This window comes from Streptomyces sp. NPDC005496 (genome assembly GCF_042872045.1).
In the GTDB taxonomy this organism is placed as follows: domain Bacteria; phylum Actinomycetota; class Actinomycetes; order Streptomycetales; family Streptomycetaceae; genus Streptomyces.
Genome location: NZ_JBIAJQ010000005.1, coordinates 1 through 56289, shown reverse-complemented (window position 1 = coordinate 56289; position 56289 = coordinate 1). Strand labels below are relative to the sequence as shown.

Sequence of the window (56289 nt, the reverse complement as noted above, 5' to 3'; positions counted from 1 at the left end):
CGGCCTCCAGCGGCTGCTGACCCCCTGGACGCGGGCGACCCGCGCTCCCCGGACACGGCGGCGTCCGGCCCCGGCGAAGGTGGCTGAGGCGGCGTGAACGCGATAACGGGCGCCTTCGACTGGCTGACGACCGGGGCGAACTGGCAGGGAGAGAAGGGCGTCTGGCACCGGCTCGCCGAGCACCTGTACTTCAGCGGGGTCACCCTCGCCGTCTCCTGCCTGATCGCGCTGCCGCTCGCCCTGTGGCTCGGGCACATCGGCAAGGGAGGCGCGCTCGCCGTGAACCTCTCGAACGTGGGACGGGCGGTGCCCACGCTGGCCGTGCTCGTCCTGCTCACCCTCACCCCGCTCGGCCGGCACGGGGACCTGCCGACGCTCATCGCGCTGGTCCTGTTCGCCGTCCCGCCACTGCTGACGAACGCGTACATCGGGATGAGCGAGGTCGACCGGTCCGTCGTGGAGGCGGCGCGGGGGATGGGGATGAGCGGCGGCCAGGTGTTCCGCCAGGTCGAGCTGCCGCTGGCGTACCCGCTGATCATGACCGGGGTGCGGTCCGCGACGGTGCAGATCATCGCCACGGCCACACTCGCCGCGGCGGCGGGCGAGGGCGGCCTCGGCCGGATCATCACCGCCGGGTTCAGCCTGCAGAACACGCCGCAGGTGGTCGCCGGCGCCCTCCTGGTGGCGGTGCTCGCGCTGCTGCTCGAAGGCGCGCTGGTGCTGGCGGGACGGGTCTTCGACCCGATGCGCGGACGCCGGGTCACGACGCGGTGACGTCGGTTTTCTCTTGGGTGCGCGGTGACTCCCGGCCTGCGGGCGCACCGCGACGTACGACTTCTCGATAGGGGTAACGATGAACAGCAGAACGCGTCGGATGGCGGTCGCGGCGGTGGCCGTCGGCGCGCTGACCGCGGGCCTCACCGCGTGCGGCGGGGACAGCCTGGAGAACGACGGCTCCGGAAAGGAGTCGGGCGGCGCCAAGGGTGAACTCGTGATCGGCGCCGCCGGGTTCACCGAGGCGAAGGTCCTCGGCGAGCTCTACAAGCAGGTGCTCGGCAATGCCGGATACAGCGTCTCGGTCAAGACGGTCGAGAACCGCGAGATCTATGAACCCCAGCTGGAGAAGGGGGCGATCGACATCGTCCCCGAATACGCGGCGACGCTCGCGGAATTCCTCAACCTGAAGGAGAACGGCGCGAAGGCGAAGCCCGTCGCCTCCAGCGATGTCGACGCCACCGTCGGCGCACTGCGCAAGCTCGCCGAGCCGAAGGGCCTCAAGGTGCTGCCGGCCGGCGGGGCGGTCGACCAGAACGCGTTCGCGGTCAGCACCGAATTCGCGAAGAAGCACGACCTGAAGACCCTTTCGGACTTGGGGAAGTCGGGCGTCAAGGTCAAGATCGCGGCGGGCGACGAATGCGAGACGCGGCCCTTCTGCGCGCCGGGTCTGGAGAAGACGTACGGCATCGACGTCGCCGGAATCGACCCCAAGGGCGTCGGGACCACCCAGGCCAAGCAGGCGGTCAAGAACGGCACGGACCAGCTGGTCCTGACCACGACCACGGACGCGACGCTGAAGGACTTCGACCTCGTGCTCCTGGAGGACGACAAGAACCTCCAGAACGCGGACAACGTGCTCCCGGTCGTGAACGCGAAGGACGCGGGTGACAAGGAGATAGCCGACGTCCTCGGGAAGTTGACCGAGACGCTCACCACGGACGATCTCGTGGAACTCAACCGCAAGGTCGACGCGGAGCGCCAGAAGGAAGCCGATGTGGCCAAGGCGTATCTGGAGTCGAAGGGTTTGATCAAGAAGTGACCGTGCCGCCTCTCCGGCGGAATGCGGTGTTCTCGTGAGTGAGTGACCGGCTCACGGCGGAGATGAACTGACGGCCCCTGCGGCGTTCTCGCGAAGACGCGGAGGGGCTTCGTCAGGACGCCGTCACGGCCTTCGCGGAGTCGGCGTGGGGCCGGTGCGGGTGCCCGGGGCGTGAGAAGCCTGCGGGGTGGCTGTGTTTTTACCTCGCGGGGCTCCAAGATTCGCCTACGCGCGGTAAGTTTCTGGCCATGCCACGTGGACGTCACCGCCATTCCCCGCCTCTGCACAGGCTGCTGCCCCCTTCGGCGATCGCCGGCGTCGCGCTCGTCTACGCCGTCGGGCCCTGGCTGTTCACGGAGCCCGCGGTGCTCCGCGGGCTCGCCGCGGGAGCCGCGCTGACGACCGTCCTCGGCTCCGTCGTCATGCGCCGCTGGGACACGGCGGCGGGCAAGCGCGTCGCCGAACTCACGCGCGCGCGGGCGAGCGACGAGTGGCGCTACGAGGAGCGGGTCGCCGAACTGGAGACCGACCTCGAGGAGTCGCGCGAGCTGCGCGCCAAGCTGGAGCAGCGGCTGCGCGCCAAGCGGACCGAACTGGCGAACCTGCGCAACGAGCACGCGGCGCTGCTGCGGCGGTACGCCACGGCGGAGACGGAGCGCGCGACCGCGCTGGAGGGCCGCCGGCTGCTCGCGATAGAGAGCTCGGTGCCCGCCCGGGCGCTGCCCGCGTCCTCGTCCGACGCGGCCTCCCGCGCACCCGGGGCCGTGGCCTCTCCGGGAGCGGCCCCCGTCCCGTCGGCGGACCCCGAGTCCGTACCGGCCGCGGAGGCGGCGCCTACCGTCCCCGCACCGGCGGCTTCCCCCGCCTCCGAGCGCGCCGGCGATCCGCAGGACGCGCCGGGTCCGGACGCCGGTCAGGAGACCGAGAGCGCGCCCGAGGACGCCGCGCCGGAGTCCGACTCGGACAAGGCGTTCTCCCCGACGGGTTCCTCGCTCTTCCTGCGCGCCAACTCCGCGCTCGACCGTATCGTGGGCGAGCGGGCCGCGCAGACCGAGCCCGGCCCCGGCACCGACGACCCCAGCACCGACGACCCCGGCCCCGGCGCCCCCGCCAAGGGCCCCTCGGCCGACGCCGGTTCGGGCACACCGGCATCCAAGGCCACCGCGCAGGAGAGCCCGGCGAAGGACACCTCCGCGCGGGACACCTCCGCGCAGCAGGACGGCACGGCGGAGGACACCTCCGGGCGGGACGGCGCCGGGCAGGCGCGCGCCCGGGAGGACGAGGCCGAGGGGAAGCCGGGGGCGGTCGACGGGCACCAGCGCGCGGCCGCCGTGCCCGCGGCCGAGGCCACCGCCGCCACCCGCCCGACGACCGGCAGCCCCGCGGAGACGGCCCCCGTGACGCGGGCCGCCGCCGAGGACGCGTCCGCCGCGTCGGCCCTCACCCCCGTGAAGCCGACGAAGCCCGTCAAGTCGGTCCGGCCGTCCGGGCACTTCACCGTGCCGACCGCCGTGGCCGTCGTACCGACCGCGCCCCGGCGGCGCCAGGGCGTCGAGGGCGGGTTCGACTTCTTCGGCACGCAGAAGGGGACCTCCCCGGACGCGCTGGAGGCCGTGCAGAACGAGGACCTCGCCGACGTGGTCGGCCAGGAGGCGCTCGCGCTGCACAAGGCCGAGTCCGAGGCCGTCCAGTTCAAGCCGGCGGACGAGGAGTCCCGCGGGGTCGGCCAGGTCATCGACCTGACGGCGCACGACGAGACGGAGCAGATCGACGTGGCGGAGCTGCGGAGCGCGGTCTCCTGACCACGGAGGTCCACGAGTTCACCTGAGGGCACCGGCGACAGCGCCGGTGCCCTCACGCCGTAGCGGGGTCCGGGACTGCCGGTGCCTCACCCCAAGCCCCGTGACCGCCTTCACCTCGTAGCGGGTCCCGGGCGGCGCTCACGCCATCCACCGGTCGGGGCGGGCCTGCCGGCGGCCCGTGCGGGAGCGGTCGGCCTGGGACTGGAGGAGGTCCGCCGCCTCGCCCGCGTCCCGCAGCCGCGCCGTGACGGTCTTGTTGGCGCCGGTGTCCACGTGGACGTCCGCGAGTCCCTTGAGGCGCGACCAGGGCCCCTGCTCCAGCCGTACGCTCTGCACCTTCGCGTGCGGGACCAGGGCGAGGCTGCGGCGCAGCAGCCCGTGGCGGGCGACGAAGGCGGTGTCGGTGACGGCGAGGCCGTAGCCCCGCCACCAGAAGGGCAGGCACCAGCCGGCCCGGCGCGGCGGCCGCGCGAGGACGCCCGGCACGACCACACCGGGCAGCACCCGGGCGATCACCTCGTCCGCGACCTCGCGCGGCGCCACCGGCACGAGCACGGAGTTGGACGACCCGGCGACGTCCAGCTCGACGCGGACCCAGCCGCGCCGCCGCCACAGCAGCGGCTCCACGATCCGCACGGTCTGCACCCGGCCGGGCGGCACCGTCTCGTGCGTACGGTCGAGGAGCCCGTGGTCGATCCGCAGGCCGTCCGGGGACTCGCCCACCGTCCAGTCGTACTCGCCGACGAAGCGGCCCACGCTGCTCGCGCCCGCCGCGCCGAGCAGCGGCAGACCGGTCGCGAGGACCGTCCACACGCTGTGCGTGGCGAGCCAGAGCAGCGACGGCACGACGAGCGCGGCGACCAGGGACCCCCAGGTGGCGCCGGTGAGCACGAGGGAGACGGCGAGGACGCGGGCGGGCACGTGCAGGAGCCGCCGGGCCGGGGCCTCGCCGACCTCGTGCGCGGTGTCGGGGGCGAATCCGGCGGCGCGCGCGAGGAGTTCGGCGCGCAGGGCGCGGGCCTCGTCCTCGCCGAGGTAGGCGAGCTCGTCCTTCTTGTCGGTCCCTATGACGTCGAGTTTCAGCTTGGCGACGCCGGCGACGCGGGCCAGCAGGGGCTGGGTGACGTCGACGGCCTGGAGCCGGTCGAGCCGGATGTGCGCGGTGCGGCGGAACACCAGTCCGGTGCGGATGCGCAGGTCGGTGCCGGTCACCGCGTAGTGGGTGAACCACCAGGTCAGGAAGCCGTAGAGGGCGGCGGCGGGGACGAAGACGGCGAGTCCGACGAGCAGGGTGGTCGTCGTCAGCCGGGTGAGCTGGGCCTGCGCCTGGTTGGGGTCGTGCACCGCCCAGCCGGCGAGCACGGCGACCGGCGCCCAGGCGCGCCGCAGCGGGGTCACCGGATGCAGGCGCTGCTCCACGAGCGGCCGCACCTCCGCCCCGGCACCCGCCGAGGACGTCCCCGGCGCGGCGGCGGGTGCCGGGAAGCCCGCGGAGTCCGGCGATCCGTGGGCGGGCGCGCTGCCGCCGGCGGCCGTGAGTTCTACCGGGCCGGGGGCGAGTGGTGTCCCCGGAGTGCTGGAAGGTTCCGGCAGGGGCGTGTCCGCGGCGGCCGGGTCCGCCGGGCCCGGCGGCGGGGTCACAGGCCCGCCGATCGGGCCTCGCCGAGTTCCGTCAGCCGGTCGCGCAGCCGCTCGGCCTCCTCGGGGTCGAGGCCGGGGATGCGGGCGTCGGTCGCCGCCGCGGCCGTGTGCAGCTGCACGCTCGCCAGCCCGAAGTACCGCTCCACGGGCCCCGAGGTGACCTCCACCAGCTGCATGCGCCCGTACGGCACGACGGTCTCCTCGCGCCACAGCACGCCCCTGCTGATCAGCAGGTCGTCCGCGCGCTCGGCGTACCGCCAGGAGCGCCAGTTGCGCCCCAGCATCGCCCAGCCCCACAGGATCAGGGCGAGGGGCAGCAGGGCGAAGGCGGCCCAGCCGGGACCGGCGAGCAGCCAGAGCCCCACGGCCACGGCGATCGCCAGCAGTCCCGCCCACACCACCAGCAACAGCCGTCGCATCCGTAGCAGGCCCGGCGGCAGGCCGGTCCAGACGGGCTCGCCCGCCGCGTTCCGTGTGGTCCCCGTCTCCATGCCGCAAGGGTACGTACGAGAGACTGTCCCCATGACTCCCACGACGGAGACCATGGTCGGTATCGGCGGCGCCGCGGAGAGCACCGACATGGTGCTCAACATCGGGCCTCAGCACCCGTCCACGCACGGCGTGCTCAGGCTGCGGCTCGTCCTCGACGGCGAGCGGATCCAGCACGCGGAGCCGGTCATCGGCTACATGCACCGCGGCGCGGAGAAGCTCTTCGAGGCCCGCGACTACCGCCAGATCATCATGCTCGCCAACCGCCACGACTGGCTCTCCGCCTTCTCGAACGAGCTGGGTGTCGTCCTCGTCGTGGAGCGGATGCTCGGCATGGAGGTCCCCGAGCGCGCGGTGTGGATGCGCACGCTCCTGGCGGAGCTGAACCGCGTCCTCAACCACCTGATGTTCCTGGGGTCCTACCCCCTGGAGCTGGGCGGGATCACCCCGGTCTTCTACGCCTTCCGGGAGCGCGAGGAACTCCAGAACGTCATGGAGGAGATCTCCGGCGGGCGCATGCACTACATGTTCAACCGCGTCGGCGGCCTCAAGGAGGACCTGCCGGCCGGCTGGACCACCCGCGCGCGTGAGGCCGTCGCCTCCGTGCGCTCGCGGATGGACGTCTACGACGACCTCGTCCTCGGCAACGAGATCTTCCGCGGCCGCACGCGCGGGGTCGGCGTGCTGTCGCCCGAGGCCGTGCACGCCTACGGGGTGAGCGGCCCGATCGCGCGCGCCTCCGGCGTGGACTTCGACCTGCGCCGGGACGAGCCGTACCTCGCCTACCCGGAGCTCCAGGACACGCTGAAGGTGGTCACCCGCCAGGAGGGCGACTGCCTCGCCCGCTTCGAGTGCCTCCTGGAGCAGACGCACGTCGCCCTGGCGCTCGCCGACGCCTGCCTCGACCGGCTCGCGGAGCTGGCGCCGGGACCGGTCAACCAGCGGCTCCCCAAGGTCCTCAAGGCCCCCGAGGGGCACACGTACGCATGGACCGAGAACCCGCTGGGCATCAACGGCTACTACCTGGTGAGCAAGGGCGAGAAGACCCCGTACCGGCTGAAGCTGCGCTCGGCCTCGTACAACAACATCCAGGCGCTCACCGAACTGCTGCCGGGCACGCTGGTGGCGGACATGGTGGCGATCCTCGGGTCACTCTTCTTCGTGGTCGGGGACATCGACAAGTAGGTCCGCCGCGTCCCCGGGCGGGCCGATCCGCACGCCGCCGACGGGCTGGAGCAGCCAGCCGAAGTCGCCGAGTCCGCCCGTCGCGGTGAGCTCGGCGGCCTCGCCCGCCTCCGCGAGGGCCCGCACGTAGCCGGCCGGGTCCGTGGCGGCCAGGGACAGCGGCGGGCGCCCGCCGCGCACCCCCAGCGCCCTCAGGGCCGCCCGCTGTGTCGTCAGGAGCGCCCCGGGCAGCGCGCACGCGTCCAGCGCCACGTGCGCCGTGATGTCGCACGACCCGTCGGGCACGGGCACCGTCTCCCGGCCCGCACGGAAGCCGGTGAGCGTCCCGAAGGGCGGCCGGGCGCCCGCGAAGTGCGCGTAGTCGGCGGCGACGGCAAGACCGCGGTCCAGGGCGGCGACGGCGTCGGCCCAGGCGGCGTCCCGGGGGAGGCCGATCTCGGCCCGCATGCCCTCGGACGGGACCGGCCACCAGCGCGCGAGCCACTCGGCGCCGGCCCCCGCGACCGGCGGCCCGAGCCGCTCCGTCCCGTCCTGTCGTACGAGCACCAGCCGGGCCACGCCCTCCGCGTCCGTCTCGGCCACGTCCACGGGCACGTTGTCGAGCCACTCGTTGGCGAACAGCAGCCCGGTGACCCCGCGCGGCGGCTCGGACAGCCACTCGATGCGGTGATCGAGGCCCCTGGGGCGCGCGGCCCGCTCGACCGCGTACAGCCGCGCGCGGGCGGCGACCTCCTCGGGCAGCGCGGCGAGGACCCCCGCCGCGAGTTCGCCCCGGCCCGCCGCCATGTCGACGAAGGCGAGCGCGGCCGGGCGCCCCAGGGCCTCGTCCACCCGGCACAGCAGGCGCGCCACGGCGCGCGCGAAGAGCGCGGAGGCGTGGACGGACGTCCGGAAATGACCCGCGGGCCCTTCCGGACGCCGGTAGAACCCTCCGGGCCCGTACAGCGCCTCCTCGGCCGCCGCCCGCCAGCCGCGCGCGCCGTCCGCCGTCGTGTCCGTCATCGGGCCAGGTTAGGCCCCGTTTCGCGGCGGCTCCGGCCCCGGCCGGGCGGGTCCGGTAGGCGCGGAGGACTGGAAGCCCTCCACCTTGGGGAGTACGCGTGCGGGTTCCGGATCGATCCTCCGGTTGACCCCTGCACACACCACGCTTCCCTACTCTGGGTTACGTGCAGCGCCTCTATGACTTTCTCCGCCGGTACCCGACGTGGGTCGACAGCTTCTGGGCCGTCGTCCTGCTCGGGATCACCGGCGTGAGCCTCAGCAGTGTCAGCGGGGCGTCCGAGCACCGGGGGCCGCTCCCCGTGGCCGTCCCGGTCGCCGTCGTCCTGTGTCTGGTCGTCGCGCTGCGCCGCCGGATGCCCGAGAAGATGCTCGTGCTGGCGGCGGCCACCGGTGTCGCACAGCTCGTCCTGGACGTAGGGGTGTCGCCCGCGGACTTCGCGATGCTGGTGATCATCTACACCGTCGCGGCGGACGGCGCCCGCTGGGCCTCCAGATTCGCCCTGGTCGGCGGGCTCTGCGCGGCGGCCCTGTCCCAGCTGCGCTGGCCGCAGGAGGCGACGGGCACCCCGGGTGTCGTCCTGATAGCGGTCTTCCAGACGGTGCCCTTCGCGCTGGCCTGGGTGCTGGGCGACTCCATCCGCACCCGCCGCGCCTACCTCGCCCAGCTGGAGGAGCGCGCCGCCCGGCTGGAGAAGGAGCGCGAGGCGCAGTCCAAGGTCGCGGTCGCCGCCGAGCGCGCCCGCATCGCCCGGGAACTGCACGACGTCGTCGCGCACAACGTGTCCGTCATGGTCGTCCAGGCCGACGGTGCCGCCTACGTCCTCGACGCCGCGCCCGACCAGGCCAAGAAGGCGCTGGAGACCATCTCGGGCACCGGCCGGCAGGCCCTCGCCGAGATGCGCCGCCTGCTGGGCGTGCTGCGCACCGGCGAGCACCAGGAGGGCGGCGAGTACGTGCCGCAGCCCGACGTCGAGCAGCTCGACGACCTCATCGAGCAGGTGCGCACCGCGGGGCTGCCCGTCGACTACAAGGTGGAGGGCACCCCGCGCCCGCTGCCCAGCGGCGTCGAGCTCACCGCCTACCGCATCGTGCAGGAGGCCCTCACCAACACCCGCAAGCACGGTGGCCCGAACGCCGGTGCGAGCGTGCGCCTGGTGTACTTCGACGACGGACTCGGACTGCTCGTCGAGGACGACGGCAAGGGCGCCCCGCACGAGCTGTACGAGGAGGGCGGCGCCGACGGCAGGGGGCACGGCCTGATCGGCATGCGTGAGCGCGTCGGCATGGTGGGCGGCACCCTGGACGCGGGACCGCGCCCCGGCGGCGGCTTCCGCATCAGCGCCCTGCTGCCGCTCAAGGCCGCCCACTGACACCTGTACGTACGTTCGCCGAGACACTTGTACGCATCCGACCCGCGGTCCCGTGGCCGCCCCGACCCCGTACGCGTCCGAACCCGGCCCATGACCCCTGTACGAATCTGAGAGGGACCCCCGATGGCGATCCGCGTGATGCTCGTCGACGACCAGGTGCTGCTGCGCACCGGCTTCCGGATGGTGCTCGCCGCCCAGCCGGACATGGAGGTCGTGGCCGAGGCGGGCGACGGCGTCGAGGCCCTGGAGGTGCTGCGCGGGACCGAGGTCGACGTGGTGCTGATGGACGTGCGCATGCCGAAACTGGACGGCGTCGAGACGACCCGCCGCATCTGCTCCCAGGCGGAGCCGCCGAAGGTGCTGATCCTGACCACCTTCGACCTCGACGAGTACGCGTTCTCCGGACTGAAGGCGGGCGCCTCCGGCTTCATGCTCAAGGACGTGCCGCCGGGCGAGCTGCTGACCGCCATCCGCTCCGTGCACAGCGGCGACGCGGTGGTCGCCCCCTCGACCACCCGGCGCCTGCTCGACCGGTTCGCGCCGATGCTGCCCACCGCCGGCAAGCAGCCCCAGCACAAGGAGCTGGAGCGGCTCACCGACCGCGAGCGCGAGGTGATGGTGCTCGTCGCGCAGGGTCTGTCGAACGGCGAGATCGCCGCCCGGCTGGTCCTGTCGGAGGCGACCGTCAAGACGCATGTGGGCCGCATCCTCACGAAGTTGGGGCTGCGCGACCGGGTGCAGGTCGTCGTCCTCGCCTACGAGACGGGGCTCGTACGGGCGGGCGGCCACGGCTGACCGGGGGCGTGACCAGGGTGTGACCGGCGGCCACTAGGGTCTGCGCATGCTCCTGTGGATCAACGGCCCTTACGGGAGCGGTGATCCGTCAAGATGCAGCCGCACACGAGATCCGGCGGCGGCTGCCCGGCTCCGTCATCTGCGACCCGGAACACGCCGGCTTCGGTCTGCGCCGCATGCTCCCGCCCGAACTCCGCGGTGACTTCCAGGAGTTGACGTCCTGGCGGCAGGGCGTGGTCGAGGTGCTCGACCTCGCCCTGAGCGGGCACGACGGTGTTGTGATCGCCCCCATGACGGTCACCGAGCCCCGCTGCTTCGACGAGACCGTCGGGCGGCTGCGCGAACTGGGCGACGACGTACGGCACTTCACCCTCCTCGCCGAGCGGGAGACCGTGCTGGCGCGGCTGCGCGAGCGCGGCTTCGGTCACCTGCTCCGGTACGTGGCCGGGAAGGACGCACCCCTGCGCCGGGAGAGCTGGGCGGTGGAACGGCTCGACCACTGCCTGGAGCGGCTGCGCGAGCCGGAGTTCGCCGAGCACCTGTGGACCGACCACACGACGGTCGCGAGAACCGCCGAGCGCATCGCTGTGCTGGCCGGACTGACCCTCGCACCGAACCGGGACGGCGTGCTGCGGGGGCGGCTGCGCCGGGCGTGGACGGGCGCGCGGCACATCCGCTTCGACTGAGGCCCGGCGCGGGACGCGCTCAAGTGGTCAGCGGAGGATGCCCTCCAGGAAGTCGCTCCCCAAACGCGCGACCGCCGTGACGTCGAGCTGGTGCAGGACGTACCGGCCCCGGCGGCGCGTGGAGAGCAGGCCGGCCTTCTTGAGGACGCCGAGGTGCCGGGATATCTCGGGGGCCGTCATGCCGTGCACCTGCGCCAGCTCGCCCGTGGTGTAGGCGCTGCGGGCCAGATGACGGCAGATCCGCATCCGGACCGGGTGGGACAGTGCCGTCATCCGCAGGGTGAGCTGCTCGACCGAGGGCGGGGCGGCGAGTTCGGGGGAGCCGACCGGGTAGTGCAGCACCGGCTGCCACCCGTAGCGGTGCAGGACCATCAGGTGGGGCCAGCCGAGGGTGGTGGGCACGAGCAGCAGGCCGCCGTCGGCCGTGGCCGTGTGTCCGTCGGCCAGCTTGTCCACGACGATCCGCCCGGCGGACTCGTCCAGCGTCACGGCGGAGGAGACCGAGGCGAGCGCCTCGGCCAGGCCCCGGCGCCGGAACAGGTCGGTCTTGTGCCGGGCGTCCACCGCGAGCTGGTGGCGCAGCCGCGACCACGCCTCGGCGAAGAACGCCTCGTCGCAGTCCTCCAGGAACTGCCGCAGCCAGGTCCGCACGCCCGGCGGGTCCTCCAGCAGCCGCCGGGCGAACCGCACCTGGCGCGGCCCGCGGGACGCCGCCAGGTCCAGGGCACGCGCGCGCAGCCCGGAGTCCGAGAGCGTGCCGGGCCCGGGAGCGTCGTACGTCAGGGCGCCGGTGAACTCCAGGGCGGCGGCCACGAACTGCTCGTCGCTCAGCTTGTCCAGCAGGTCCAGGTCCTCGGCGAGCGTGGCCCCGGGCAGGGTGAATCCGCCGGGGATGCCGGCGGAGGGCAGGAAGAGGTCCGAGAACGTCGTACGCCACAGGAAGTCGGCCTCGCACATGCGGTCGGCGAGGTGGGGGTCGAGGCCCGCTGTCACGGTGGTCGCCCAGGCCTGGAGCCCCGGGTGGTGGCCCGGCTCGGACAGGGCGTGCAGCGCCATCCCGAGCTCGGCCAGCGGGGACGGCACGAAGGCCACCCGCTCCCGCCGCAGCCCGATGACCTCGATGCTCACGCTCATGCCCTCATGGTGCACCGGGCCACTGACAACGCCGTCCCCGATTGACACCGGTCGTCAATCGAGGGGACAGACGCCGCGAGCGGGCGCAGGCTGGGAGTACCGGAACCCGGAGTACCGGTTCCCTGAGTGCCGGAGTACCGAACACGGAGTACCTGAGCAGCCCAGTACCTGAGCACGGATGACCGGGACGCCGGAGTGCCGGAAGCGCCGGGCACCGCGGGTCCACCGCCCGCCCGGTCCCCTCCGCTCCCGTCCCGAGGAGGCGATCCGCCGTGAGCGTCACCCAGCAGTACCTTCTGGACACCTGCCGGGCCCGGCAGCACGGCGAGCCCGCCCCGCCCGCGCCCGGTACCCACGACCGGCAGACCCTGCGTGAGCTGCGCGACCTGCGGCGGTTCCGCTCCGTCCTGGCCGGGCGCCCGGCGACGGGCCGGCTGCGGGGGGCCGTGCGCCGGTGGCGGCGGGGCGGACCGCTCCCGGGCCCCTGACGTGGGGCCACGGCACGGGCGGGACCGGGACGCCGGTTCCCTACCGGAGGTCCGGCAGCCGCGCCGCGAAGTCCCCGGCGGCCGCCCGGGCCTCGTCGGCCGTCCAGTCGAGGCCCGCGGACCGCACGCCCACCTCGGTGTAGGACACCCCCGGCCCGCCCCGGGCCCACGGGCTGACGAACAGGTACGTGCCGGTCTCCTCGGCCTGGGCGGCGGCCGCGTCCTCCAGCACGTCCGGGTCGTACGGCAGCCAGACCTGGAAGTCGTGGGTGTGCGGCACCTCGGGGTGGACGCGTGCCCACGGCACCCCGGCCGCCGCCAGCCCCTCGCGCAGGGCGGCGGCGATCACGCGCGCGTGGGCCACGTACTCGGGCAGCCGGGGCAGCTCGCGCTCCAGGCCGGCGAGCGCGGACAGCACCGCGGGGAACTGCTGGACGACCATGCCGCCGTAGCGGTGGCGCCAGGTCTTCGCCTCGTCGACCAGGGAGCGCGGTCCGGCCACCGCCGCGCCGCTGTACCCGTCGAGCGACTTGTAGAACGACACGTAGACGCTGTCCGCGAGGCCCGCGATCTCGTCCAGAGGGCGCCCGAAGTGCGGGGTGCACTCCCACAGCCGCGCCCCGTCGAAGTGGACCACCGCGTCGCGTTCCCGCGCCGCCTCCACCACCTCGGAGAGCTCCTCCCAGGTGGGCAGGACGAAACCGGCGTCCCGGAGCGGCAGTTCCAGCATCAGCGCCCCGAAGGGCTCGTCGAAGTCGCGTATCTCCCCGGCGGTCGGCAGCCGGGGCTCGCTCGTGACGCGCACCGTGCGCAACCCGCTGACCGCGCTGAACGCGTTCCGTTCGTGCACCTCGGGATGGGACAGCGCGTGCAGCGCGACGGTCGGGTTCCCGGTGCGGGCGGCCCAGCAGCGCAGCGCCACCTGCTGCGCCATCGTGCCGGTGGGGAAGTAGGCGGCGTCCTCCGTGCCCAGCAGTCCGGCGACGCGCTCCTCCAGGGCCTCCACGATGCCGTTCCCGTAGACGTCCACCGGGGCGTCCAGGTCGTACAGGTCCGCCGCCCCGTCCAGGACCGCCAGCCGCTCCCGCAGCGTCGCCCGGTGGCCCGACCGGGCCAGCACGCGCCGGGCGCTCCGGTAGGCGGCGGTCCGCCGCTCGCGCCGCCGCTCGGCAGTGGCCACCCCGGACTCCGGGGCGCGCTCCGGCCCCGCCCCGGAGCCGTGCCCGGCCGCCCCTCCGCCGTCCTGCTCTTCGCCGTGCTCCGCCGTATCGCTCATCCCCGGATCATCTCCCGGGGCGGCCCGCACGGGCACACCGGTTTCAGGCCGCCGGGGCCCGCGGAAACCCACAGCCTGTGGACAACCGAACGGGCCTCGAACCAATCGCGTTAACATGACGAGAAATCGTCCGGTACCCCGAGCGGACTGGAACGGGAAGGCCGCCGTCGAGTGAGTACATTCCAACAGCCAGAGCCGAAGGACCGCCCCGCGCGGCTCACCGTCGGCGTCGTCGGCGCCGGTCGCGTGGGCCCGGCGCTGGCCGCGTCCCTCCAGCTCGCCGGACACCGTCCGGTGGCCGTCTCCGGGGTGTCCGACGCCTCCGTACGGCGCGCCGCGCGGATGCTGCCCGACGTGCCCCTGGTGACGCCCGCCCAGGTCATGGAGCGCGCCGACCTGGTCCTGCTGACCGTCCCGGACGACGCCCTGCCCGGTCTCGTCGAGGGACTCGCCGAGACCGGTGCCGTCCGCCCCGGCCAGCTCCTCGTCCACACCTCCGGGCGGTACGGCGCGCGGGTGCTGGACCCGGCACTGCGCGCGGGCGCCCTGCCGCTCGCGCTGCACCCCGCGATGACCTTCACGGGCACCCCCGTGGACGTACAGCGGCTGGCCGGCTGCTCCTTCGGCGTGACCGCGCCCGAGGAACTGCGCCTGGCCGCCGAGGCCCTGGTGATCGAGATGGGCGGCGAGCCGGAGTGGATCGCCGAGGAGAGCCGGCCGCTCTACCACGCGGCCCTCGCCCTCGGCGCGAACCACCTGGTGACGCTGGTCGCCGAGTCCATGGAGCTGCTGCGCACCGCGGGCGTGGAGGCCCCCGACCGCATGCTCGGCCCGCTGCTCGGCGCCGCGCTGGACAACGCTCTCAGGTCCGGCGACGCGGCCCTCACCGGCCCGGTGGCGCGCGGCGACGCGGGCACGGTCGCCGCGCACGTCGCCGAGCTGCGCAGGCACGCCCCGCAGACCGTCGCCGGCTACCTGGCGATGGCCCGCGCGACCGCCGACCGCGCCCTCGCCCACGGACTGCTGAAGCCGGAACTCGCCGAGGACCTGCTCGGGGTACTCGCCGACGGCGCGACCCTGCCCGACGACGGGAGCGACCGATGACCACCGCTCTGCTGCGCACCGCGGACGAGCTGCACGCGCGTGTACGCGACGGCCGCCGCGCCGTCGTGATGACCATGGGCGCCCTGCACGAGGGCCACGCCACGCTGATCCGCGCCGCCCGGGAGCTGGCGGGCGACGCGGGCGAGGTCGTCGTGACGGTCTTCGTGAACCCGCTCCAGTTCGGCGCGGGCGAGGACCTCGACCGCTACCCGCGCACCCTCGACGCCGACGTCAAGATCGCCGGGCTGGCCGGCGCGGACGTCGTGTTCGCCCCCGCCGTGGACGAGGTCTACCCCGGCGGCGAACCCCAGGTCCGCGTCAGCGCCGGACCCATGGGCGGCCTCCTGGAGGGCGCCGTACGGCCCGGGCACTTCGACGGCATGCTCACCGTCGTCGCCAAGCTGCTGCACCTCACCCGGCCCGACGTGGCGCTGTACGGGCAGAAGGACGCCCAGCAGCTCGCCCTGATCCGCCGCATGGTGCGCGACCTGAACTTCGGCGTGGAGATCGTCGGCGTGCCCACCGTGCGCGAGGAGGACGGGCTCGCCCTCTCCAGCCGCAACCGCTACCTCTCCGCCGACGAGCGCCGCACGGCGCTCGCGCTGTCCCAGGCCCTGTTCGCGGGCCGCGACCGGCACGCCGCGCAGGAGGCACTGCGGGCCCGGGCCCGGGAGGTGCCCGCCACGCGTGCGCGTGCCGAGGCCCTCAGCGCCCTCGGGGAGTCCCGCGCCGCCGCCGACGCGCACGCCGTCGCCAAGGCCGCCCCCGCGGGCGTCTCCGGCCCGGCCGCCGTGCGCGCCGCCGCCCGCCTCGTCCTGGACGACGCGGCGCGCCTGGAGCCGCCGCTCTCCCTGGACTACCTGACACTGGTCGACCCGTCGGACTTCACCGAGATCGCGGACGACTTCACCGGCGAGGCGGTCCTCGCCGTCGCCGCCCGGGTCGGCACGACCCGGCTGATCGACAACATCCCCCTCACCTTCGGAGCCGCCTCGTGACCGGCACAGGTACCGGCATACGCCTGCACGCCCCCGCCCCCGGCTGGTCCGTCGACGCCGACGTCGTCGTGGTCGGCTCCGGTGTCGCGGGACTCACCGCGGCGCTCCGCTGCGAGGCCGCGGGACTGCGCACGGTCGTCGTCACCAAGGCCCGCCTGGACGACGGCTCCACCCGCTGGGCGCAGGGTGGCATCGCCGCGGCCCTCGGCGAGGGCGACACCCCGGAACAGCACCTGGACGACACGCTCGTGGCCGGCGCCGGCCTGTGCGACGAGGAAGCCGTCCGCATCCTCGTCACCGAGGGCCCCGACGCCGTACGCCGGCTGATCGCGACCGGCGCGCACTTCGACGAGTCCGCCGAGGGCGCCTTGGAGCTGACCCGCGAGGGCGGCCACCACCGGCGCCGCATCGCGCACGCGGGAGGCGACGCGACCGGCGCCGAGATCTCCCGCGCCCTCGTCGACGCGGTACGCGCGCGTGGACTGCGCACGGTCGAGAACGCGCTGGTCCTGGACCTGCTCACGGACGCCGACGGCCGCACCGCCGGAGTCACCCTGCACGTCATGGGGGAGGGCCAGCACGACGGCGTGGGCGCCGTCCACGCCCCCGCCGTGGTCCTCGCGACCGGCGGCATGGGGCAGGTCTTCTCGGCCACCACCAACCCCTCCGTGTCCACGGGCGACGGCGTGGCGCTCGCCCTGCGCGCGGGCGCCGAGGTGAGCGACCTCGAATTCGTCCAGTTCCACCCGACCGTGCTCTTCCTCGGCCCGGACGCGGAGGGCCAGCAGCCGCTCGTCTCCGAGGCGGTACGCGGCGAGGGCGCCCACCTGGTCGACGCCGACGGCGTGCGCTTCATGGTCGGGCAGCACGAGCTGGCCGAGCTGGCCCCCAGGGACATCGTCGCCAAGGGCATCATGCGCCGCATGCAGGAGCAGGACGCCGAGCACATGTTCCTCGACGCACGGCACTTCGGCGCCGACATGTGGGAGCACCGCTTCCCGACCATCCTGGCCGCCTGCCGCGCCCACGGCATCGACCCGGTCAACGAGCCCGTCCCCGTCGCCCCGGCCGCGCACTACGCGTCCGGAGGCGTCCGCACCGACCGCCACGGCCGTACGACCGTCCCCGGCCTGTACGCGTGCGGCGAGGTCGCCTGCACCGGCGTCCACGGCGCCAACCGGCTCGCCTCCAACTCCCTGCTCGAGGGCCTGGTCTACGCCGAGCGGATCGCGGCCGACATCGCCACCCGCCACGCGCAGGAGCACCTCCACGCGCGCGTGCCGGTGCCCGTCCCGCACCCCGAGAAGCCCGCGCACCCGCTGCTCGCCCCCGAGGCCCGCTTCGCGATCCAGCGGATCATGACCGACGGCGCGGGCGTCCTGCGCTCCGCCGAGTCCCTGGCCGGCGCGGCCGACCGCCTCCAGCGCCTGCACGCGGACGCCCGCGACGCGCTCGACGAGAACGGCAAGACCTCCGAGCCCGGCGTCGACACCTGGGAGTCCACCAACCTCCTGTGCGTGGCCCGGGTCCTGGTCGCCGCCGCCCAGCAGCGCGAGGAGACCCGCGGCTGCCACTGGCGCGAGGACCACGCCGACCGGGACGACACGGCCTGGCGGCGCCACATCGTCGTACGGCTGAATCCCGACCGGACCCTCGCCGTGCGCACCACCGAGACAGCAGACTTCCCCCCGACCCTCCCCGAGGACTCCGGCCCCACCCGGACCACGGGAACCTCCACGCCCCAGCCGTCGCCCCGTCCCCAGGAGCAGTGACCGAAGTGAGCACCCCCGACCTTCCCCTCGCCCAGAGCGGCGGCTGCGGCGACGGCTGCGGCTGCGCCGCCGACACGGACGAGGAGTACCTGGAGTGCGGGCTCGACCCCGCGCTCGCCCAGCTCCTGGCCGACGCGGGGCTCGACCCCGTGGAGGTCGAGGACATCGCGCACCTGGCCATCCAGGAGGACCTCGACCACGGCGTGGACGTGACGACCGTCGCGACCATCCCCGAGGACGCGGTCTCCACCGCCGACTTCACCGCCCGGGAGGCCGGCGTCGTGGCGGGCCTGCGGGTCGCCGAGGCCGTGATCTCGGTGGTCTGCACCGACGAGTTCGAGGTCGAGCGGCACGTCCTGGACGGCGACCGCGTCGAGGCCGGCCAGAAGCTCCTCAGCGTCACCACCCGTACCCGCGACCTGCTCACCGCCGAGCGCAGCGCGCTCAACCTGCTGTGCCGGCTGTCCGGCATCGCGACCGCCACGCGCGCGTGGGCCGACGCCCTGGAGGGCACCGCCACGCGCGTGCGCGACACCCGCAAGACGACACCGGGACTGCGCTCCCTGGAGAAGTTCGCCGTACGCATGGGCGGCGGCGTCAACCACCGCATGTCGCTGTCCGACGCGGCCCTCGTCAAGGACAACCACGTGGTCGCCGCGGGCGGCGTGGCACAGGCCTTCGAGGCCGTCCGCGAGGCCTTCCCGGAGCTGCCGATCGAGGTCGAGGTCGACACCCTGCACCAACTGCGCGAAGTGGTGGACGCGGGCGCGGACCTGATCCTCCTGGACAACTTCACGCCCGCCGAGTGCGAGGAGGCCGTGACCCTCGTCAAGGGCCGCGCGCTCCTGGAGGCGTCAGGCCGGCTCACCCTCGGCAACGCGGAGGTCTACGCCAAGACGGGCGTCGACTACCTGGCGGTGGGCGCCCTCACCCACTCCGCGCCCATCCTGGACATCGGCCTCGACCTGCGCGAGGCGTCGACGGACGAGGCGGAGTAGGACCGATGCTCCTCACCATCGACGTCGGCAACACCCACACCGTCCTCGGCCTCTTCGACGGCGAGGAGATCGTCGAGCACTGGCGCATCTCCACGGACGCCCGCCGTACGGCCGACGAGCTGGCCGTGCTCCTCCAGGGGCTGATGGGCATGCACCCGCTGCTCGGCGAGGAGCTCGGCGACGGCATCGACGGCATCGCGATCTGCGCCACCGTCCCCTCGGTCCTGCACGAGCTGCGCGAGGTGACCCGCCGGTACTACGGCGACGTCCCCGCGGTCCTCGTGGAGCCCGGCGTCAAGACGGGCGTGCCGATCCTGACCGACCACCCCAAGGAGGTCGGCGCGGACCGCATCATCAACTCCGTCGCGGCCGTCGAGCTCTACGGCGGGCCGGCGATCGTCGTCGACTTCGGCACGGCGACCACGTTCGACGCGGTCAGCGCGCGCGGGGAGTACGTGGGCGGTGTCATCGCCCCCGGCATCGAGATCTCCGTCGACGCGCTCGGCGTCAAGGGCGCGCAGCTGCGCAAGATCGAGGTGGCCCGGCCGCGTGCGGTGATCGGCAAGAACACGGTCGAGGCGATGCAGTCCGGCATCATCTACGGGTTCGCCGGCCAGGTCGACGGGGTCGTCAGCCGGATGGCACGCGAACTGGCCGACGATCCGGACGACGTCACCGTCATCGCGACGGGCGGGCTGGCGCCGATGGTCCTCGGGGAGTCCTCGGTCATCGACGAACACGAGCCGTGGCTCACCCTGATCGGCCTCCGCCTGGTCTACGAACGAAACGTCTCCCGCACCTGACGCACCCAACCCGGGCGGCCCACCCCATCGCTCACGGGGCACCGCCCGGGTGGGCCTACTTACTCACACACGTACATCCACCACCTTGCGCTGCGGGGACGTCGAGGTGGGTCGGCGAGCCCGGCGCCTACGGGTTGCCGCCTGCGCCCACCCTCCCCCACTCTCGGCTCCGCTCGAGCGGGGGGACCCCCATCGCCCCAGCGGCACGATTGCCCGCAGTTGGGGCGGGCCGCACCCCACCGCACGCCTGTCCGCAGCTGGAGCGGGCGGTCCGCCGGCGCCAGCCGGGTGGGTGGGCGCCGCCCCTCGCCGCACGCCCGTCCGCCAGGTGGCGCCGCCCACCGGCCCGCACCGGAGCCCCCGGGCCCGCGCCCCCGCGGCTCGGCCCCCCACGGCCCGCAGTCGCGATCGCACCGAAGGGGCCGTGCCGGTACATCAAATGGCCGTCGAGACGGGGACGTACCCGACCGAGGAACGCTGGTGACGGACGCCGACACCCACTACCGACGGCCGGATGTACCGGCACGGCCCCGACCCACCCACCGGACAGGCAGCGCCCCGACGCCCACCGACCCGCCGGCCACCGCACCACCCAAAACCCCCACGCCACAACCACCCGGTATGCGAATTTTGTCTGATTAGCGCGTATCGTCGCCGCATGCCCACGCCATATGGATCCCGAGGCGGCATGGCGTTCGGCACGGAGGAGCTGCGTGTGCTCCGACGTGCCCTCGCCCTCGCCCTCGCCCTCCACCCCGGTCCCGCCTCGGCCGAAGACGTCCAGGACTGTCTCCGTCTCGCCGAGTCCCTCGACGAGGCGACCCGTGAGGGAGAGAGGCTCCGCGCCTTCATGCTGGCCGACCTGGCCCGCTACCGGGCCGCCCTGCCCGGCACCACGACCGGCTATCTCGCCCTCCTGGAGGACGTCCTGGGCGCCGGCTATCGCCCGGTCCCGGACGACCTGGCCGCCCTGCGCGCCCTCCGCGGCACCCCGGCCGCCGCCGTCCTCCTGGACCGCTGCCGTGTCCTCGCCGAGCAGGACGTCCGTGCCCGCCTCGCGGGCCGCACACCCACCGTGCCGGCGTCCCGCAGCCACCTCCTGGCCCTCCCGGGCGGCCTGGCGGTCCAAGGAGCCGGACGCGCCCGCGAGGCAGCCGGACAGCCCGCCAAGAAGCCGGCCGGCAGACCGGCGGAGCCAAGGCCCCAGACCCCGGTGAAGAGTCCCCGCCCGGACCGCCCCATCCCCACGCCCGGCGAGGTCTTCCCGCCGAAGCGCAAACCGGGTCCGCCGACGGCCGACCCGCATCAGGAGCTGGCGGCGGGCTAGCTACTCTGGAGGCATGGACTACGTCTCCGCGCTCGTGCCCCCCGTCGTGATGGCCGTGTTCTTCATCGGGCTGATCGTGACGATCGTGAAGACCCAGGGCGGGGCCAACAAGGCCAAGGAGGACGCCGTGGTCGACGCGGCGCTCGCCCGAGCCGAGGGCGCCCGCCAGGCCACCCGGGACACCGAGTCCTGAGAGACCTATCCACGGCACCGCACCGCACCGCAGCGATCCACCGCACCGCAGCTCACCAGGGCGTACGACTCGTACGATTTTCGAGTCGTACGCCCTTTTTGTTGCCGTTTGTGGAAGAAGACGCACGTCCGGCACGCCATCGGCGACTTCTCCCACTATTGTTCTGGCTGTGCCTCGCCCATTGGGAGAACTCGAAGACGCGGTCATGACGCGGGTGTGGAAGTGGAACCGCCCGGTGACCGTTCGAGAAGTCCTGGAAGACCTTCAGCAGGAACGGTCCATCGCGTACACCACGGTGATGACCGTTTTGGACAATCTCCATCAGAAGGGCTGGGTGCGCCGCGAGGCCGAAGGTCGGGCCTATCGATATGAAGCGGTCTCCACACGGGCCGCCTACGCCGCGGCGCTGATGAACGACGCCTGGTCGCAGAGCGACAACCCGGCAGCCGCACTCGTGGCGTTCTTCGGGATGATGAGCGAGGAACAGCGTCTCGCCCTGCGCAACGCGGTGGCCATCGTCCAGGGCCCGGAAACGGCTGAAACGCCGGAGGAAACCCCCGCGCCGCCGGACGAGAACCCCGCCGCGTCTCAGGACGACACCGGGCGATAGCGTCCGCCCATGCCAGCAGAGCATCCCGCAGAGCATCCCGAACCCACCGCAAAAGCCATCACCGTCCGCCGGGCCAGGACCAGCGATGTCCAGGCGGTGCGCCGCCTCCTCGACTCGTACGTGGAGCGCCGCATCCTGCTCGACAAAGCGACGGTGACGCTTTACGAGGACATCCAGGAGTTCTGGGTCGCGGAACGCGATGACAACGCCGAGGTGGTGGGCTGCGGGGCGCTGCACGTGATGTGGGAAGACCTCGCGGAAGTCCGCACCCTCGCGGTGAACCCGACGGTCAGAGGGCTGGGCGTGGGTCATCAGCTGCTCGGGAAGTTGCTGCAGACCGCCCGCTGGCTCGGCGTTCGCCGGGTTTTCTGTCTGACCTTCGAAGTCGACTTCTTCGCCAAGCACGGCTTCACGGAGATCGGCGAGACGCCCGTGGACACCGATGTCTACGCGGAGCTGCTGCGTTCCTATGACGAGGGCGTGGCAGAGTTCCTCGGTCTCGAACGAGTGAAACCGAACACCTTGGGCAACAGTCGGATGCTTCTGCATCTGTGATCGCCGCCGACTATTCCGGCGGGGAGGCATGCCCCGGGTCCCTATGTCCGAAACGCGCACGTTTCCGGTCTACCCCAGGGCTGTGAGTCCCCGCCAGGGGTTTGTGTTTTTCCGGCAAAAGCGGTTTGCTTTCCGACGTACTGCAGTACTGCATATAACAGGGGACGCGAAACAGCGGCGCACGCCGCAGGCCCTCCGCCCCATGGTTATCGATGAAAGGAAATCCGGTGGCACAGAAGGTTCAGGTCCTTCTTGTCGACGACCTCGACGGTGGCGAGGCGGACGAGACCGTGACGTTCGCGCTGGACGGCAAGACGTACGAGATCGATCTCACGACTGCCAATGCGGACAAGCTTCGCGGCCTTCTCGAGCCCTACGTGAAGGGTGGCCGTCGCACCGGGGGCCGCACTTCGGGTGGACGTGGAAAGGCGCGCGCCACTTCCGGCGGCAGCCAGGACACCGCGCAGATTCGCGCGTGGGCGAAGGAGAACGGCCACGACGTCAACGACCGTGGCCGAGTTCCCGCAGCCATTCGCGAGGCCTACGAGAAGGCCAACGGCTGAGCGCACGAGCGCCGCAGCCGGACACGGTGGCAGTGGGTTGCCATCGTGTCCACGACTCGTACGAGATCGGGGGCGCCCCCACCGCCCCCCACGGCCGACAGCGTCGGCAGTGAGGGTTCGACCTCGCACCCCGGCTCGGGGGGCCGCAGCCACACGGCGGCCCCCTGCGGACCACCCCCGCCGACCGGCGGACGGCCGCCGGCCCCTCCCGGCGGCACCGGCGCCTCGATGCGCCCGCCCGCGCCGATCGCTGTGAGATCCAGCGTCAGAGCGCCCCACTCCAGCCAGTCCAGCAGCCCCGGCAGCTCGTCCGCGCTGCCCTCGGCCACCAGCAGCCGCATCCGGTCCCCCTGAAGGGCCACCGGAGACGTCGGCCGCAGATGCCGCAGCGCCGCCGCCCCGGCCTCCGCCGGCACCTCCAGGACGTCGAAGCGCAGCCCGGTGACCAGTCCCGTCGGCGTTCCGGGCACGGTCTGCCAGCCCAGTTCGTTCTCGTACCAGTGCCGCACCGGATCTGCGGTGTCACCGGCGCGGCGGGACCCCGGCGGCCGGCGAGGAGGGGGAACGGTGAGAGCCATGTCAGGAGCAACCGTCCGGAGAGCCCTGGAGTTACGCTGTGTGTTTCGACGAACGCGAAGCGTGCCGGAGGCGGGGGCGCGCGTCGGTGCCCACCGGCGCGCGGGTGTTCGCCCATAGCGGAGGGAACCGGTGCGCGCGGCATGGAGTGTCCGTGCGTACGGGTAAGACATCCCTAGTGGGAGGGGGCGACACGCAAGGAAAGGCGGTCTCACGTTCGCCATCGGCGTACTGATGGTGGGGGTAACTGCCTGGCCTGCGGGAACATCGTCTCGCACCATCGGGTTGAGGCAGATGTCGGCGTTCGGGGTCAGGAGGCCAAGGACGGTGTCGGCAGTTGGAATGAGCGGTCCCCGCTTGCGGGACTAAGCTGCGGAAGGACAGGGAGGGGAGCGTCCCCTTACTGCCTGACCGCTCTGAGGAGCGATTAACGATGTTCGAGAGGTTCACCGACCGCGCGCGGCGGGTTGTCGTCCTGGCTCAGGAAGAAGCCCGGATGCTCAACCACAACTACATCGGCACCGAGCACATCCTCCTGGGCCTGATCCACGAGGGTGAGGGTGTCGCCGCTAAGGCCCTGGAGAGCCTCGGGATTTCGCTCGAGGCGGTCCGCCAGCAGGTGGAGGAGATCATCGGGCAGGGGCAGCAGGCCCCGTCCGGGCACATCCCCTTCACCCCCCGTGCCAAGAAGGTCCTGGAGCTGTCGCTCCGCGAGGCCCTTCAGCTGGGCCACAACTACATCGGCACGGAGCACATCCTGCTCGGCCTGATCCGTGAGGGCGAGGGCGTCGCCGCCCAGGTCCTGGTCAAGCTGGGCGCAGACCTCAACCGCGTGCGGCAGCAGGTGATCCAGCTGCTCTCCGGTTACCAGGGCAAGGAGACCGCCACCGCCGGTGGTCCTGCCGAGGGCACGCCCTCCACGTCCCTGGTCCTCGACCAGTTCGGCCGGAACCTCACCCAGGCCGCTCGTGAGTCCAAGCTCGACCCGGTCATCGGGCGCGAGAAGGAGATCGAGCGGGTCATGCAGGTGCTGTCCCGCCGCACCAAGAACAACCCGGTCCTCATCGGCGAGCCCGGCGTCGGCAAGACCGCCGTCGTCGAGGGGCTGGCGCAGGCCATCGTCAAGGGCGAGGTGCCCGAGACCCTCAAGGACAAGCACCTCTACACCCTCGACCTGGGCGCGCTGGTCGCCGGCTCCCGCTACCGCGGTGACTTCGAGGAGCGCCTGAAGAAGGTCCTCAAGGAGATCCGCACCCGCGGCGACATCATCCTGTTCATCGACGAGCTGCACACGCTCGTCGGCGCGGGTGCCGCCGAGGGCGCCATCGACGCGGCCTCGATCCTGAAGCCGATGCTGGCCCGCGGTGAGCTCCAGACCATCGGTGCCACGACCCTGGACGAGTACCGCAAGCACCTCGAGAAGGACGCGGCCCTCGAGCGCCGCTTCCAGCCGATCCAGGTGGCGGAGCCTTCCCTCCCGCACACCATCGAGATCCTCAAGGGCCTGCGCGACCGCTACGAGGCGCACCACCGTGTCTCGATCACGGACGAGGCCCTGGTCCAGGCCGCGACGCTCGCGGACCGCTACATCTCGGACCGGTTCCTCCCCGACAAGGCGATCGACCTGATCGACGAGGCGGGCTCCCGGATGCGCATCCGTCGGATGACGGCGCCGCCGGACCTCCGCGAGTTCGACGAGAAGATCGCCGGCGTCCGCCGCGACAAGGAGTCCGCGATCGACTCGCAGGACTTCGAGAAGGCCGCCTCTCTCCGTGACAAGGAGAAGCAGCTCCTCGCGGCGAAGGCCAAGCGCGAGAAGGAGTGGAAGGCCGGCGACATGGACGTCGTGGCCGAGGTCGACGGCGAGCTGATCGCCGAGGTCCTCGCGACGGCCACCGGCATCCCGGTCTTCAAGCTGACCGAGGAGGAGTCCTCGCGTCTGCTGCGCATGGAGGACGAGCTCCACAAGCGGGTCATCGGCCAGAAGGACGCCGTCAAGGCGCTCTCGAAGGCGATCCGCCGTACGCGCGCCGGTCTGAAGGACCCGAAGCGTCCGGGTGGTTCGTTCATCTTCGCCGGTCCGTCCGGTGTCGGTAAGACGGAGCTGTCCAAGGCGCTCGCCGAGTTCCTCTTCGGTGACGAGGACGCGCTGATCTCCCTCGACATGTCGGAGTTCAGCGAGAAGCACACGGTCTCGCGTCTCTTCGGTTCGCCCCCCGGCTACGTGGGCTACGAAGAGGGCGGCCAGCTGACCGAGAAGGTCCGCCGCAAGCCGTTCTCCGTCGTCCTCTTCGACGAGGTGGAGAAGGCCCACCCGGACATCTTCAACTCGCTGCTGCAGATCCTGGAGGACGGTCGTCTGACCGACTCCCAGGGCCGGGTCGTGGACTTCAAGAACACGGTCATCATCATGACGACCAACCTCGGCACGCGGGACATCTCGAAGGGCTTCAACCTGGGCTTCGCGGCGCAGGGTGACACGAAGACCAACTACGAGCGCATGAAGAACAAGGTCTCGGACGAGCTCAAGCAGCACTTCCGGCCCGAGTTCCTCAACCGTGTGGACGACGTCGTCGTCTTCCCGCAGCTCACCCAGGACGACATCCTCCAGATCGTCGACCTGATGGTCAGCAAGGTGGACGAGCGCCTGAAGGACCGGGACATGGGCATCGAGCTCTCCCAGTCCGCGAAGGAGCTCCTCGCCAAGAAGGGCTACGACCCGGTGCTGGGCGCGCGTCCGCTGCGGCGCACGATCCAGCGCGAGGTCGAGGACACGCTGTCCGAGAAGATCCTCTTCGGCGAGCTGCGTCCGGGCCACATCGTGGTCGTGGACACGGAGGGCGAGGGCGAGGCCAAGACCTTCACCTTCCGGGGTGAGGAGAAGTCGGCCCTTCCCGACGTCCCGCCGATCGAGCAGGCCGCCGGCGGCGCCGGTCCGAACCTGAGCAAGGACGCGTAACCTCCGGTTTCGCCGCACCAAGGGGCTGCCCCGGGACTCCGGTCCCGGGGCAGCCCCTTTTCGCGCCCTCAAAGCGCACGTCGCCCACCGAAGCCACCGGGCCCGCACCTCAGCCCCCACGGCCCGCAGCCGCCCTCCGGCGGAAGAGGCGCGCGTCGCCACCGGCGCCCCCGTGCCCCCGCGGCTCAGCCTCCACGGCCCGCAGCCGCCCTCCGGAGGGAAGGGGCCGTGCGTCGCCCATCGGCCCTACCGAGCCTCCGGCCCCAGTCCCCGCGGCTCAGCCTCCACGGCCCGCAGTCGCCCTGCGACCGAAGGGGCCGAGCGTCGCCCACCGGCCCTACCGGAGCCCCCGGCCCCCAGCCCCCGCGGCTCGGCCCCCCACGGCCCGCAGTCGCGATCGCACCGAAGGGGCCGTGCCGGTACATCAAATGGCCGTCGAGACGGGGACGTACCCGACCGAGGAACGCTGGTGACGGACGCCGACACCCACTACCGACGGCCGGATGTACCGGCACGGCCCCGCCCCACCCACCGAACCGACAGCGCCCCGACGCCCACCGGACCGGCGGACGGCCCCCTCCGGGCCTCCGACAGCCGGCGTCCGGCGCCCGCTCGGTCCGCCGGATCGGGCCCCGGGCCCCGCTCCCGGCAGGGTGAACGGCGTAGCCCGCGTCACATTCGCCGGGGTCCCGATCCGGCCCTCCGGTGACATGACGCACAGGCGATATGGCCGGTACTAGGTGGAATAGTGGTCGGACGTGGAGGGACAAAAGGGACCTTTGGCCCATGGCTGTGGGCGGCCGACTCCCGGCGGGCGGGGCCGGGCAGTGCGGGCGGTGTTTCCCAAGGGGACGAGGCCTCGAAGTGGGGATAAACCTCCCCATGTGACCGAAATGAACAAGATTCTTAGGCCGACGAACGGTCTGTCAAGGAGTCGAAAGTTTTGAGACGAACTACGGCCTTGGGTCGTAGATGGGGGGTTTGGGGCTTGCCGAGACGGCGGGTTACCAATGTGGAGTCCATCCGGCAGATGCCAGAGCGCCGGGTGTTCTTTTCTGCCCCGTCCCCGTCTCGAAGAGGTCTACATGTCGAAGCGCGTCACGCCCCGTCACTCCCGTGCGTCCCAGCTCCGTATGCGGGCGGCCGCCCTGGCCGTCGGGCTGGGTGCCTCGGTCGCTCTGGGCGCCGGGGTCGCGGCCGCCGCCGACACCACGCTGACCACCGCCGCCCCCGGCACCACGGCCAGCGCGGTGCAGACCCAGGCCGCCGCCCAGGCCAAGGCCGCCGCCGACACGGCCGCCAAGAACAAGAAGGCCGCCGACACGGCGAAGAAGGCCGCTGCCCAGAAGGCGGCCGCCAAGAAGGCCGCCGCCAAGAAGAGCGCCGTCTCCTGGGTCGACCCGGTGAAGAAGTACAAGCTCTCCGCCAGCTTCAACCAGGCCGGCGGCATGTGGTCGCACAAGCACTCCGGCCAGGACTACGCCGTGCCGCAGGGCACCGAGGTCGTCGCCGCCCACGGCGGCACCGTCGTCAAGACCGGCGGCAACGGCGCCGGTGACGGTCCCGCGTACGGCAACGCCGTCGTCATCAAGCACGGCAACGGCACCTACTCGCAGTACGCGCACCTGTCCCGCGTCGACGTGCGGGTCGGCCAGGTCGTCTCCACCGGCCAGCACATAGCGCTCTCCGGCAACACCGGGAACTCCAGCGGACCCCACCTGCACTTCGAGATCCGCACGACCCCGAACTACGGCTCGGCCGTCGACCCGGTCAGCTTCCTGCGCGCCAAGGGCGTCACCGTCTGACGGAGCCCGTCGAGGGCGCCCGGGGCACCACCGGTGCCGGGGCGCCCGTGACTACGACGTGGAGGCGCCGTGCGCCCGCGTCACCAGATCGATCGCGACCTCGAGGACGGCCTTGCGCTTCTCCTCGGGGTCGCCTTCGACGTCCTTGAGGACGAACATCCCGGCGTGCATCGTGAAGAGCGCGCTGATGCAGCGCACCTGGTCGGGCAGCGCCGCCTCGGGCTCCTTGATGATGTCGAGCATGGCCATCATGCGGTCCTTGAACGTCTCGCCGACGCTCAGCTCGCGTACCGTCGCCTGGTTCTCCTGCATGAAGCGGAAGAGCGGCGCGGCGCCGGTGAGGGCCTGGCTGTAGCGGCGCAGCACCTCCTGCTTGGTGTCCAGGGAGTGCGGCTGCTGCTTGCCCCAGTCGATCAGCTCGTCCAGGGGCCTCGTCAGATCCTCGAAGAGGCTGATGAGGATCTCTTCCTTGCTCTTGAAGTGGTAGTAGAGGGCCGCCTTGGTGACGTCCAGGTGCTCGGCGATCTCGCGCAGGGACGTCTTCTCGTAGCCCCGCTCGGAGAAGAGTTCGAGGGCCACGTCCTGGATGCGCTGGCGGGTGTCGCCGCGGCGCTGTCGCCTGGTGCCGTCCATGGTGCCGCCCATCCTCGTACTCCTCGCGCTCCCCGAAAACCTAGCTGACGGCCGACCGGTAAAGCCACCACAAACTTACTTGACGCCCGGCTAGTTAGCGGTCTACTTTCCTCAGTGTAGTGAACTTGCCGGGCGGCAAGTAAGTAGACCGAGCGGGATCGGCCGAAACCGAGGGGACGGCCGGTCAGGGGAGTGGACACCATGGCGGACAACACCGAAGCGGCCGTACAGACCGGGAAACCACCGCAGGACGCGGTACCGGACGGACCGCAGGCGCGCAGCGTGCGGGTCGTCCTCGGCGCGCTGCTGATCGCGATGATGCTCGCGATGCTCGACAACATGATCGTGGGCACGGCCATGCCGACGATCGTGGGCGAACTGGGCGGCCTCGAACACCTGTCGTGGGTCGTCACCGGCTACACCCTCGCCACCGCGGCCTCCACCCCGATCTGGGGCAAGCTCGGCGACATGTACGGGCGCAAGGGCGTCTTCATGACCTCGATCGTGGTCTTCCTGATCGGGTCGGCGCTCAGCGGCATGGCCCAGGACATGGGGCAGCTGATCGGCTTCCGCGCGATCCAGGGCCTCGGCGCCGGCGGCCTGATGGTCGGCGTCATGGCGATCATCGGTGACCTGATCCCGCCCCGGGAGCGCGGTAAGTACCAGGGCATGATCGCCGGTGTGATGGCGCTCGCCATGATCGCCGGACCGCTCGTGGGAGGCACCATCACCGACCACTGGGGCTGGCGCTGGTCCTTCTACATCAACCTGCCGCTCGGCATCGTCGCGCTGATCGCCGTCAGTGCCGTGCTGCACCTGCCGAAGAAGCGGGTTGACAGCCGGATCGACTACCTGGGCGCCGGGCTGCTGGCGCTCGGCATCACGGCCATCGTGCTCGTCACCACCTGGGGCGGCAGCGAGTACCCGTGGGGCTCGGCCCGGATCATGGAGCTCATCGGGATCGGCGTCGCCGCGCTCGTCGGCTTCCTCTTCGTGCAGACCAAGGCCGCCGCGCCGATCGTGCCGCTGCACATCTTCCGCAGCCGCAACTTCACGCTGATGTCGGTCATCGGCTTCATCACCGGCTTCGTGATGTTCGGTGCCGTGCTCTTCCTGCCGCTGTACCAGCAGTCGGTGCAGGGCGCGTCCGCCACCAACTCCGGACTGCTGCTCCTGCCCATGCTCGGCGCGATGCTCGTCGTCTCGATGGTGGCCGGACGGGTCACCACCAACAGCGGCAAGTACAAGGTCTTCCCGGTCGTCGGCAGCGTGCTGATGACGGTGGGGCTGTTCCTGCTCGCCCAGATGGACACCGACACGAGCCGGCTCACCTCCGGTCTGTACATGGCGGTCCTCGGCGCCGGCATGGGCTGCCTGATGCAGATCACGATGCTGGTCGCGCAGAACAGCGTCGAGATGAAGGACATGGGCGTCGCGTCCTCCTCGACCACCCTGTTCCGTACGCTCGGCTCCTCGTTCGGTGTCGCGATCATGGGCGCGCTGTTCAACCACCGGGTCCAGGACGTGATGACCGAGCGGGCCGGCGCCATCGGCTCCAAGGTGACCGAGCAGTCCGCGCAGCTGGACGCGGCCAGCCTCGCCAAGCTGCCGGCCGTGGCCCGCGAGGCCTACCAGCACGCGGTGGCGTCCGGTACGCACTCCGCGTTCCTGCTCGGCTCGGTCGTGGCGATCGTCGCGCTGGTCGCCGCGGTGTTCGTGAAGGAGGTCCCGCTCAAGGGCGCGGGACCGCAGAAGCCGGCCGGGGACGCGGACGGGGATGCCGCGGGCGCGGCCCCGACGGTGGCAGAGGCCGTCTGAGCCGACGTCCACCCCGGTCAGGAAAGGCCCCCGGCGTTGTCCGCCCCGGGGGCCTTTCCACGTCCGCGGACCGGCCGCGTCACCCGTCCCGGGCGCCCGGCATGGGCAGCATCGGATAGCTCCCCGTGTTGGTGGGCGCGTGCTCCGGCAGCCACAGGACCGCCACCGCGCCCTCGGCCGGCACCTCGGGCGGGGCGCCGGCGGGGCGGACGTTGCGGAAGGTGAGGCGGGCGCCGAGCACCCGGGCCTGGCCGGTGGCGATGGTCAGGCCGAGACCGTGGCCGCGGCCCGCGCGGTCGCTGCTGCCGGTACGGAAACGGCTGGGCCCCTCGTGCAGAAGCTTCTCGGGGAAACCCGGCCCGTGGTCGCGGACGCGGATGACCCGCCCCTCGACGGACACCTCGATCGGCGGCTTGCCGTGCCGGGCCGCGTTGGCCAGCAGGTTGAACAGCACCCGCTCCAGTCGCCGCGGATCGGTGGTCACCTCGGACTCGTGCACCACGAGCACCGCGATGTCCGGGTCCTTCGCGGCCACCCTCCGGGACACGAACTCGCCCAGCATGATGTCCTGCAGCTCCGCCCGCTCCGACGCCCCGTCGAGCCGCGCGACCTCCAGGACGTCCTCGACCAGGGTCCGCATGGCCTGCGCCCGGTCCCGTACCAGCTCCGTCGGACGGCCCGGGGGCAGCAGCTCGGCGGCCGTCAGCAGCCCGGTCACCGGAGTGCGCAGCTCGTGCGCGATGTCGGCGGTCACCCGGCGCTCGGCCTCGATGCGCTGCTGGAGCGCGTCCGCCATGGCGTCCACCGCGCGCGCCAGATCGTCGGTCTCGTCGCGTACGACACCGCCGATGGCGTCCCGCACCCGGACGTCCGTGTCGCCCCTCGCGACCTGGTTCGCGGCCGCCGCCGCCTTGCGCAGCCGGCGCGAGAGCTGGCCCCCGATGAGGACACCGAGGGCGCAGCCGCCGAAGACCACCGCGATGGAGCCGATGATCAGCGCCTGGTCGAGGTCCGTCATCACGGTCGCGCTGCGGTCGGTGAACCGCGTGTGCAGCGACAGCACCCTGCCGTCCTTGAGCGGCACGGCCGCCCAGATGTCCGGCACGCCGTTGTGCCCCTCGGCCACGAACGTGGCGCGGCGCCCCTGGGCGACCTTGAGCAGCAGGTCACGCGGGATGGTCGGGTCGTCGACCTCGACGCCGAAGGACTGCGTGCGGCCCGACTCGTACATGCGCTGCGCGACCTGGATGCGCTCGTCGGCGAGATCGCGCGAGTTGTCGAGCATCGAGACGCGGGCCGCGTTGTGCACGACCAGGCTCAGCGCGATCGCCACCAGCGCGCCGACGAGCGCGATCGCCGCGCTCAGCTTCCACCGGATGCCGGTGCGGATGTCCCTGCTCCCGACCGCCCCGGTGCCGGCCTGGACCAGGCGTCGAAATATCCCCCGCATACCCCTGCTCAGGCCTTCAACTTGTAGCCGAAGCCGCGGACCGTCTCGATCCGGTCCTGGCCGATCTTCGTACGCAGCCGCTGCACATGGACGTCGACCACCCGTGTGTCACCGCCCCATCCGTAGTCCCACACGCGTTCCAGGAGCTTGTCGCGGGACAGTACCGTGCCGGGCGCGGCCGAGAACTCCAGCAGCAGCCGCATCTCGGTGGGGGTGAGCGACACCGGCCGCCCGTCGCGCCGCACCTCCATGCCCTCGGTGTCGATCTCCAGGTCCCCGAAGGACAGGACCCCGCCGTCGAGCCGATCCGGCTCGGCCGAGGCGGGCCCCGCGGGACCGCTCGCGTGCCCGAAGCGCCGCAGCACCGCGCGGATCCGGGCCACCAGGACGGCGCCGTCGAAGGGCTTGGTGACGTAGTCGTCGGCGCCCGCCTCCAGGCCCAGCACCACGTCGATCGAGTCGGCCCGCGCCGACAGCATGATCACCGGCACGGTGGACTCGTCGCGGATACGGCGGCACAGACTGACCCCGTCGAGACCCGGCACCATGACGTCGAGCAGCGCGATGTCGGGCCGGTCGGCGCGGAAGGCCTCCAGCCCCGAGAGTCCGTCGGGCATGGCGGTGACCGCGAAACCGTCGCGCTCCAGGGCGAGCTGCGTGGCCTCGCGGATGACGTCGTCGTCCTCGACGAACAGGACGTGGGTCTGCTCTGCCATCCCTCTGCTCTCAGTTCGCGTCGGGGGCGGGCGAGTCGGCGCCGCCCACCGCGTTGCTGTAGTCGTTGTGGATCCGGGACTCCACGGCGAAACGGCCCGCGGACCAGCCGTAGGTGATCACCTCTTCGCTGGAGGGGTACGACACCGGGTCGTCCTTCCCGTACAGCTGCTGGGTGACCACCAGGTCGCCGCGGTCGATCTCCGCGTACACCGGCGGCTCCTCGGCGCGGAAGACGTTGCGGTATCCGCCGCCCTCCGCGCGGTACACGTACGAGCCGATGCCGACCGCGTCACCGCAGGTCATCACGTTCACCACGATGTCGTCCGCGGATCCGCCGGTCAGGTTCCCGTAGGAGACGTCGACCGGGTACTCGTCGGCCACGCACGGCTTCAGGTCGCGCTTGACGGCCGCGCTGACCTTCGGGTCCTGGCGCACGAGCCGCACCGCGTCGACGCGCCCGCTGCGCCTGGACGGCGTGGAGGCCGGGGTGGTGGTGCTCGCGACCGAGTCGGCGCCCGCCGGACCCTCGTCCCGGGCGCCGGTGCCTCCGGTGGCGCACGCCGAGGCGAAAAGGGCGAGGGCGGCGATCACGGCCGACGCCGTCATCACCGCCTTGGGGGCCCCACCGGGCCCGGTGGCCCCTGAACCTAGGCCGCGCAACGCTCCCGCTCCTCACGTTCGAGCGCGCGGGCGCCGCGCTCCTCACGGTCCCGGCTCTCCAGCTCCTCGCGGAGCCGGGCCAGCGCCCGGTGCAGCGTGCTCTTGACCGTTCCGGCCGACATGCCGAGCGCGGCGGCCGTCTCCTCCGTGGACATCTGCTCCCAGTGTCGCAGCACGACGACACTGCGCTGCTTGGGAGCCAGCACCTTCATGATGTCCATCAGCAGGGCGCGGTCCGCGTGCTGCTCGGTGGCGTCGTCGACGCTCGCGTCGGGAAGCTGCTCGGTCGGCACCTCTTCGAGCTTGCGGGCCCGCCACCACTCGGTCCGCGTGTTGATCATGACGCGGCGCAGGTAGGCGTCGGCGAGCCGCTTGTCCGCTATGCCGTCCCAGCGGCCGTACGTCCGTACGAGCGCGGTCTGGAGCAGGTCCTGGGCGTCGACCGGGTCGGGGACCAGGCGGCGGGCACTGCGCAGCAGCGCGTCCTGCCGGGTACGGACGTACTCCTCGAACTCGAGCACCTCTCCCTGCGCCATGCCGACCGCCTCCATCCCCGTTGCCGGCCCGCCCGCTGCCGGCTGTCCGTTGCCTGTGTGCCGCTGTCCCCGCGGTACGGGAATGAAGCTACGGAGGCGTTGTCACGGGGTTGTCCGAGGCAGCCTGCGGCGAGCGCTCGGCTGTACGTCGGTTGTGTAACGGATGTAGGAGAGGGGTAAGCGGGCGTGCCGGGTTGTCGGGATTGCGGGTGTTTTCGGCGGCCGGGTGCGTGTCACGGGGCCGCCGGGAGCTGTGGGTCAGCTGAGGGGCAGCCGGTAGAGGCCGCCCGCCACGGGTTCGACCAGCCCGTCGGAGACGAGGCCGTCCAGGGCGCGGGCGCGCTGCACCGGCTCGTCCCACACCCCGTCGAGCGCCGCCTGCGGCACCGGGGTCACGGCCTCCCGCAGCACCGCCAGCAGCCGCCCGCGGACCTGGCGGTCGGTACCCGCGTACGTCTGACCGCGGCGCGGCGGGCCCTGGTGCTCCGGCTTCCCGGCCAGCCGCCAGGCGCACAGCGCGGCGATCGGGCAGCGGTGGCACGACTCGTTCTTCGCCGTGCACACCAGCGCGCCGAGCTCCATGGAGGCGGCGGCCCAGCGCGAGGCCGTGCGCTCGTCCTCGGGGAGCAGGGCGCGGGCGAGCTTGCGCTCGGCGGCGGTCGTGGCGTTCGGCGGGTACTGGGTGCCGGCGACCGCGCGGGCGAAGACCCGCCGCACGTTCGTGTCCAGGACGGCGTGCCGCTGCCCGTACGCGAACGACGCCACGGCGGCCGCCGTGTACTCGCCGATCCCGGGCAGCGCCAGCAGCTGGGCGTGCTCGGCCGGTACGTCGCCGCCGTGCCGTTCCGTTATGGCGACCGCGGCGCCGTGCAGCCGCAGCGCGCGGCGCGGGTAGCCGAGGCGGCCCCAGGCGCGGACGGCCTCGCCGGGTGCCTCCTTGGCGAGGTCGGCGGGGCGCGGCCAGCGGGCCAGCCACTGCTCGTAGACGGGCAGCACGCGGTTCACCGGCGTCTGCTGCAGCATGAACTCACTGACCATCACGCCCCAGGGGCCGGCGTCGGGGCGCCGCCACGGCAGGTCACGGGCGTGCTCGTCGAACCAGTCGATGACCGGCTCGTGCAGGGATGCACCGGGAGCGCCGGGCGCTGCGGCCGACGGGGTGCTGGGCGTGGGCAAGGTGGGTGCAGTCATGACGTATCCGATCCTGCCACGGGCGGGCGCCCGGGCGCGGCCAGCCACGGGGGCGGGTCGTAAGACCTGACGATCGGCCGGGGCGTCCGGGTCCGGCCCGCCCGCGCCGCCGACGCCCGGCCGGCACGAGACCCCCGGGCCCGGGCGGACGGCCGCGGGGTGCCGGCGGGCACGCGCTCCACCCTCGTCCCCGCCCTCTTCTCGCAGGGTGTGACCGAGCCGGGGTGGACGGGGTCCTCTGCCGCCCGGTCCGGCACCCGCGCGCCGGGAGCGAGGGCACCTCGACGGCCGTGTCACCGCGCCGAGTTCGAGATCACGGAACGTGTCCGCCACCCCGTTTTCGTCACTCCCCGCGATCAAGGGCGGCCCGGTGGGGTGCGACTCGACACGTACGGCGTCCCACCGGGATGATGATCCGGAAAAGTTGGTGCGCCGGGCGGCATGTGGGGCCAGGGAAGGCGGCGATCTCTCGTACAGTTTGCGCCGTGGGATCTCTGCGCAATCCGGTCGGGCCGCTTCCCTCCTCCATCTACTGGCGACGGAGGGCCGTTCTGCTGTCCGTGGTCGGCTTGTTGGCGCTGCTCATCCTGTGGGTGGTCACCAACGGCGGCGGAGGCGGGGGCGGCAACGGAGACGGCTCCAACGGCAAGAACCCGGCGCCCTCGATCACCCCGGGGCCCTCCAGCACGGGACCCGCCATCAGCCAACACCCCGGCGGGCGCGACGAGTCGAGCGGTACGGGCGACGGCGGCGACGGTTCCGGCGCGGACGGCGGCGGCGCGGGCTCCGGTGGCGGCGCGGGCTCGGCGGGTTCCGCCGGTGGCTCGGACGACGGGTCCAAGGGCGGGGGAGGCTCGGGCGGACAGCTCCCGGCCGGCTCCGGACTCCCCAACTGCACGCCGGGAGCCGTCAAGTTGACGGTGCGCAGCGTCCACAACACCTACGCGCCCGGTAAGAAGCCCGCCATCGAGCTGATCGCCAAGAACACCTCGTCCGGCGACTGCAAGGTCGATCTCGGCCCGAAGAACACCGTTCTGACGATCACTCAGGCGGGCAGCGACGACGCCTTCTGGTCCTCGAAGGACTGCCCCAAGGGCTCCGGCAGCCTCCTCTTCCGCGTCCCCGCCGACGGGCGTGTGACGCACACCGTCGAGTGGGACCGCAAGGCGAGCGCCCCCGAGTGCGCGACGCCCCCGGCGGGTTCGGCGTCCGCCGGCACCTACCTGGTGGAGGCGAAGGCGCCGGGTCTGGCCAAGGCCCAGACGTCGTTCGTCCTGGAGAAGGACTGACGCGGGACCGGCGGAAACGGAGAACCCAGGGGCGTCTCGGCCCCTGGGTGGCGTCCGCGGAGACCCGAAGGCTCAGACGTACCGCTCCAGGATCGAGGACTCCGCCAGCCGCGAGAGGCCCTCGCGGACGCTGCGGGCCCGCGCCTCGCCGACGCCGTCGACCGTCTGGAGGTCGTCCACGCTCGCGGCGAGCAGCTTCTGCAGACCGCCGAAGTGCTCCACGAGCCGGTCGATGATCGCGCCGGGCAGCCGGGGCACCTTCGCCAGCAGCCGGAAGCCGCGCGGCGACACCGCGGAGTCGAGCGCCTCGGGAGAGCCGGTGTAGCCCAACGCCCGTGCCACCGTCGGCATTTCCAGCAGCTCCGCGTGCGACAGGGCGTCCAGCTCGAAGAGCGCCTCGTCCACCGTGCGCGAGCGCTTGGCGGTCGGCTCGGGCACGTAGTCCCGTACGACCAGCTCGCGCTCGGGCTCCACGCCGGCGATCAGCTCGTCCAGCTGGAGCGCCAGAAGCCGTCCGTCCGTGCCCAGTTCGACGACGTACTCGGCGATCTCGGTGGCGATCCGGCGCACCATCTCCAGGCGCTGGGCCACCGCCGAGACGTCCCGGACGGTGACCAGGTCCTCGATCTCCAGCGCCGACAGCGTGCCCGCGACCTCGTCCAGCCGGAGCTTGTAGCGCTCCAGCGTGGCGAGCGCCTGGTTCGCGCGGGACAGGATCGCCGCCGAGTCCTCCAGGACGCGGCGCTGGCCGTCCACGTACAGGGCGATCAGACGCATCGACTGGGAGACCGAGACGACCGGGAAGCCGACCTGCTTGGACACGCGGTCGGCGGTGCGGTGCCGGGTGCCGGTCTCCTCCGTGGGAATCGTCGGGTCGGGCACCAGCTGCACGCCCGCCCGCAGGATCTTGGTGATGTCCTTGTCGAGCACGATGCCGCCGTCGAGCTTGCACAGCTCACGCAGCCGCGTCGCCGTGAACTCGACGTCCAGCACGAAGCCACCGGTGCACATCGCCTCGACGGTCTTGTCGGACCCGAGCACGATGAGTCCTCCGGTGTTGCCGCGGAGGATCCGCTCGAGCCCGTCGCGCAGTGCCGTGCCGGGTGCCACGGCACTCAGTGAGGCGCGCATCAGGCCATCGGCACCGGAGCTCCCACCGGATTTTCCGGGAGCTGCTGCCCGGTCGTTGGCTGCCACTGCACTCCTCCGGTCGCAGGTTTCCGGTCGCCCTCGGTTCGTACGGACGGGCGAGACCTGGGCAAAGTCTACCGGCGCTCTTCGTCCTCCCGTGGGGCCTCTCTCCGACGGGAGCGCGGAAGGACGCGCAGGGCGTCGCCCATGTCGGCCACCTCGACCACCTTCATACCGGGTGGAATCCTGCCCGGATCGGCCGGTACGAGGGCGTGCGTGAAGCCCAGACGGTGCGCCTCGGCCAGCCGCCGCTGGACGCCCGTCACCCTTCTGACCTCGCCCGCGAGGCCCACCTCGCCGATCGCGACGAGGTTCTTCGGCAGCGGGGTGTCACTCGCCGCGGAGGCCAGCGCGAGCGCGATCGCCAGGTCCGCAGCCGGCTCCGAGAGCTTCACGCCGCCGACCGTCGCGGAGTAGATGTCCCGCTTTCCGAGGGCGGTGATCCGGCCCCGCTGCTCCAGGACGGCGAGCATCATCGACACCCGGGAGGTCTCAAGGCCCGACGTGGTGCGCCGGGGCGAGGGGATCTGCGAGTCGACGGTCAGCGCCTGGACCTCGGCCACCAGCGGGCGGCGGCCCTCCAGCGTCACCGTCAGACAGGTGCCCGGGACCGGCTCGGCGCGGCGGGTGAGGAACAGCCCGGACGGGTCGGCCAGGCCCGTGATGCCCTCGTCGTGCAGCTCGAAGCAGCCGACCTCGTCCGTCGTGCCGTAGCGGTTCTTCACCCCTCGGACCAGACGCAGCCGCGCGTGCCGGTCGCCCTCGAAGCTCAGCACCACGTCCACGAGGTGCTCCAGCAGGCGCGGTCCCGCGATCGCGCCGTCCTTCGTGACATGGCCCACCAGCAGCGTGGCCATCCCGCGGTCCTTCGAGGCGCGGATCAGGGCGCCCGCCACCTCGCGGACCTGGGCCATGCCGCCCGGGGCGCCGTCGATCTCCGGCGAGGCGACGGTCTGCACGGAGTCGAGGATCAGCAGCGACGGCTTGACGGCGTCCAAGTGGCCCAGCACCGCGGCCAGGTCGGTCTCCGCGGCCAGGTACAGGTGGTCGTCGATCGCCTTGATCCGGTCGGCGCGCGCCCGGACCTGGCTCGCCGACTCCTCACCCGTAACGTACAGGGTGCGGTGCTCGTCGCTCGCCGACTTCGCCGCCACGTCCAGCAGCAGCGTCGACTTGCCGACGCCCGGTTCGCCCGCGACGAGGACGACCGCGCCGGGGACCAGGCCGCCGCCGAGGACACGGTCCAGCTCCGGTACGCCGGTGCTGCGCGCGGTGGCCTGACGGGCGTCGACCTGTCCGATCGGGACGGCGGAGGTGGTGACGCGGCCCGGTGCCGTCGTGCGGACCGCGGGGGCGCCGTACTCCTCGACCGTGCCCCATGCCTGGCACTCGGGGCAGCGGCCGAGCCACTTGGCCGTCTGCCAGCCGCATTCGGTGCAGCGGTAGGACGGCCGGTCCTTCGCGGTTTTCGTACGGGCAACCATGGGGGGAACCGTAGCCGAGGCCACCGACAGCGCCCTTTTCACGGCTGGGACGCCCGGGCTGGGGCGGGTGTGCGGGTGTGGACGGGGTGCCGCCGGGAACGCCGTCGAGGGCGTGTTCGTACGGCGCGACGCTCGTGCGCCGCGGCCCGCGCGGGTGCCCCTTGATCGCCGCCCGTGAGGGTGTGGGCCATGGGATACGGGCCTGCTGTCCCCTTATGAGGGATCGTTTCACCCGTACGGATTAAATGTGCTCAAGGGGGAGGAAGGGGCCACCACTCGGCGCCTACGGTCGCGAGGGTGATGAGCAGCAGTCCGGAGACCTCCACGCACACCACCGGCGCACACCGGGCGCACCCAGACGCGCGCAAGCGGGGGGCCGTGTCCCGCGCCGCGTCGAGCCGCACCCTGACGCACCGTCCTCCCGCGCGCTACGAGCCGTATCTGGACGGCCTGTTCACGTACTGCCTGTCCGTGCTCTGCGACCACGACGCGGCGACCGCGGCGCTGGGCGACGTCCTGGTGCTGGCCGAGCGCCGGGGCGCGCGGGGGCCGGACTCCGCGGACGACCGCAGGGCCTGGCTGTACGCGCTCGCGCGCTGGGCCTGTCTGCGCAAGCTCGCCGAGACCCGGCGCCGACGGCAGGCGGCCCACGCCGCGGGCCGGCGCGCGCCGAGGGAAGGCGGCCCGCAGGGAGGTCCGCGGGGCGGTCACAAGGAGGCCGCCGACCGGCGCGCGGCCGAGGCGGTGAGCGCCTCCGCCGTCTCCGAGGAGGTCCAGCGGCAGCGCCGCCGCGAACTGGCCCTGCTGGCCTGGCCGGAGGCCGCCGGGACCACCCCGGAGCAGCGGGAGGCGCTCGAACTGGCCGTCCGGCACCAGCTCGCCGCCCACGAGGTCGCCGCGGTGCTCGGCATGGACCTGGCCGCGGCGCGGGAACTGCTCGCCGCCGCGGCCTGCGAGGTGGAGCGCACCCGCGCCGCGCTGGCCGTCGTGGAGACCGGGGCCTGCCCGAGCGTGGCCCGCCTCACCGGCGACAACCAGCTCGTCCTGAGCGCCACCCTGCGCCGCGAACTCGTCCGGCACGTCGACGACTGCCCGCGCTGCCGCCGTACCGCCGAGCGCGCGGTCCCCGGCGCCTGGCCCGGGACCAGCGTCACCCCCGCCGCGCTCCCCGTCCTGGAGGCCCCGCGCGCGAGCCTGCACCTGGCGATGGCGCACGTGCCGCGCGCGCGGAGCCACGGCCCGCGCTTCGACCGCCGAGGCTTCCCGATGGACCCCAAGGACCACGCCGCGCGCAGGGACCGGCTCCGGGCGCGCGCCGTGACGACGACGGTGGTCGCCACGGTCGTCGCCGCGCCCGTCCTCGCGCTCTGGGCGGCGTACCGGGGGGCGCCGCTCACCGGGGAGGGCGCGGACGGCCGCCCGGTCACGGCGAGCGAGGTGCACGGCCCCGACGGACTCGGGAGCGACGAGACCGGCTACGAGAACGCGGGCAACGCCAGCACCAGGCCCGACGGCCGGTTCGGCGACGGCGACGGCTCGTCCGACGTGTCCGTGGAGGTCGTCAGCGCCAAGACCGGCGGGAAGAAGGGCGCGGGGCAGCTCGCGGTGACGGCCGGGAACACCGGCGACACGACCCTCATCACGCTGACCGCGTCCGGGAGTTCACCGGTGCGCTGGTCGGCGTCCACCGCGGCCCCCTGGCTCTACCTGAGCCAGTCCTCCGGGACGCTCAAGCCGGGCGAGTCGCTGACGGTCCGGGTGTACGTCGACCATCTGCGCGAGCCCGTCGGCGCCTGGACCGCCCGGGTGGCGATCGCCCCGGCGGGAGCGGTGGTCACGATCTCCGGGTACGGCGACGCCGGCCCGTCCGACCCCGATCCGCGCCCGAGCCACCCGACGCCGTCCGCCCCGGGTCCCCGGCCGAGCGACCCGACGCCCTCGGACCCGCATCCGACGCCGGGGAACCCGAGCCCGAGCGACCCGACGCCGACGCCCAGCGGCTCGGCGAGCCCGGACCCGTCGCCGTCGAGCGGCGAGCCGAGCCCGGCCTCGTAGGGGCGGGACTCAGCCCACGGGGTCCGCGGGGTGCGGAGCGATCAGGGGGAGCTGGGAGGCCAGGCGCTGCTCGCAGAGCTCGACCAGCCGGTCGTACCCGGCCTTGCCCATCAGCTCGACGAGCTCCGGGCGGTACGAGACGTAGACGGGGTCGCCGGCGCCGTGCGCGGAGGTCGCCGAGGTGCACCACCAGTGCAGGTCGTGGCCGCCCGGACCCCAGCCGCGCCGGTCGTACTCACCGATGGAGACCTGGAGCACACGCGTGTCGTCGGGCCGGTCGATCCACTCGTACGTCCGGCGCACCGGGAGCTGCCAGCAGACGTCCGGCTTGGTCTCCAGCGGCTCGCGGCCCTCCTTGAGCGCCAGGATGTGCAGCGAGCAGCCCATGCCGCCCTCGAAGCCGGGCCGGTTCTGGAAGATGCACGAGCCGTTGTACGGCCGGGTCTGGCGCTCGCCGTCCTCGTCCTCGGACACCCAGCCGCTCGTGGTGCCGATGTCGTGGTGCTGCCAGATGTCCGGCGTGAGGCGTGCCACGTACCCCGCGACGCGCTTCTCGTCGTCCTCGTCGGAGAAGTGCGCGCCCAGCGTGCAGCACCCGTCGTCCGCGCGGCCCGCCTGGATGCCCTGGCAGCCGCTCCCGAAGATGCAGTTCCAGCGGGAGGTCAGCCATGTCAGGTCACAGCGGAACACCTGCTCGTCGTCGGCCGGATCCGGGAATTCCACCCAGGCACGGGCGAAGTCGAGCCCCTGTTCGTCCGCCTTCTTCGGGGACTTCCGGGACTTGGGCGCCTTCGCCTGCGAAGGCTCCTTGGCGGATTTGTCGGGCTTCGCCTTTTTCGTCTTTGGCACCCGTCCAGGGTAAGTCGCCGGAAGCCGCTCCGGGGACTGCCACCCGTGCGGCGGGCAGTAGCGTTCCGTACATGAGACTCGGTGTCCTCGACGTGGGTTCGAACACGGTGCATCTGCTGGTGGTGGACGCTCACCCCGGCGCGCGCCCGCTGCCCGCGCACTCGCACAAGGTGGAGCTGCGGCTCGCGCAACTCCTCGACGCGGACGGTGCGATCGGCCCGGAGGGGGTCGACCGGCTGATATCCGTCGTCAAGGAGGCCATGCAGGCCGCCGAGGACAAGGGCGTCGAGGACCTGCTGCCGTTCGCGACCTCGGCGGTGCGCGAGGCGAGCAACGCGGACGACGTCCTGACGCGCGTGCACACCGAGACCGGCGTCGAGCTCCAGGTCCTCACCGGCGCCGAGGAGGCCCGGCTCACCTTTCTCGCCGCCCGCCGCTGGTTCGGCTGGTCGGCGGGAAAACTGCTCGTCCTGGACATCGGGGGCGGGTCCCTGGAGATCGCCTACGGGATGGACGAGGAGCCGGACACCGCGGTGTCGCTGCCGCTGGGGGCGGGGCGGCTGACCGCCGGGTGGCTGCCCGGGGACCCGCCGGACCCGGCCGCCGTGAAGTCGCTGCGCCGGCACGTGCGGGCGCAGATCGCCCGTACGGTCGGTGAGTTCACCCGGCTCGGGGCGCCGGACCACGTGGTCGCCACGTCCAAGACCTTCAAGCAGCTGGCCCGCCTGGCCGGCGCCGCCCGCTCCGCCGAGGGGCTGTACGTCCAGCGCGAGCTGAAGCGGGAGTCGCTGGAGGGGTGGGTGCCCCGCCTCGCCGGGATGACCACGGCCGAGCGTGCCGAGCTCCCGGGTGTGTCCGAGGGACGCGCCGGGCAGCTCGTCGCGGGGGCGTTGGTGGCCGAGGCGGCGATGGATCTGTTCGGTGTGGAGACGGTCGACATCTGCCCGTGGGCGCTACGAGAAGGCGTGATCCTCCGCCACCTCGACCACATGCCCCCCACGTAACCCCCCAAGGTGACCAACGTCACCTCCCCACCCGGCCGCAGCCCACGAACGCCCGCCATCTGCCCCGGCGTCGAGACGAGGGGACCGAAACGGTGTGCCGCCTGGGTGGGCCCCCTGTCCCCCCGTACATCCAGCACCGGCGCTGCGACCGAGGCCAAGGTGGGACGGCGAGCCCGGCGCCAACAGGGAGCCGCCTGCGCCCACCCTCCCCCACTCTCGGCTCCGCTCGAGCGGGGGCCCCCATCGCCCCAGCGGCACGATTGCCCGCAGCTGGGGCGGGCGGCCCGCCGGCGCCAGCCGGGTGGGTGGGCGCCACCCCTCGCCGCACGCCCGTCCGCCAGGTGGCGCCGCCCACCGGCCCGCACCGGAGCCCCCGGGCCCGCGCCCCCGCGGCTCGGCCCCCCACGGCCCGCAGTCGCGATCGCACCGAAGGGGCCGTGCCGGTACATCAAATGGCCGTGGAGACGGGGACGTACCCGACCGAGGAACGCTGGTGACGGACGCCGACATCAACTACCGACGGCCGGATGTACCGGCACGGCCCCGACCCACCCACCGGACCGAAGGCGACCGACGCCCACAGAACGGCACCGGCCGGACTCCGCCCCCGCCCCCCACCCGGGCCGCTCGCGCCCCGTACCCTGTCCCTCGTGGCAGAACCAGTGGTGCGCATCCCGGATGCGAAGGTCGCGCTGTCCACGGCCTCCGTGTATCCGGAGTCCACGGCGACGGCCTTCGAGATCGCCGCGCGCCTCGGCTACGACGGCGTCGAGGTCATGGTCTGGACGGACCCGGTCAGCCAGGACATCGAATCCCTGCGCAGACTCAGCGACTACCACCGCATCCCGATCCTCGCCGTCCACGCCCCCTGCCTGCTGATCACGCAGCGCGTCTGGTCCACCGACCCGTGGACCAAGCTCCAGCGCGCCCAGGCGGCCGCGGAGAAGCTCGGCGCCGGCACGGTCGTCGTGCACCCGCCCTTCCGCTGGCAGCGCCAGTACGCGAAGGACTTCGTCGACGGCATCTGGCGCATGGCGAACGAGACGGACGTCCGCTTCGCGGTCGAGAACATGTACCCCTGGCGCTACCGCGACCGCGAGATGCTGGCGTACGCACCCGACTGGGACGTGACGAAGGAGGACTACCGTCACTTCACCATCGACCTCAGCCACACCGCCACGGCCCGCACGGACGCCGTACAGATGATCGACCGCATGGGCGACCGCCTCGGCCACGTGCACCTCGCCGACGGCAACGGCTCCAACAAGGACGAGCACCTGGTCCCGGGCCGCGGGACCCAGCCCTGCGCCGAGGTGCTGGAGCGCCTCGCGACCACCGGCTTCGACGGCCACGTCGTCATCGAGGTCAACACCCGCCGCGCGATGTCCAGCGCGGAGCGCGAGGCCGACCTCGCCGAGGCCCTCGCGTTCACCCGCCTCCACCTGGCCTCCGCGGTCCGGGTCCCCCGGTCGTGAGCGCGGCGACCCCGGCCCCCCGCCGCCGCGGACGCCCCTCCCGTACGGAGACGGCGGCGTCCCCGGCCACGAGGGAGGTCATCCTCGCGGCGGCGAGGGAGGAGTTCTCCGAGCGGGGCTACGAGAAGACGTCGGTACGGGGCATCGCCAAGACGGCCGGCGTCGACCCGGCGCTGGTGCACCACTACTTCGGCACCAAGGAGCAGGTCTTCGAGGCGGCCGTGGCGGTCGCCTTCGCGCCCGCCCTGGAGGCACCGAGCACCGTCGAGGAGGGCCCGCTGGAGGGCGTGGGCGAGCGCCTGACCCGCTTCGTCTTCGGTGTCTGGGAGAACCCGGCGACGCGTACGCCACTGCTGGCGATCGTCCGTTCGGCGGTGAACAACGAGTCCGCGGCGGCGGTCTTCCGGCGCCTGATCGCCACCCAGCTGCTGCGCCGCATCGCCCGGCAGCTGGAGGTCCCGGACCCGGAGCTGCGGGCGGAACTGGCGGCGGCGCAGCTGGTAGGGGTCGCGATGCTGCGGTACGTGATCAAGGTGGAGCCGCTGGCGTCGGCGGACCCGGAACAGGTCATCGCGAGGATCGCCCCGGTGGTCCAGAGCCACCTCACGAGCCCCTGACCAGGTTCGCACCCCACACCGCGCCCCACCCACCCCCGCACCTCCCGAGCCTCACACCCCGAGCCTCACACCCCGAGCCCCACACCCCCGAGCCCCGTCCCCACACCACCAGAGCACCCCCGCCCTAGCCCCACCCCCCGAACCCCACCCGCCACCCATAACCGCCCGCCGAGACACCCATCCCGCATTCCGGACACCCCGTCCGGATCCTGGAGCACGGGCGTAGGCTCGACGGCAGTCATTACTCTCCGAAGGAGCGAGCGACGATGCCCGAGCTGAGGTCCCGCACAGTCACCCACGGCCGCAACATGGCGGGCGCACGCGCCCTTATGCGCGCCTCCGGTGTACCGGGCGCGGACATCGGACGGAAGCCGATCATCGCGGTCGCCAACTCGTTCACGGAGTTCGTGCCGGGCCACACGCACCTCCAGCCGGTCGGCCGGATCGTCAGCGAGGCCATCACGGCCGCGGGCGGCATCCCCCGGGAGTTCAACACCATCGCGGTGGACGACGGCATCGCGATGGGCCACGGCGGCATGCTGTACTCGCTGCCGTCCCGCGACCTGATCGCGGACAGCGTCGAGTACATGGTCGAGGCGCACTGCGCGGACGCCCTGATCTGCATCTCGAACTGCGACAAGATCACCCCCGGCATGCTGATGGCCGCCCTGCGGCTGAACATCCCGACGGTCTTCGTCTCCGGCGGCCCGATGGAGTCCGGCCGGGCGACCCTGGTCGACGGCACCGTCCGCACGCTGGACCTCGTCGACGCGATCTCGGACGCGGTGAACGACAAGATCTCGGACGAGGACATCCTCCGTATCGAGGAGAACGCCTGCCCGACCTGCGGCTCCTGTTCCGGCATGTTCACCGCCAACTCGATGAACTGCCTCACGGAGGCCATCGGCCTGTCCCTGCCGGGCAACGGCTCGGTGCTGGCCACGCACACCGCCCGCAAGGGCCTGTACGAGGACGCCGCGCGCACGGTCATGGACGTGACCCGCCGCTACTACGAGCAGGACGACGAGTCGGTCCTGCCGCGCAACGTCGCCACCCTCGCGGCCTTCGAGAACGCGATGGCGCTGGACATCGCCATGGGCGGCTCGACGAACACGATCCTGCACCTGCTGGCCGCGGCCCAGGAGGCGGGCGTCCCCTTCGGCCTGGAGGAGATCAACGAGGTCTCGCGCCGCGTGCCCTGCCTCGCCAAGGTCGCGCCGAACGTCGCCAAGGACCGTACGTACTACATGGAGGACGTCCACCGCGCGGGCGGCATCCCGGCCCTGCTGGGCGAGCTGCACCGGGCCGGCCTCCTGAACGAGGACGTGCACTCGGTGCACAGCCCGTCGCTGTCGGACTGGCTGAAGACGTGGGACGTGCGCGGCGGCTCCCCGTCGCCGAAGGCCGTCGAGCTGTGGCACGCGGCCCCCGGCTGCGTCCGCTCCGCCGAGGCCTTCTCCCAGTCGGAGCGCTGGGAGGCCCTGGACGAGGACGCGGAGAACGGCTGCATCCGCTCGGCGGAGCACGCGTACTCCAAGGACGGCGGTCTGGCGGTCCTGAAGGGGAACCTGGCCGTGGACGGCTGCGTCGTGAAGACGGCGGGCGTCGACGAGTCGATCTGGACGTTCGAGGGCCCGGCGGTCGTCTGCGAGTCGCAGGAGCAGGCCGTCGAGAAGATCCTGAACAAGCAGATCACGCACGGCGACGTGGTGGTCATCCGCTACGAGGGCCCCAAGGGCGGCCCCGGCATGCAGGAGATGCTCTACCCGACGTCGTTCCTCAAGGGCCGCGGACTGGGCAAGACCTGCGCGCTGATCACGGACGGCCGTTTCTCCGGCGGCACGTCGGGCCTGTCGATCGGGCACGCCTCGCCCGAGGCGGCGTCCGGCGGCACCATCGCCCTCGTCGAGGACGGGGACCGCATCCGGATCGACATCCCGAACCGCTCGATCGAGCTGCTCGTCTCCGACGCCGACCTGGCGGCCCGCCGCGAGGCGCTGAACGGCGTGTACGCGCCCGTCGGCCGTGAGCGCAAGGTCTCCGCCGCGCTGCGCGCCTACGCGGCGATGGCCACGAGCGCGGACAAGGGCGCAGTCCGGGACGTGTCGAAGCTCGGCTGACGCCCCGGATCCGGGCCACGCCCGCCACAAGGTAGACGTGAAGGGGGCCGCTCCTCGGGGGAGCGGCCCCCTTCACGTATCTCGGTGCCCGCCGCCTTCCCAGCCGTCGGCCCGGAGCCGCCCCCAGCCGCAACGCACCCTGCTTACGAGCCACCGCACCGCACCACGGAGGCGCAAAGCCCCCGAAGCGCGCCCCCGAACGTCCCCGGAACGCGCCTCCGAAACGCCCGCGGAGGCGCCCCTCACCACCCAGCCGGATCGCCTCCCGGCACGGCGAACACGGTCCCGTCCGGTGCGCCGGCGAAGACGCGGCCGTCGGCCACCGAGGGTGCCGGGAGCTGGGCGACGACCCGGTCGGAGTGGGCGCCGAGCCGGATCGAGGTCTGCCCGACGAGCCGGCCCACGCGGGTGTCCACGGCGAGCAGCCGCCCGTCCGCGGAGGTGAAGTACACGTGCTGGGCGTCGGCGACCGGCGTGGAGCCCCGGCTCACGGACGTCTCCAGCCGCCACCGCTGCTTCAGCGTGTCCAGGTCGACGGCGACCATGCCACCGCCGGTGGCCAGCAGGTAACCGGTGTCGCCGCGCACGGCGGCCTGGGCCTGCGGGAGCGCCACGGCGAGGGGGACCCGGCGCGAGGCGTCGGTGCGGGGGTCGTACCTGACGACGGCGTTCGTCTCGCCGTTCAGGTCGGCGGCGGTCAGGACGAGCGCGCCCCGCCGCGTGCCGACCGGCGTCAGCTGGCCGTCCAGCCGGGTGTCCCAGCGCACCTCGCCGGTCGCCGGGTCCACCGCGGTGACGTGCGTACGCGATCCGTCGGCCGCCAGGCTCGTGGCGTACGCGGGCCCGTTGCCGGGGAAGGAGACGACGGACGGCGAGAGGTGCCCGGGCAGCCGGTGGCTCCAGCGCTTCTCTCCCGAGGCGCCGTCGAGCCCGGTGAGCGTCCCGTCGGCGCCGGTGAGCAGGACGGTGCCGCCCGCGTGCCCCACCCCGTTGTACGCCGAGAGGTCCAGCTTCCAGCGCGTCCTGCCCGTGGCGGGGTCGAGCGCCTCCAGCCGCCGGCCCTCGTGCGTCACGGAGTGCACCAGCCCGCCCGACACGGCCGGCGGCGGCACGGGGCCTCCCGGCTCGCCGGAGGTGCCGTCGCGCTCCTCGGAGGGGTGCTGCCACAGCACCCGGCCGTCGGCCGGGTCGAGCGCGGAGACCAACCCCGGCTGGGCGCAGAACAGTTGCTTGGAGGCGTAGGCGCACTGAGGCGTCCCGAAGGGCTCACCGGAGACGGGGGCCGCACGGGAGCCGTCGGGCCCGTCGACGCCGGACGGGTCGGTGCCGCCGCTGCCGGACGGGTCGGCCGCGGGCCTGCTGTCCCAGGCCTCGACGACCGTCGACGCGGACTGGGGCCGGCCGTCGGACGGAGCACCGCCGTCCTCGACGAACAGCTGGTGCGAGACCAGGCCACCGGCCACGGCCAGGGCGACGGCCCCGGCGACGAGGAGCAGTCTCCGCCGCCCCGCGAGTCCACGCGCCAGGCCGGCCCGCGGCTCACCCCGCCGAGGCGGGCCGCCACTCCCCGGACCGCTGCTGCCCCCGCCTCCGCCGTCCGCACGCGAACCCAGCTCACCGAGCCTCCCCGCCCCGGAGCCCTCAGCGCCGAACGCCCCCGCACCGAATCGCCAGTCGTCGGCGTCGGCGTCGGTGTCGCCGGTGCCGGCCTCCCGCGAGCCGTCCGCCGGACCGTCCGCGCCCGTCGGGCTCGACGGCATCGCGCGCTGGGCCGGTATGAACGCCTGGGTGTCGTACGAGGCGGCCACCGAGCGCAGTTCCCGCATGAGTTCGTCGGGGGTGGGCCGGTCCTCCGGCTCCTTGGCCAGGCAGCGCGCGACGAACGGCGCGAGGTTCTCCGGCACTCCGGTCAGGTCGGGCTCGTCGTGCACGACCTGGTACGCGACGACGTACGGGCTGTCCGAGTCGAAGGGGCCGCGGCCGGTCGCCGCGTGCACCATCACCGACCCGAGGGCGAAGATGTCCGCCGCCGGTCCCACCTCCCGCGGGCGCCGGAACTGCTCGGGCGCCATGAAGGGCGGGGTGCCGATCAACTTGCCGGTCTCGGTGCGCAGTTCGCTGTCCGATGGCCGGGAGATGCCGAAGTCGATGACCTTGGGGCCGTCGTCGGCGAGCAGGACGTTGCTCGGTTTGAGGTCGCGGTGCACGACGCCCACCCGGTGGATGTCCCGCAGGGCCTCGGCGAGTCCGGCCATCAGGCGGCGCAACTGCCCGGTGGGCATGGGCCCGTTCCGCTTCACGTGCTCGGCGAGGGTCGGCCCGGGGATGAACAGGGTGGCCATCCACGGGCGCCCGCCGTCGGCGTCCGCGTCGACGACGGGCGCGGTGAACGCGCCGCTCACCCGGCGCGCGGCGGCGATCTCCTGCCGGAACCGGCCCCTGAACTCGGGGTCCCTGGCGAACTCGGCGTGCACGACCTTCACCGCGAGCCGCAGCCCCGACTCACTGCGCGCCAGGTGCACGACGCCCATACCGCCGGACCCGAGGCGTTCTTCCAGGTGGTACTGACCGGCGTACTCGGGAAGTTCCGCTTCCGCATCCGCTCCGGTGTTCCGCTGTGGCGCCATGGACCCACCCCCGTGCTGTTCGTCCGCGCGCGCGACGCACGGAGCCTAGTCGATGCTTCGTGCGATACAGAGGCGGCTTGCTAGCCTCCGCGTGCGACAGGTGAACATCTGTGCCTGGCGTGATGTCGACGGCGTCCGTGAGGCGCGTGCGACGTCCCATGTCAGATTCAACGGGGGAGGCCTTCATGGCTGTTGACCGCATCGAGAGCACCGAAGAGGAGAGCGCGTCCACGACGGCGGCCGCGAACACCACGGCGGCCGCGAGCACGATGGCGGCGGCGCTCACGTACTACCCGATCGCACCCGGGACCACGGTGAACGTCCGCAGCGGCCCCGGCACCTCGTACCGCATCGTCCGGGTCCTGCCCGAGGGCTCCCGGGTGGCGATCTTCTGCCAGCGTCCGGGCGAGACGATCAGCGGCCCGTACGGCACGACGAACATCTGGGACAACATCGCGAGCGGCGAGTACGTCTCGGACGCGTACGTGAGGACCGGCAGCGACGGGTACGTCGCCCCGCGCTGCGGCTGAGCACCGGTGGGCGGGGTTCGCGGGGTACCGGGTCGCCGGGGCGATAATCGTCGCGTGAGTGACGAGACCGGTACCCCCGCGGGCCCCCAGCCCGAGCCCATCCGTTTCTTCGGGACGACGTGGGTGGAGCACGACGGCGGCTACGCGGCCCGCCGGGCCGGCGTGGCCGCCGGCTCCCTGGCCGCCGCGGTCGCCGCCTGCTTCGTCCTGCGCTTCGCCTACCAGGGCCTCGCGATCGCGGACGTCGGCCGGCTGGTGACGCTGCTGCTCGTGGTGATGTTCGCGGTGTGCAGCGCGCTCGCGTTCCGCCACACCCTGGAGACGTTCTCCAAGCGCCCCGACCCCGACCGGCAGGCCTCGCTGCGCGGGCTTCTCGCGATCGGCTTCATCGGCTCGCTCCTCGCCTACTTCCTCCGCTCCCTCACCGAGGCCCCCGGCGAGCGGCTGCACCGCGAGGAGTTCGAGGCGGCCCGCACCCAGTACGAGCGCCGCTCCAAGCGCCGTACCCGCAACCCCTCCAAGAAGCGGACGGGCTGATCACCCCGCCCGTCCACCGCGACGGACGGGAAAGCACCTCCCACTCGCGCCCCACCCCGGTCACCATGGCCGTATGGCCGCCCCCGCACACGACTCGGACCGCGACGCGAACCCCGCAGCCCCGGCCCACCCCCCTGCGCACCACATCCGGGCGCACTCCTTCAACGCCGCCGCCGCGCAGTACGCCGCGAGCCGCCCCTCCTACCCGCCCGCCCTCCTCGACGCGGTCGAGGACCTGGCGGGCCGCCCCCTCGCCGGCTCCCGGGTCGTCGACGTCGGAGCGGGTACGGGGATCGCGACCACGCTGCTGCGCGAGAGGGGCGCGGACGTGGTCGCCGTCGAACCCGGCGCGGGCATGGCGGCCGAATTCCGCCGCACCCTTCCCGACGTCCCGCTCGTACGCGGCGACGGCAACGCGCTCCCGCTCGCCGACGCCTGCGCCGACCTCCTCACCTACGCGCAGGCCTGGCACTGGACCGACCCGGCCCGGGCGGTACCGGAGGCGATGCGCGTACTGCGCCCCGGCGGCGCCCTCGCGCTGTGGTGGAACATGGACGCGCAGGACGTCCCGTGGATCGCCGCCCAGGCGGGCCGGGTGGAGCGCCGCTTCGGGGCCGGCATCGGCAAGAAGAGCGGCGGCGGCCCGCGCGCCGAGCTGGCGTTCACCGGCGCGCCGCGCGTCCCCGACTTCGCTCAGCGCCGGGTCCGCTGGAGCCGCACCGTCCCCCTCGACACCCACCTCGCCAACATCGGCAGCCACTCCCTCTTCCTGGTCCTCGGCGAAGAGGGCACCGCGGCCTTCCTCGCCGAGGAGCGCGCCCACCTCCTGGAGGTCTTCCCGCACGGCCAGGTCGAAGAGGTCTACGACGTCATGCTGATCGTCGCCACCCGCCCCTGACCCCGTACGCACCTCCGGCGCGAGCCCGGACACCGCGGACCCGTACGCCCGTACGCCCCGCCCGTCCCGCACTCGCGCCCGTGCCCGCAGCCCCTGCGCGCCCAGGCGACTCGACCCCGCACACGCGCTCCCGCCCCTGACCCCGCCCAGCCCGCCGGCCCTCCCGAGCCCCGGTCTCCGCGCGCCCTCCGCCGTGCGGACCCCGGGGCTCGACGCACTCCCGCCCCCGGTGACCGAGCGCATCACCCGTCGAACACCCGTCCCCGGCCTTGACGCCCGAGCCCCCGGAGGCGCGATAATCAGCACATGATGAATATCGGCCCCCGTCCGCCCGACGGCACCCCCGGCACGCCGTCGCCGGACGACGTCTCCGCCCCCGCCGTCCGCGCCGAGGGACTCACGGTCGTACGCGGCACCCGCACGGTCCTGCGAGGGCTCGACTTCGCCGTCCCGCGCGGCCAGATCACCGGGTTGCTCGGCCCCTCCGGCTGCGGCAAGTCGACCCTGATGCGCGCGGTCGTAGGCACCCAGGCCAAGGTGTCCGGCACCCTTGAGGTCCTGGGTCGCCCCGCGGGCGACGCCACCCTCCGCTCCCGGATCGGCTACGTCACCCAGGCCCCCTCGGTCTACGACGACCTGTCGGTCCGGCAGAACCTCGACTACTTCGCCGCGATCCTCGACCCGGGCCGGGCCGCCGCCGACCGCCGCCACGAGCGCGTCAGCCAGGCCGTCGCCGAGGTGGACCTCACCTCGCACGCCGACTCCCTGGCCGGCAACCTGTCCGGCGGCCAGCGCAGCCGGGTCTCCCTCGCCGTCGCCCTCCTCGGCACCCCCGAACTCCTCGTCCTCGACGAACCGACCGTCGGCCTCGACCCCGTGCTGCGCCGCGACCTGTGGAACCTGTTCCACTCCATCGCCGCCGACCGCGGCGCCACCCTCCTCGTCTCCTCGCACGTCATGGACGAGGCCGAGCGCTGCCACCGGCTGCTCCTGATGCGCGAGGGCGAGATCCTCGGCGGGGGCACCTCCCGGCCGGAGGACGGCGGAGAGACCCCCGACGCCCTGCGCGAGCGCACCGGCTCCGACACCGTCGAGGCCGCCTTCCTCCACCTGGTCGACGAGGCGGTCGCCGCCGGCAAGAAGTCCTCGACACCCGTTCCCGCCACCCAGGCCCGGAACGGCGACCGGCCCCGCAAGGAGACCGCCCGATGAGCACCGCGACCGACACCCGCCCCGGCACCGGTCCGGCGACCCGTCCGAGCGCCCTGAACCTCTCCCGCACCACCGCGACCGCGACCCGCGTCCTGCGCCAGCTCCGCCACGACCCCCGCACCATCGCGCTGATGGTCCTCGTCCCGTGCGTGATGCTCCTGCTGCTGCGCTACGTGTTCGACGGCAGCCCGCGCACCTTCGACTCCATCGGCGCCTCGCTGCTCGGGGTCTTCCCGCTGATCACGATGTTCCTCGTCACCTCCATCGCCACCCTGCGCGAACGCACCTCCGGCACCCTCGAACGCCTCCTCGCCATGCCCCTCGGCAAGGGCGACCTCATCGCCGGCTACGGCCTCGCCTTCGGAGCCGTCGCGATCGTCCAGTCCGCGCTCGCCACCGGACTCGCCGTCTGGATCCTCGGCCTGGACGTCACCGGCTCACCCTGGCTGCTCCTGCTGGTCGCCCTGCTCGACGCGCTCCTCGGCACGGCCCTCGGCCTCTTCGTCTCGGCCTTCGCCGCCTCGGAGTTCCAGGCGGTCCAGTTCATGCCGGCGGTGATCTTCCCCCAGCTCCTCCTCTGCGGCCTGTTCACCCCGCGCTCCGAGATGCACCCCGCCCTGGAAGCCGTCTCCGACGTCCTCCCCATGTCCTACGCCGTCGACGGAATGAACGAGGTCCTCAGGCACACCGACCTGACGGCCACCTTCGTCCGCGACGTCCTGATCGTCGCGGGCTGCGCCCTGCTGGTCCTGGGCCTCGGCGCCGCCACCCTCCGCAGGCGAACCTCGTAGCAGGGGCCGCGACCCCGGCGCGCGTCCCGCCCAACGGACGGCGAAGCCCTCCCGGCACCCCGGGTGCGAGGATGGACCCCGGACGACGCACCCTCGGGAGGGCACCCGCACATGAGCCAGAAAGTCGCAGTCCTCGGCACCGGCAAGATCGGCGAAGCGCTGCTCAGCGGCATGATCCGAGCCGGCTGGGCGCCCGCCGACCTGCTGGTCACCGCCCGCCGCCCCGAGCGCGCCAGGGAACTCCACGAGCGCCACGGCGTCACCCCGGTCGGCAACGCCGAGGCGGCCAAGACCGCGGACACCCTCATCCTCACGGTCAAGCCGCAGGACATGGGAAGCCTCCTGGACGAACTCGCCCCGCACGTCCCGGTCGACCGCCTCGTCATCAGCGGCGCCGCGGGCATCCCCACCTCGTTCTTCGAGGAGCGCCTCACCCGGGGCACCCCCGTCGTCCGCGTCATGACGAACACCCCCGCGCTGGTCGACGAGGCGATGTCCGTCATCTCCGCCGGCAGCCACGCCACCGCCGAGCACCTCGCCCACGCCGAGGAGATCTTCGGCGCCGTGGGCAAGACGCTCCGCGTCCCGGAGTCCCAGCAGGACGCCTGCACCGCGCTCTCCGGCTCGGGACCCGCGTACTTCTTCTACCTGGTCGAGGCCATGACGGACGCCGGCATCCTGCTCGGCCTGCCCCGCGACAAGGCCCACGACCTGATCGTCCAGTCCGCGATCGGCGCCGCCGTGATGCTCCGCGACAGCGGCGAGCACCCCGTGAAGCTCCGCGAGAACGTCACGTCCCCCGCGGGCACCACGATCAACGCCATCCGCGAGCTGGAGAACCACGGCGTGCGCGCGGCCCTCATCGCCGCGCTGGAAGCGGCCCGCGACCGCAGCCGCGCCCTCGCCTCCGGCAGCAGCTGACGCCGCCGGGGCCGGGGGACGCCCCCGGCCCCGGATCCAGCACCGGCCCCGGCTACCCGGCCGCAGGCAGCAGCCCGATCGCCCGGTACGCCGCGTCCACCGTCGGCCGCGCCAGCTCCCTGGCCCGCTCCGCACCCCGCCGCAGCACGTCGTCCACGTGGGCGGGATCCGCGCACAGCGCCTGGTGCCTCTCCCGCACGGGCCGCAGCACCTCGACCACCGCCTCGGCGGTGTCCTTCTTCAGCGCGCCGTACGACCGGTACTCCCCGCTCAGCGCCTCGGGGCTCCCGCCGGTGCAGCTCGCGAGGATCTCCAGCAGGTTGGCGATCCCGGGCTGCTTCTCCCGGTCGTACGCCACATCCTGGCCGCTGTCCGTGACGGCCCGCGCGACCTTCTTCCGCACGGTGTCGGGCTCGTCGAGCAGGTACACGATCCCGGGCCCGGAGTCGTCGCTCTTCCCCATCTTCGAAAGCGGTTCCTGGAGGTTCATGACCCGCGCCGCGACCTCGGGGCGCGTGGCCCGCGGCACCACGAACGTGTGCCCGTACCGCTGGTTGAAGCGCACGGCGAGATCACGCGTCAGCTCGACATGCTGGGTCTGGTCGTCCCCGACCGGCACCTCGTCCGTCCCGTACGCCAGGATGTCCGCCGCCATCAGCGCGGGATACGTGAGCAGCGACAGCCGCACACTCCCGCCCCGCGCCCGTTCCCGGGCGGCCTTCTCCTTGTACTGGATCATCCGTCGCATCTCCCCGTCGGTCGCGACGCACTCCAGCAGGTACGACAGCCGCGTGTGCTCGTCCACATGACTCTGTACGAACACGGTGCACAGCTCGGGATCCAGCCCCGACGCCAGCAGCAGCGTGGCCGCCTGCCTGCTGAGTCTGCGCACGCGCGCCGGATCGTGGTCCACGGTCAGCGCGTGCAGGTCCACGACACAGAACAGGGCGTCGGCCCGGTGCTGGTCGACCTCGGCCCACCGGCGCACGGCCCCCAGATAGTTCCCCAGCGTCAGATGCCCGGTCGGCTTGATCCCGCTGAAGATGCGCGTCATCTCTCCACCTCCTGGTCGAGACCGCCGCGTCCGCCGGCCGGTCCTCCCGGAGGGAGACACAAAAACGGCCGCCGAGGCGGCGGCCGTTGGGTGCATACGTGAGCACGGCCGCCCTCAGGCGGCCCACCACTGCTGGGTGCACGCATGCGTAGTCATGGGTCGAGCGTACGCCTGCGAGCCGCCCTGAGGAGCGGAGTTGACACGCCTCCACCCCCTACGTAATGTTCTCCGGGCTGTCCGACGTGAGCGCCGACTCCGGTCGGTCCCCGGACAGCCATTCCGCAGCAAGCACTCAACGAACGACGTTCAGTCGTCGCGTTGTTTCCATGCGCGTTTGCGAAATGAGGAATCCGCGTTCGAAAGGACGCCGGCCCGATTAGCTCGGGAGCCGAGATTCCGCTAAAGTCTCACTCGTCGGAACGGCCCGAAAGCCGTGAGGACAAGCCCCCTGACTGGGAATCAGGCCCGAAAGGATCTGATAGAGTCGGAACCGCCGGAAAGGGAAACGCGAAAGCGGAAACCTGGAAAGCACCGAGGAAATCGGAACCGGAAACGGTCTGATAGAGTCGGAAACGCAAGACCGAAGGGAAGCGCCCGGAGGAAAGCCCGAGAGGGTGAGTACAAAGGAAGCGTCCGTTCCTTGAGAACTCAACAGCGTGCCAAAAATCAACGCCAGATATGTT

50 protein-coding genes and 1 pseudogene (1 of these 51 only partly in view) are annotated in these 56289 nt (G+C 72.7%); 34 read left to right on the top strand and 17 right to left on the bottom strand.

The genetic code is table 11. The features are described 5' to 3' along the window. The 4 genes from ACFYQQ_RS16315 to ACFYQQ_RS16300 form a co-directional block, all read left to right on the top strand. On the top strand, positions 1 to 97 hold the 3' end of the coding sequence (locus ACFYQQ_RS16315) for an ABC transporter permease (protein ID WP_355781135.1). 626 nt of this gene lie to the left of the window's left edge; the window shows 97 of its 723 coding nt (coding positions 627-723); its start codon lies beyond the left edge, outside the window; the stop codon is at positions 95 to 97. After that, positions 94 to 774, top strand: a complete 681-nt coding sequence (locus ACFYQQ_RS16310) for an ABC transporter permease subunit (RefSeq protein ID WP_355781132.1) — start codon at positions 94 to 96, stop codon at positions 772 to 774. Before ACFYQQ_RS16315 ends, ACFYQQ_RS16310 begins: the two co-directional genes overlap by 4 nt. 79 nt (positions 775 to 853) lie before the next feature. After that, a complete protein-coding gene (locus tag ACFYQQ_RS16305) occupies positions 854 to 1816 on the top strand; it encodes an ABC transporter substrate-binding protein (RefSeq protein WP_355781130.1) in 963 nt (320 codons plus the stop codon). A 248-nt stretch (positions 1817 to 2064) separates the two neighbouring features. Further along, positions 2065 to 3618, top strand: coding sequence for a hypothetical protein (locus tag ACFYQQ_RS16300; RefSeq protein WP_388904798.1), 1554 nt, complete (start codon positions 2065 to 2067; stop codon positions 3616 to 3618). Positions 3619 to 3756: 138 nt separating this feature from the next. On the opposite strand, the gene ACFYQQ_RS16295 is transcribed toward ACFYQQ_RS16300, so the two are convergent. After that, a complete protein-coding gene (locus ACFYQQ_RS16295) occupies positions 3757 to 5049 on the bottom strand; it encodes a PH domain-containing protein (RefSeq protein WP_388904797.1) in 1293 nt (430 codons plus the stop codon). Positions 5050 to 5255: 206 nt separating this feature from the next. Then, positions 5256 to 5750, bottom strand: a complete 495-nt coding sequence (locus ACFYQQ_RS16290) for a PH domain-containing protein (RefSeq protein ID WP_355794486.1) — start codon at positions 5748 to 5750, stop codon at positions 5256 to 5258. A 31-nt stretch (positions 5751 to 5781) separates the two neighbouring features. On the opposite strand from ACFYQQ_RS16290, the gene ACFYQQ_RS16285 reads away from it, so the two are divergent. Then, positions 5782 to 6933: an NADH-quinone oxidoreductase subunit D gene (locus ACFYQQ_RS16285; RefSeq protein ID WP_355794485.1), complete on the top strand. Its 1152-nt coding sequence runs from the start codon at positions 5782 to 5784 to the stop codon at positions 6931 to 6933. On the opposite strand, the gene ACFYQQ_RS16280 is transcribed toward ACFYQQ_RS16285, so the two are convergent. Continuing rightward, complete coding sequence (locus tag ACFYQQ_RS16280) at positions 6898 to 7935, bottom strand: SAM-dependent methyltransferase (RefSeq protein ID WP_356163846.1); 1038 nt, start codon at positions 7933 to 7935, stop codon at positions 6898 to 6900. The two genes, ACFYQQ_RS16285 and ACFYQQ_RS16280, sit on opposite strands and share 36 nt — an antisense overlap. Positions 7936 to 8099: 164 nt before the next feature. Between ACFYQQ_RS16280 and ACFYQQ_RS16275 the strand changes: the two genes are divergently transcribed. From ACFYQQ_RS16275 to ACFYQQ_RS16265, 3 genes and pseudogenes are all read left to right on the top strand, one after another. Next, on the top strand, positions 8100 to 9305 hold the full coding sequence (locus tag ACFYQQ_RS16275) for a sensor histidine kinase (RefSeq protein ID WP_355790428.1): 1206 nt from the start codon (positions 8100 to 8102) through the stop codon (positions 9303 to 9305). 123 nt (positions 9306 to 9428) lie between these two features. Continuing rightward, on the top strand, positions 9429 to 10100 hold the full coding sequence (locus ACFYQQ_RS16270) for a response regulator transcription factor (protein ID WP_355790430.1): 672 nt from the start codon (positions 9429 to 9431) through the stop codon (positions 10098 to 10100). A 46-nt stretch (positions 10101 to 10146) separates the two neighbouring features. Next, positions 10147 to 10786, top strand: a pseudogene (locus ACFYQQ_RS16265) (ATP-binding protein). A gap of 27 nt (positions 10787 to 10813) precedes the next feature. Here the strand turns inward: ACFYQQ_RS16265 and ACFYQQ_RS16260 are convergent. Beyond that, complete coding sequence (locus ACFYQQ_RS16260) at positions 10814 to 11920, bottom strand: DUF5937 family protein (protein ID WP_355790433.1); 1107 nt, start codon at positions 11918 to 11920, stop codon at positions 10814 to 10816. 272 nt (positions 11921 to 12192) lie between these two features. On the opposite strand from ACFYQQ_RS16260, the gene ACFYQQ_RS16255 reads away from it, so the two are divergent. Beyond that, entirely contained in the window at positions 12193 to 12408 is a 216-nt protein-coding gene (locus ACFYQQ_RS16255; RefSeq protein ID WP_356237976.1) for a hypothetical protein, read from the top strand. Positions 12409 to 12448: 40 nt separating this feature from the next. Here the strand turns inward: ACFYQQ_RS16255 and ACFYQQ_RS16250 are convergent, their stop codons facing one another. Then, on the bottom strand, positions 12449 to 13684 hold the full coding sequence (locus ACFYQQ_RS16250) for a threonine aldolase family protein (RefSeq protein ID WP_388904796.1): 1236 nt from the start codon (positions 13682 to 13684) through the stop codon (positions 12449 to 12451). A gap of 171 nt (positions 13685 to 13855) precedes the next feature. Between ACFYQQ_RS16250 and ACFYQQ_RS16245 the strand changes: the two genes are divergently transcribed. The 10 genes from ACFYQQ_RS16245 to ACFYQQ_RS16200 all read left to right on the top strand — a co-directional run bounded on the left by ACFYQQ_RS16245 (position 13856) and on the right by ACFYQQ_RS16200 (position 22607). After that, the gene (locus ACFYQQ_RS16245; protein ID WP_356163850.1) at positions 13856 to 14788 is read left to right on the top strand and encodes a DUF2520 domain-containing protein; all 933 of its coding nucleotides are present in this window, start codon (positions 13856 to 13858) and stop codon (positions 14786 to 14788) included. Next, a complete protein-coding gene (gene panC / locus ACFYQQ_RS16240) occupies positions 14785 to 15786 on the top strand; it encodes a pantoate--beta-alanine ligase (protein ID WP_356237973.1) in 1002 nt (333 codons plus the stop codon). The genes ACFYQQ_RS16245 and panC overlap by 4 nt, the downstream gene beginning before the upstream one ends. Then, positions 15783 to 17558 carry an L-aspartate oxidase gene (locus tag ACFYQQ_RS16235; protein ID WP_355784516.1) on the top strand — a complete coding sequence of 592 codons (1776 nt, stop codon included), beginning with the start codon at positions 15783 to 15785 and terminating at the stop codon, positions 17556 to 17558. The genes panC and ACFYQQ_RS16235 overlap by 4 nt, the downstream gene beginning before the upstream one ends. A gap of 5 nt (positions 17559 to 17563) precedes the next feature. Next, on the top strand, positions 17564 to 18556 hold the full coding sequence (gene nadC / locus ACFYQQ_RS16230) for a carboxylating nicotinate-nucleotide diphosphorylase (RefSeq protein ID WP_355784513.1): 993 nt from the start codon (positions 17564 to 17566) through the stop codon (positions 18554 to 18556). A 5-nt stretch (positions 18557 to 18561) separates the two neighbouring features. After that, positions 18562 to 19359 carry a type III pantothenate kinase gene (locus tag ACFYQQ_RS16225; RefSeq protein WP_355784509.1) on the top strand — a complete coding sequence of 266 codons (798 nt, stop codon included), beginning with the start codon at positions 18562 to 18564 and terminating at the stop codon, positions 19357 to 19359. 688 nt (positions 19360 to 20047) lie between these two features. After that, complete coding sequence (locus tag ACFYQQ_RS16220) at positions 20048 to 20686, top strand: hypothetical protein (RefSeq protein ID WP_355779301.1); 639 nt, start codon at positions 20048 to 20050, stop codon at positions 20684 to 20686. A 13-nt stretch (positions 20687 to 20699) separates the two neighbouring features. Then, the gene (locus tag ACFYQQ_RS16215; protein WP_355779304.1) at positions 20700 to 20879 is read left to right on the top strand and encodes a hypothetical protein; all 180 of its coding nucleotides are present in this window, start codon (positions 20700 to 20702) and stop codon (positions 20877 to 20879) included. A gap of 181 nt (positions 20880 to 21060) precedes the next feature. Further along, positions 21061 to 21489: a BlaI/MecI/CopY family transcriptional regulator gene (locus ACFYQQ_RS16210; protein ID WP_388904795.1), complete on the top strand. Its 429-nt coding sequence runs from the start codon at positions 21061 to 21063 to the stop codon at positions 21487 to 21489. A 9-nt stretch (positions 21490 to 21498) separates the two neighbouring features. Then, positions 21499 to 22044, top strand: a complete 546-nt coding sequence (locus ACFYQQ_RS16205) for an amino-acid N-acetyltransferase (protein ID WP_355779309.1) — start codon at positions 21499 to 21501, stop codon at positions 22042 to 22044. A gap of 227 nt (positions 22045 to 22271) precedes the next feature. Further along, positions 22272 to 22607, top strand: coding sequence for an Lsr2 family protein (locus ACFYQQ_RS16200; protein ID WP_355779313.1), 336 nt, complete (start codon positions 22272 to 22274; stop codon positions 22605 to 22607). On the opposite strand, the gene ACFYQQ_RS16195 is transcribed toward ACFYQQ_RS16200, so the two are convergent. Continuing rightward, entirely contained in the window at positions 22586 to 23185 is a 600-nt protein-coding gene (locus tag ACFYQQ_RS16195) for an SCO3374 family protein (RefSeq protein ID WP_355779315.1), read from the bottom strand. The two genes, ACFYQQ_RS16200 and ACFYQQ_RS16195, sit on opposite strands and share 22 nt — an antisense overlap. A gap of 431 nt (positions 23186 to 23616) precedes the next feature. Here ACFYQQ_RS16195 and ACFYQQ_RS16190 point away from each other — a divergent pair, with 431 nt between their 5' ends. Together ACFYQQ_RS16190 and ACFYQQ_RS16185 are read left to right on the top strand one after the other, a co-directional pair. Next, complete coding sequence (locus ACFYQQ_RS16190) at positions 23617 to 26142, top strand: ATP-dependent Clp protease ATP-binding subunit (protein WP_355779318.1); 2526 nt, start codon at positions 23617 to 23619, stop codon at positions 26140 to 26142. Positions 26143 to 27227: 1085 nt separating this feature from the next. Further along, positions 27228 to 27947: a M23 family metallopeptidase gene (locus tag ACFYQQ_RS16185; RefSeq protein ID WP_355784762.1), complete on the top strand. Its 720-nt coding sequence runs from the start codon at positions 27228 to 27230 to the stop codon at positions 27945 to 27947. 51 nt (positions 27948 to 27998) lie between these two features. On the opposite strand, the gene ACFYQQ_RS16180 is transcribed toward ACFYQQ_RS16185, so the two are convergent. After that, a complete protein-coding gene (locus tag ACFYQQ_RS16180) occupies positions 27999 to 28592 on the bottom strand; it encodes a helix-turn-helix domain-containing protein (protein WP_355784765.1) in 594 nt (197 codons plus the stop codon). Positions 28593 to 28781: 189 nt separating this feature from the next. On the opposite strand from ACFYQQ_RS16180, the gene ACFYQQ_RS16175 reads away from it, so the two are divergent. Next, positions 28782 to 30398 carry an MDR family MFS transporter gene (locus ACFYQQ_RS16175; RefSeq protein WP_355784768.1) on the top strand — a complete coding sequence of 539 codons (1617 nt, stop codon included), beginning with the start codon at positions 28782 to 28784 and terminating at the stop codon, positions 30396 to 30398. A 79-nt stretch (positions 30399 to 30477) separates the two neighbouring features. Here ACFYQQ_RS16175 and cseC read toward each other — a convergent pair whose 3' ends face one another. The 5 genes from cseC to ACFYQQ_RS16150 form a co-directional block, all read right to left on the bottom strand. Next, the gene (gene cseC, locus ACFYQQ_RS16170; RefSeq protein WP_355784771.1) at positions 30478 to 31848 is read right to left on the bottom strand and encodes a two-component system sensor histidine kinase CseC; all 1371 of its coding nucleotides are present in this window, start codon (positions 31846 to 31848) and stop codon (positions 30478 to 30480) included. Between the two features lie 8 nt (positions 31849 to 31856). After that, a complete protein-coding gene (gene cseB / locus ACFYQQ_RS16165; protein ID WP_355784774.1) occupies positions 31857 to 32564 on the bottom strand; it encodes a two-component system response regulator CseB in 708 nt (235 codons plus the stop codon). Between the two features lie 10 nt (positions 32565 to 32574). Beyond that, a complete protein-coding gene (locus tag ACFYQQ_RS16160; protein WP_388904794.1) occupies positions 32575 to 33225 on the bottom strand; it encodes a hypothetical protein in 651 nt (216 codons plus the stop codon). Then, positions 33213 to 33761, bottom strand: coding sequence for a SigE family RNA polymerase sigma factor (locus tag ACFYQQ_RS16155; RefSeq protein ID WP_355784780.1), 549 nt, complete (start codon positions 33759 to 33761; stop codon positions 33213 to 33215). The genes ACFYQQ_RS16160 and ACFYQQ_RS16155 overlap by 13 nt, the downstream gene beginning before the upstream one ends. 258 nt (positions 33762 to 34019) lie before the next feature. After that, the gene (locus tag ACFYQQ_RS16150) at positions 34020 to 34952 is read right to left on the bottom strand and encodes an A/G-specific adenine glycosylase (protein ID WP_355784783.1); all 933 of its coding nucleotides are present in this window, start codon (positions 34950 to 34952) and stop codon (positions 34020 to 34022) included. Positions 34953 to 35437: 485 nt separating this feature from the next. Here ACFYQQ_RS16150 and ACFYQQ_RS16145 point away from each other — a divergent pair, with 485 nt between their 5' ends. After that, positions 35438 to 36241, top strand: coding sequence for a hypothetical protein (locus ACFYQQ_RS16145; protein ID WP_388904793.1), 804 nt, complete (start codon positions 35438 to 35440; stop codon positions 36239 to 36241). A 72-nt stretch (positions 36242 to 36313) separates the two neighbouring features. Here ACFYQQ_RS16145 and disA read toward each other — a convergent pair whose 3' ends face one another. Then, positions 36314 to 37438, bottom strand: a complete 1125-nt coding sequence (gene disA / locus ACFYQQ_RS16140; RefSeq protein ID WP_355783725.1) for a DNA integrity scanning diadenylate cyclase DisA — start codon at positions 37436 to 37438, stop codon at positions 36314 to 36316. Between the two features lie 68 nt (positions 37439 to 37506). Continuing rightward, positions 37507 to 38916 (bottom strand): DNA repair protein RadA, encoded by a 1410-nt coding sequence (radA, locus tag ACFYQQ_RS16135; protein ID WP_355783722.1) that lies wholly within the window; start codon positions 38914 to 38916, stop codon positions 37507 to 37509. Between the two features lie 297 nt (positions 38917 to 39213). On the opposite strand from radA, the gene ACFYQQ_RS16130 reads away from it, so the two are divergent. After that, positions 39214 to 40971, top strand: a complete 1758-nt coding sequence (locus tag ACFYQQ_RS16130) for a hypothetical protein (protein ID WP_388904792.1) — start codon at positions 39214 to 39216, stop codon at positions 40969 to 40971. A 9-nt stretch (positions 40972 to 40980) separates the two neighbouring features. Here ACFYQQ_RS16130 and ACFYQQ_RS16125 read toward each other — a convergent pair whose 3' ends face one another. Continuing rightward, positions 40981 to 41820 (bottom strand): hypothetical protein, encoded by an 840-nt coding sequence (locus tag ACFYQQ_RS16125; protein WP_355782435.1) that lies wholly within the window; start codon positions 41818 to 41820, stop codon positions 40981 to 40983. Positions 41821 to 41891: 71 nt separating this feature from the next. Between ACFYQQ_RS16125 and ACFYQQ_RS16120 the strand changes: the two genes are divergently transcribed. From ACFYQQ_RS16120 to ilvD, 4 genes are all read left to right on the top strand, one after another. Continuing rightward, on the top strand, positions 41892 to 42824 hold the full coding sequence (locus tag ACFYQQ_RS16120; protein ID WP_355782438.1) for a Ppx/GppA phosphatase family protein: 933 nt from the start codon (positions 41892 to 41894) through the stop codon (positions 42822 to 42824). A gap of 650 nt (positions 42825 to 43474) precedes the next feature. After that, on the top strand, positions 43475 to 44299 hold the full coding sequence (locus ACFYQQ_RS16115) for a sugar phosphate isomerase/epimerase (RefSeq protein WP_355793991.1): 825 nt from the start codon (positions 43475 to 43477) through the stop codon (positions 44297 to 44299). Next, positions 44296 to 44916, top strand: coding sequence for a TetR family transcriptional regulator (locus ACFYQQ_RS16110; protein ID WP_355793992.1), 621 nt, complete (start codon positions 44296 to 44298; stop codon positions 44914 to 44916). Before ACFYQQ_RS16115 ends, ACFYQQ_RS16110 begins: the two co-directional genes overlap by 4 nt. A gap of 266 nt (positions 44917 to 45182) precedes the next feature. Further along, positions 45183 to 47036, top strand: coding sequence for a dihydroxy-acid dehydratase (ilvD, locus tag ACFYQQ_RS16105; RefSeq protein ID WP_356173808.1), 1854 nt, complete (start codon positions 45183 to 45185; stop codon positions 47034 to 47036). A gap of 242 nt (positions 47037 to 47278) precedes the next feature. Here the strand turns inward: ilvD and ACFYQQ_RS16100 are convergent, their stop codons facing one another. Beyond that, complete coding sequence (locus ACFYQQ_RS16100; protein WP_388904791.1) at positions 47279 to 49663, bottom strand: serine/threonine-protein kinase; 2385 nt, start codon at positions 49661 to 49663, stop codon at positions 47279 to 47281. 185 nt (positions 49664 to 49848) lie between these two features. On the opposite strand from ACFYQQ_RS16100, the gene ACFYQQ_RS16095 reads away from it, so the two are divergent. From ACFYQQ_RS16095 to proC, 6 genes are all read left to right on the top strand, one after another. Then, complete coding sequence (locus ACFYQQ_RS16095; protein ID WP_355787882.1) at positions 49849 to 50193, top strand: SH3 domain-containing protein; 345 nt, start codon at positions 49849 to 49851, stop codon at positions 50191 to 50193. A 54-nt stretch (positions 50194 to 50247) separates the two neighbouring features. Then, positions 50248 to 50730 (top strand): EamA/RhaT family transporter, encoded by a 483-nt coding sequence (locus ACFYQQ_RS16090; protein ID WP_355787879.1) that lies wholly within the window; start codon positions 50248 to 50250, stop codon positions 50728 to 50730. A gap of 73 nt (positions 50731 to 50803) precedes the next feature. Then, complete coding sequence (locus tag ACFYQQ_RS16085; protein ID WP_355787876.1) at positions 50804 to 51628, top strand: class I SAM-dependent methyltransferase; 825 nt, start codon at positions 50804 to 50806, stop codon at positions 51626 to 51628. A gap of 306 nt (positions 51629 to 51934) precedes the next feature. Then, positions 51935 to 52840, top strand: a complete 906-nt coding sequence (locus ACFYQQ_RS16080) for an ABC transporter ATP-binding protein (RefSeq protein WP_388904790.1) — start codon at positions 51935 to 51937, stop codon at positions 52838 to 52840. Next, a complete protein-coding gene (locus ACFYQQ_RS16075) occupies positions 52837 to 53631 on the top strand; it encodes an ABC transporter permease (RefSeq protein ID WP_355787873.1) in 795 nt (264 codons plus the stop codon). Before ACFYQQ_RS16080 ends, ACFYQQ_RS16075 begins: the two co-directional genes overlap by 4 nt. A gap of 111 nt (positions 53632 to 53742) precedes the next feature. Then, positions 53743 to 54552 (top strand): pyrroline-5-carboxylate reductase, encoded by an 810-nt coding sequence (proC, locus tag ACFYQQ_RS16070; RefSeq protein WP_356173820.1) that lies wholly within the window; start codon positions 53743 to 53745, stop codon positions 54550 to 54552. A gap of 52 nt (positions 54553 to 54604) precedes the next feature. Here proC and trpS read toward each other — a convergent pair whose 3' ends face one another. Continuing rightward, the gene (gene trpS, locus ACFYQQ_RS16065; protein ID WP_356173823.1) at positions 54605 to 55606 is read right to left on the bottom strand and encodes a tryptophan--tRNA ligase; all 1002 of its coding nucleotides are present in this window, start codon (positions 55604 to 55606) and stop codon (positions 54605 to 54607) included. Positions 55607 to 56289: the final 683 nt, after the last annotated feature.

What these genes read in the sequence shown, in the direction of transcription:
- ACFYQQ_RS16305 (WP_355781130.1), top strand. Translation starts at nt 854, where the DNA reads ATGAACAGCAGAACGCGTCGGATGGCGGTCGCGGCGGTGGCCGTCGGC.
- ACFYQQ_RS16300 (WP_388904798.1), top strand. Translation starts at nt 2,065, where the DNA reads ATGCCACGTGGACGTCACCGCCATTCCCCGCCTCTGCACAGGCTGCTG.
- ACFYQQ_RS16290 (WP_355794486.1), bottom strand. Translation starts at nt 5,750, where the DNA reads ATGGAGACGGGGACCACACGGAACGCGGCGGGCGAGCCCGTCTGGACC.
- ACFYQQ_RS16285 (WP_355794485.1), top strand. Translation starts at nt 5,782, where the DNA reads ATGACTCCCACGACGGAGACCATGGTCGGTATCGGCGGCGCCGCGGAG.
- ACFYQQ_RS16280 (WP_356163846.1), bottom strand. Translation starts at nt 7,935, where the DNA reads ATGACGGACACGACGGCGGACGGCGCGCGCGGCTGGCGGGCGGCGGCC.
- ACFYQQ_RS16270 (WP_355790430.1), top strand. Translation starts at nt 9,429, where the DNA reads ATGGCGATCCGCGTGATGCTCGTCGACGACCAGGTGCTGCTGCGCACC.
- ACFYQQ_RS16260 (WP_355790433.1), bottom strand. Translation starts at nt 11,920, where the DNA reads ATGAGCGTGAGCATCGAGGTCATCGGGCTGCGGCGGGAGCGGGTGGCC.
- ACFYQQ_RS16250 (WP_388904796.1), bottom strand. Translation starts at nt 13,684, where the DNA reads ATGAGCGATACGGCGGAGCACGGCGAAGAGCAGGACGGCGGAGGGGCG.
- panC (WP_356237973.1), top strand. Translation starts at nt 14,785, where the DNA reads ATGACCACCGCTCTGCTGCGCACCGCGGACGAGCTGCACGCGCGTGTA.
- ACFYQQ_RS16225 (WP_355784509.1), top strand. Translation starts at nt 18,562, where the DNA reads ATGCTCCTCACCATCGACGTCGGCAACACCCACACCGTCCTCGGCCTC.
- ACFYQQ_RS16220 (WP_355779301.1), top strand. Translation starts at nt 20,048, where the DNA reads ATGGCGTTCGGCACGGAGGAGCTGCGTGTGCTCCGACGTGCCCTCGCC.
- ACFYQQ_RS16215 (WP_355779304.1), top strand. Translation starts at nt 20,700, where the DNA reads ATGGACTACGTCTCCGCGCTCGTGCCCCCCGTCGTGATGGCCGTGTTC.
- ACFYQQ_RS16205 (WP_355779309.1), top strand. Translation starts at nt 21,499, where the DNA reads ATGCCAGCAGAGCATCCCGCAGAGCATCCCGAACCCACCGCAAAAGCC.
- ACFYQQ_RS16195 (WP_355779315.1), bottom strand. Translation starts at nt 23,185, where the DNA reads ATGGCTCTCACCGTTCCCCCTCCTCGCCGGCCGCCGGGGTCCCGCCGC.
- ACFYQQ_RS16190 (WP_355779318.1), top strand. Translation starts at nt 23,617, where the DNA reads ATGTTCGAGAGGTTCACCGACCGCGCGCGGCGGGTTGTCGTCCTGGCT.
- ACFYQQ_RS16185 (WP_355784762.1), top strand. Translation starts at nt 27,228, where the DNA reads ATGTCGAAGCGCGTCACGCCCCGTCACTCCCGTGCGTCCCAGCTCCGT.
- ACFYQQ_RS16180 (WP_355784765.1), bottom strand. Translation starts at nt 28,592, where the DNA reads ATGGGCGGCACCATGGACGGCACCAGGCGACAGCGCCGCGGCGACACC.
- ACFYQQ_RS16175 (WP_355784768.1), top strand. Translation starts at nt 28,782, where the DNA reads ATGGCGGACAACACCGAAGCGGCCGTACAGACCGGGAAACCACCGCAG.
- cseC (WP_355784771.1), bottom strand. Translation starts at nt 31,848, where the DNA reads ATGCGGGGGATATTTCGACGCCTGGTCCAGGCCGGCACCGGGGCGGTC.
- cseB (WP_355784774.1), bottom strand. Translation starts at nt 32,564, where the DNA reads ATGGCAGAGCAGACCCACGTCCTGTTCGTCGAGGACGACGACGTCATC.
- ACFYQQ_RS16155 (WP_355784780.1), bottom strand. Translation starts at nt 33,761, where the DNA reads ATGGCGCAGGGAGAGGTGCTCGAGTTCGAGGAGTACGTCCGTACCCGG.
- ACFYQQ_RS16150 (WP_355784783.1), bottom strand. Translation starts at nt 34,952, where the DNA reads ATGACTGCACCCACCTTGCCCACGCCCAGCACCCCGTCGGCCGCAGCG.
- radA (WP_355783722.1), bottom strand. Translation starts at nt 38,916, where the DNA reads ATGGTTGCCCGTACGAAAACCGCGAAGGACCGGCCGTCCTACCGCTGC.
- ACFYQQ_RS16120 (WP_355782438.1), top strand. Translation starts at nt 41,892, where the DNA reads ATGAGACTCGGTGTCCTCGACGTGGGTTCGAACACGGTGCATCTGCTG.
- ilvD (WP_356173808.1), top strand. Translation starts at nt 45,183, where the DNA reads ATGCCCGAGCTGAGGTCCCGCACAGTCACCCACGGCCGCAACATGGCG.
- ACFYQQ_RS16100 (WP_388904791.1), bottom strand. Translation starts at nt 49,663, where the DNA reads ATGGCGCCACAGCGGAACACCGGAGCGGATGCGGAAGCGGAACTTCCC.
- ACFYQQ_RS16095 (WP_355787882.1), top strand. Translation starts at nt 49,849, where the DNA reads ATGGCTGTTGACCGCATCGAGAGCACCGAAGAGGAGAGCGCGTCCACG.
- ACFYQQ_RS16085 (WP_355787876.1), top strand. Translation starts at nt 50,804, where the DNA reads ATGGCCGCCCCCGCACACGACTCGGACCGCGACGCGAACCCCGCAGCC.
- ACFYQQ_RS16080 (WP_388904790.1), top strand. Translation starts at nt 51,935, where the DNA reads ATGATGAATATCGGCCCCCGTCCGCCCGACGGCACCCCCGGCACGCCG.
- ACFYQQ_RS16075 (WP_355787873.1), top strand. Translation starts at nt 52,837, where the DNA reads ATGAGCACCGCGACCGACACCCGCCCCGGCACCGGTCCGGCGACCCGT.
- proC (WP_356173820.1), top strand. Translation starts at nt 53,743, where the DNA reads ATGAGCCAGAAAGTCGCAGTCCTCGGCACCGGCAAGATCGGCGAAGCG.
- trpS (WP_356173823.1), bottom strand. Translation starts at nt 55,606, where the DNA reads ATGACGCGCATCTTCAGCGGGATCAAGCCGACCGGGCATCTGACGCTG.